Consider the following 56,314-nt stretch of genomic DNA (forward strand, 5'->3'; position numbering starts at 1 on the left):
ATTGCCGATCACCTCGAGCTTGATCCAGTTCGTGCCGAAGACCTCGCGCGCCATATTTGCGGTCGTGACGGCTTCCTTGACGGAGTGACAACCGGCGGTGTTGGGTAGGACATGCAGCCGCAGCGATTGGATAAGCGACCAGAATTTCTCGCCACCCTTGCCGCCGGCCATTTCGCGGCGCAATGAGACGGTCACCGCGGACGCGCAGGATGCCTTGACCGCATCGGCAAGAATGGCGGGCGAGGGGTACTGTGCGGTGCCGAGAAGCAGGCGCGACGGAAGCTTGGTTCCGTAAAGCTCGATCACGTTGCTAACCTCCTTGCATGGGTGAGAGGATTTCGATCCGGTCGCCGTCCTTCAGCTGGAACAGCGCCCGCTCAGTCGCGTGCACAACCTCGCTGTTCACTGCCGTTGCAAGCCAGTTGCCTTCGTAGTCGAGCGCCGCGAGAAGCTCCGCCAGGGTGGCGGCGGTGATCTCATGCGCTTCGCCGTTGACCGTCAGTTTCATCAGCAAGTTCCACCGGTTTGTCAGAATCGAAAACAAGGTCGGCCGCCCGACGCGCCATGGCGGGGGCCAGAAGGAAACCATGGCGGTAGAGCCCGTTGATCGCGACGGTCCTGCCATGCGCTTCGACGCGCGGCAGGTTGTCGGAAAACGCCGGGCGAATGCCGACGCCCGTCTCAACGATCGCGGCCTCGCCGAAGGCGGGATGAACCGAATAGGCGGCGTTCAGGAGTTCCATTATCGCCCGCACCGTGACCGGCTCCGTGGACAGACTCTCGACCATCGTTGCACCCGCCATGAAATGATGGTCGGCGCGCGGCGCCAGATAGAGCGGCAAACGCGGGTGCAGCAGCCTGACCGGGCGCGACAGCGAGATGTCCGGTGTACGCAGGATCAGCATCTCGCCGCGAACGCCGCGAAGCCTTTCATCGCTGGACGCCATTCCTATGCAGTCGATCTCGCGGTCGAATCCCGTCATGTGCAGGGCGTCCATTCCGAAGCGGAACTCGACGCCGCTTCCGGCGAGTTTTTCATGCAGCGCCGCCATTGCACGGCGTGGGTCGAGATGGGCTTCGCCCGGGAAGAACAGCCCGCGACGGAAGCGGTCGGCGAGATCGGGTTCCAGGAGCGCGATTTCGTCTTCGTCGATCCGCCGATGACCCGACGTGCGGCTTGCAAACCGGTCGAGTTCGCCCGCATCCCGCGGCGTTGCCAGAACGAGCGTTCCGGCCCGCGTGACATGACCCGGCAGGACCGCATCCCACCAGTCGGCGGCATCGCGTCCGAGATCCAGCACCGGCTGCTCGGCGCTTTCGCGCTCGCACCAGGGCGCCAGCATGCCGCCGGCCATCCATGATGCGTTGCCGCCAAGGCCATGCCGGGTCTCGGCAATGGTTACCGCAGCACCGCGGGCGGCGAGTTCGAAGGCGGCGGTGAGGCCGGCGACGCCAGCCCCTTTGACCAGCAGCCTCATGACGGCTCCGGCATCTTCGGCATGGGCGGTTCGCCGTCCACCGGCATATAAAGATTGCCGCCCTCGCGGTACTTCGCGGCCATCGCCGCCATGCCCTCTTTCTGTGCCTCGGCCCGAATGTCGTGGGAGATGCGCATCGAGCAGAATTTCGGCCCGCACATCGAGCAGAAATGCGCCAGCTTGTGCGCCTCCTTCGGCAAAGTCTCGTCGTGGAAGGAGCGCGCGGTTTCGGGGTCGAGCGACAGGTTGAACTGGTCTTCCCAACGAAACTCGAAGCGTGCGCGGGAAAGGGCGTCATCCCTGACCTTCGCCGTCGGATGACCCTTGGCGAGATCGGCGGCGTGCGCGGCTATCTTGTAGGTGACGACGCCCGTTTTGACGTCGTTGCGGTCGGGGAGACCGAGATGCTCCTTGGGCGTGACATAGCAGAGCATCGCCGTGCCGTACCAGCCGATCATTGCCGCGCCGATGCCTGAGGTGATGTGGTCGTAGCCGGGTGCGATGTCGGTGGTCAGCGGCCCAAGCGTGTAGAAGGGCGCCTCGCCGCAGACTTCGAGCTGCCTGTCCATGTTCTCCTTGATCTTGTGCATCGGAACATGGCCCGGCCCCTCGATCATGACCTGGCAATCCTTGGCCCAGGCGACCTTTGTCAACTCGCCGAGCGTTTCCAGTTCGGCGAACTGCGCCGCGTCGTTGGCGTCGGCGATCGAGCCGGGACGAAGGCCGTCGCCGAGCGAGAACGACACGTCGTAAGCGCGGCAGATGTCGCAGATTTCCTCGAAATGCTCGTAGAGGAAGCTTTCGCGGTGATGATGCAGGCACCACTTGGCCATGATGGAGCCGCCGCGCGACACGATGCCGGTGACCCGGTCGACCGTCAGCGGGATGTAGTGCAGCCGCACACCGGCATGGATGGTGAAATAGTCGACGCCCTGTTCGGCCTGTTCGATCAGCGTATCGCGGTAGATTTCCCAGGTCAGGTCCTCGGCGATCCCTCCGACCTTCTCAAGCGCCTGGTAGAGCGGCACGGTTCCGATCGGCACAGGCGAATTGCGGACGATCCATTCGCGGATGTTGTGGATGTTGCGACCGGTCGACAGGTCCATGACGGTGTCGGCCCCCCAGCGGATCGCCCAGACCATTTTTTCGACCTCTTCGGCCATCGACGAGGTGACGGCTGAATTGCCGATATTGGCATTGATCTTGACCAGGAAATTGCGGCCGATGATCATCGGCTCGCTCTCCGGGTGGTTGATGTTGGCTGGAATGATAGCCCGTCCGCGCGCTATCTCGTCGCGCACGAATTCCGGCGTGACGAAGTCCGGGATCGCCGCGCCGAAAGAGTTGCCGTCGCGCTGCATCCCGCCGCGTAAGCTCTCGCGGCCGAGATTCTCGCGAATGGCGACGAACTCCATTTCGGGGGTGATGATCCCGGCGCGCGCATAGGCAAGCTGCGTCACCGCTTGGCCCGTTTTTGCCTTTAGCGGCCGGTGGCGCACGGGAAATTCCGGCGTCAGGCGCTCACCTGACGCAAAGCCGTTGTCCTCCGGCCTGACACTGCGGGCATCGTGGAATTCGACGTCGCCGCGCACCGTCACCCATTCATTGCGAAACCTGGCGAGGCCCTTTTCGATGCTGGTTTCGACAGTCGGGTCCGTATAGGGGCCGGACGGATCGTAAACGGTGACAGGCGGTTCGCCTGCCGTCGGATGGACGGCGATTTCCCGCATCGGCACCCTGATCTGCGGGTGAATCAGGCCGGGTTTGTGGATTTTCCTTGAGGCGGGCAGCGGTCCCGTCGACACGGCGGGGGAAATGGCATTCATTTTGAGGCTCCTTTGCTCATGCATTGGAGACCCAGTTCTGTGCCGGAAGGATGAAAAGACGCTTCTGCCTGCCTGCTTACAGGTTTTCGGGCATGGACTCCCGCAAAGCGCTTGCACCGTCCCTACGCCAGTATGAACTGGATCAGGTTCAACGGGTCACTGCGCCGCGAAAGCCAGCAGTATCTCAGCCCCTTGCCGGGACCCCCCTGGTGAATGGGTCAAATTGAGCGGGCGATCGCCATTTTGTCAAGCGCATTCGGCCCATCAATCGGCAACGCTTGCTGGGCGCGCGCGGACGAACTATTGAGCCTGCGTTAGCCATTTGGGCTGCGGCACCGCCTGCAGCAGGCTTTGCGTATAGTCGTGGCGAGGCGCCCCGAACAGCGCCGCGGTTTGGCCTTCCTCGACAATCCTTCCGTCTTTCATGACCATGATCCGGTCGGCGAAATGGCGCACGATCGGCAGGTCGTGGGTGATGAAGATATAGGAGAGGCCGAGCCTCGTCCTGAGGTCGGCCAGAAGGTCGATCACCTGCGCCTGGATAGAGACGTCGAGCGCCGAAACCGCCTCGTCGCAGACGATCAGTTCCGGCTCGCTGGCAAGCGCGCGCGCAATGGCGATGCGCTGCCGCTGGCCGCCGGAAAACTGATGCGGGTAGCGCTCGGCGTGCTCCGGCAGCAGCCCCACCAGTTCCAGGAGCTCTGCCACGCGAGCCTTCCACCTGTCCTTCGGCAGGATATCGCGGTGGATCACCCAGGGCTCGGAAATGATCGAATAAACGCGCATGCGCGGATTCATCGATCCGTATGGGTCCTGGAAGACCATCTGGACCTTGCGCCGAAACGCCATGAGGCGCTTTCCATTCATGTCGAAGATGTTCTCACCGGCAAAGACCGCGCTGCCGGCGCTTGGCGCGTTCAGCCCCAACAGCATGCGCGCGACGCTCGATTTGCCGGAGCCGGACTCGCCGACGATGCCGAGCGTTTCTCCTCTCCTGACCTCGAAGCTTATGTCGTCCACCGCCTTGAACGTCCGCTTGCTGCTAAAAGCTCCGGAAGCAAGCTCATAGTGCTTGGTGAGATGTTCCACCTTGAGCAGCGTCTCGCCGGCGATCGCCGTCGAACGCCTGTTCGGCGCCTCCGCTGCGTTGCCGTGGGGCAGGGCGGCGATGAGGCGGCGCGTATAGGGGTGCTGCGGATTGCTGAAGACCTCCTTGGCGATGCCTGTCTCGACGACCTTGCCGCCGTTCATGACGATGATCCGGTCCGCCATGGACGCGGCGACTTCGAGGTCGTGGGTGATCATGATCAACGCCATGCCGGTTTCGCGCTGGAGATCGCGCAGCAGATCGAGGATCTGCGCTTGCACGCTGACGTCCAGGGCAGTCGTCGGCTCATCGGCGATCAGGATGTCCGGTTTCAACGCGATCGCCATGGCAATCATCACGCGCTGGCGCTGTCCGCCCGAGAACTGATGCGGATAGAAGTCGACGCGGTTTTGCGGCTCTGGAATGCCGACGCGCCGAAGCAGTTCTATCGTCTTGGCGCGTGCGCCCTTGCCGCTCTCTGCGCCGTGGCTCTCATAGACCTCCTCGATCTGGCGCCCCACCGTGTAGACCGGGTTCAAATAGGCGAGCGGATCCTGAAAGATCATCGCAATCCTGCGGCCGTTGATGCTTCGGCGCGCCTCGGCACCGAGGCCTGACAGTTCGACGCCATCGAAGAGGCAGGAGCCGGCCACGATGTCGCCTGGCGGACAGTCGATGAGATCCATCACCGTGCTGGTGCTGACGCTCTTACCCGAACCGCTTTCGCCGAGGATCACCAGCGTCTCGCCACGGCTGACGTGGAAAGAGACATCGTCGACGGCGCGTATCGGTTCATCGTCCGAAAGAAAATCGACGGTCAGACACTCCACCTTGAGAATGGTCGCGTTGCTCATCGGGCAGCTTTTCGCAATGTCTGAAGGCGCCAGCGTTGCTGCGGATCGGCGACGGTGCGGGCCCAGTTCGAGAGGATGTTGAGCGACAGCGTCGTCAGCATGATTGCAAGGCCCGGCCAGAATGCGATCCACCAGGCGGTGGCGAGATAGCCGCGGCCGTTTGCGACCATTGCGCCCCAGGTGAAGTCGGGTGGCTGAATGCCGAGGCCAAGGAAACTCAGCGCCGATTCCGACAAAATGACGGTCGCGAAATCAATGGCTGAAATCGTCACCAATGTCGGCAGGACCAGGGGGGCGATGTGCCGGATGATGATCCGGGCCGGCTTCGCGCCCATGGCTCGCGCCGCGCTGACGAACATGCGCTCGCGCAACTCCAGCACTTCCGCGCGCGCCGTTCTGAGGTAGATCGGCATGCGCGTCACGGCGAGAACGATCACCAGGTTGGTGATGCTCGGACCCAGCGTGTAGAGCACGATGAGCGCCAGCAGCAGCGAGGGAAAGCTCATGACGACATCGGCGAGGCGCAGGATGAGATGGCTGTACCAGCGCTCCGAATAGCCCGCTATCAGGCCCAGCGTTCCACCGACCAGCATCGACGCGAACACCGCCGCCGCGGCAATGCCGAATGTGTTCTGCGCGCCGACAATCAGCCTGGCCAGGATGGGCCGGCCGAGGGTGTCGGCGCCAAGGACGTAGATCCAGCCACTGGCCAGCGAGAACGGGGCAAGATTGCGCTGGCGCAGGCCCAGCCGCGAAGCGGCATCGCCCACCAGCCACGGGCCGAGGACCGCAGCGAGCACGACGATCACCAGGAAAATGGCGGCGGCGAGCGCAAGCCTGTCGCGCTTCAAATAGGCGAAAAGCACGCGGCCGCTGCCTGGAACGGCCGCCGGCTTGATGTCGGGGGTGATGATCGTCATGGCTCAGTACCGGATGCGCGGATCGAGAACCGCGTAGAGGAGGTCGATCGCGATGTTCAGGATGAAGATGGCGGTTGCCGTCACCAGGATGGTCGACTGGACGACGGCAAAATCGCGCTGGATGATCGAATCGATCATCAACTTGCCGATGCCGGGCCAGCCGAATATCGACTCCACGACGACGGCGCCGTTGACGAGGCTGGTCGCCAGGTCGCCGGCGACCGTGACGACGGGCAGCAGCGAGTTGCGAAGCGCATGGCCGAAGATGATCTTCTGCCGCGGCAGGCCCTTGGCCCTTGCGGTCTTGATGTATGGAGAGGCAAGCGCCGACAGCATGGTTCCGCGCACAACCTGCACCAGGAGACCGAAAGGGCGAAGCATCAGCACGAAGGTCGGCATGATCCAGTGGACCCAGGTGCCGGTGCCCGATGTCGGCAAAAGCCCGAGCCCCACGGCGAAGACAAGGATGCCGACGATGGCGACCCAGAAATCCGGCGCGCTTGCGCCGGCCAGCGAGACGAGGCTGGCGATACGGTCGAAGATGCTGCCTGGCCACGCGGCCGCCAGCGAGCCGACAAGGATTGCCAAGGCGGTCGACAGCGTGATCGCGACGACGGCCAGCTTCAGCGTTTCCGGGAACGCCTCGAGCGCGACCTGCATCGCCGAGCGGTTCTGGCGCAGCGATTCACCGAAATCCAGCTGCAGCAGATCGCGCAGATATCCCAGAAACTGCCAATGGATCGGCTGATCGAGGCCGTTCAACCGCGCGAACGCGGCCCGAGCTTCTGCAGTCGAGTCCAGAGGCAGGTACAAGGCGGAAGGATCGCCGGTGAGCCGTGTCAGGAAAAAAACCAAGGTCAAAAGACCGATGACCGACAGGATGCTGTGCGACGCCCGGCGTCCAAGATAGATTATCATTTCGGATGCCCTTCGGCGGATATCGACGGAGGCAGCGGGTCAGGGGGCGCAGGGCGACGACCGCCTGGCACCCCCGTATCGCTCAGTCTTTGATGGCGATATTGGCCAGCGGTATTTCGCTGTTGGTGGTGATATCGGGCTTCCATTCCAGCCTGGTGCCAACCCGGGTGTAGCCGATCATGTGGAACATCGGGATGTCCGCCACCACTTCGTTGCGGGCCTTGCCGAAAATCGCCTTAAAGCTGTTGGTGCGGGCTTCGCCGGTCGCCGCCAGTGCCTCGTCTATCTGCTTGTCGAATGCCGGATCGGCCAAGGTCGAGTAGCTGCCACTCGATCGATAGAAGATCGGCACCGTGAAGGCCGCATCGCCCTTGTTGTTGTCATGCATCATCTGCAGGAGATTGGGGCCTCGCTCCGCCGGGAACGGCTTTTGCAGATAGCGCAGCCAGTCGGCGACATCGAGCATGGTAAGCTTGACGTTGAGACCGGCGTCCTGCCACATCGTCATCATCGCCTCCATCGCTTCGGCGCCGTTCGGATAGATGCCGTTTCGCCCGATGAGCTTGATCTCGGTGTCGACCGCGACACCCGCCGCGCGCGCCTCTTCGATGAGCTTTTTCGCCTCTTCCGGATCATACGACCAAGGCTCGAGCGCATCGTCATGGCCGTTGATCCCGGAGACGACCATCTGCGACGCACGCTTGACGTCGTCGCCGAACAGCTGCGCAAGGCCCTCCCAGTCGATCGCCAGGTTGAGCGCCTTGCGCACGCGCAGGTCGTCGAGCGGCGGCTCGGCGGCATCGATGCGGATGGCAGTGGTTTCGGAGTTCAGGTAGGCGAAATCCGTCTCCGGATTGCTGGCGTCCTGGATGGCAATCGACGGTGTCAGGTCGGCTTCCCCGGTTTCCACCATGGCGGCTCGAATCGAGGATTCGGGTCGCCAGACATAGGTTGCCTTGGTGATCTGCGGCTTGTTGCCCCAATAGCCGTCGAATGCGTCCAGCACCACGGTCTGCGGGGAAAAGGTCGACAGCGTGAACGGGCCGGTGCCGACCGGATCGTTCACCGCCTGGTCGACCGGCGTCTTCGGCGAGACGATCATGACCACGCTCAACAGCGTCGGCATGATGGGCTCGGGCCTGTCCGACTTTATTTCGACGGTCAGCTTGTCGACCGGCGTCAGCGTCAGTTTGGCATCGCCGAATTTCGCAATGTTGCTGCAGGTAAGCTTGCCGCTGATCATCCGGTTGATGGAGAAGACGACCGCATCCGCATTGAGTTCGGTTCCGTCCTGGAAGTTGACGCCCTCGCGCAGCTTGATCCGCCAGGTGGTCGGGTCCACGCTGGTCCACTCCGTCGCCAGTTTCGGCTGGGGCTGTCCGCTGACCGGATCGATGACGGTCAACGATTCAACCACGTTTTGGCTGAGTATCTGGCCGACATTGGTGATGATGGTGCCGCAGGGCTCCAGATTGGCCGGCTGCTCCGGCAGGACGATACGGATCTCCTGCGCCGCTTCCTGTGCGACGGCCGATGGCGCGGCAGCGGTCATCAATACGACAGCTGCAATCGCATGAATGCTTCTGTTCATGTCACTCCTCCCTTTGAGCTTCCGTTTGGGATCTTCCGTTTTTGGCTGGCGCACGAGACGATCCTCCTCATCCCGTGCGGCCGACAATTTGCCGATCTCGCGGCAGCTAGGCGGCGATCTTCTCGATCAGTCCGCGCAGCACGTCTTTCTCCTGCGGCTTCAGATCGGTCAGCGGCGGCCGAAGCGGGCCGGGTGTCCGTCCGATGAGCTCGACGCCGGCCTTGATGATCGACACCGGATAACCTTGCTCGCGATCGCGCAAAGCCGCGAAGGGGAAGAAGAAGCTGTGGAGGATTTCTTCCATCACAGCGCGATCACCTGTCCGCATCGCCCTGTAGAAGCGCTGGGCCAATTCCGGCACGAAGTTGAAGACCGCGGAGGAATAAGTCGTCACGCCGGCGCCGTTGAAGCCCTCGGCGAAAAGCTCATGCGTGGGCATGCCACCGATGTAGCAGAGCCGATCGCCGAGCTTTGCAGTGACGTGGCGGACAAGATCTATCTTGCCTGTGCCGTCCTTGAACCCGATGAGGTTTGGGCACGCGTCAGCAAGGCGGGCAACGGTGTCGGCATTGGCGACCGAGTTCGCACGGTTGTAGATGATGACGCCGAGGCCGGTGGACTGGCACACGGCTTTGACATGCCGAAAAATCCCTTCTTGCGAGGCCTCCATCAGATAGTGGGGCAGAAGCAGGAGACCGTCGGCTCCCGCAGCCTCGGCGCGGCGGGCGATTTCCGTGGCGAGCGCCGTGCCGTAGCCGCAGCCGGCGATGATCGGCACGTCTCCCGAGGCATCCTTGGCCGCGCGGGTAACGTCGGCGACCTCTTCCGGCGACAGGGAGAAGAATTCACCGGTGCCGCCGGCCGCGAACAGGGCAGCGGCACCGAACCCCGACAGCCATTCGACATGCGCGCGATAGCTTTCGAGATTGAGGCTGAAATCCTCGTTGAAATGCGTGACCGGAAACGACAGCAGCCCTGAAGCGACACGCGACTTGATTTCATCTGGCGACAAAGGAACTCATCCCACAAATTAATATGATGTCATCTAGATTCATATGATGAGTATCCAGACGAGTCAACCGCCGGTGTTGTCCTGATTTGTCGGGCGCCGGATGGTCAGGGCGCGATAGCGCTTTATCCCGGTCACCAAATGGCGGCGCATCGCCTCACGCGCCTTTTCCGGGTCGCGGGCGAGGATTGCATCGGCGATTTCCCTGTGCTCCTGCAGAATCGGATGGTCGCGATTGGGCAAGGGGTCGACGCCGCCCATCATCGTCTTGAACTTCACCCGCGGGATCATCCGCCGGCCGACATGTTCGAGGAAGGCCTTGAACCTGGCGTTATTGGTTGCGGCGGCGATCGCCATGTGGAACTGGAAGTCGGCATCGTCCGTGGGTTGCCCTTGCGCCATGAGGTCGGCGAACCTTTCGACCTGGGCCTCGATTTCGGCCTCTTGCGCCGGCGAGCTGCGGGCGGCGGCAAGACCGGCTGCCTCGACTTCGATGCCGATGCGCAGCTCGAGCTCTTCGATGATGTCCGAGATCTTGTTCGTTTCGTCGGTGAACAGCTTCAATCCCTCGTCGACGGGTTTCGCGCCGAGAACGAAGACGCCGGCGCCTTGCCGCGATTCCACCAGTCCGTCGGCGCGAAGCGCGGCAATGGCCTCCCGGACCACGGTGCGGCTGAACCCGAACCGGTCGATCAGCGCGGGTTCTGTCGGCAATTTATCGCCAGGCGCATAAAAGCCGGCTTCGATCTGGTCGCGCAGCGCATCGGCAACTTGAGAGACGAACGACCGCCGGGACGTTCGATGTTCGGCCTGCTGCATGGGTCCTCCCAACTTTGCCGGATCTGAGGATTCATACTCCCAGTGCGGGCCAAAAGCGAGGTCATCATATGAAAATTCGTCGTTCGATGTCTCGAACTTCTTAAGGTCATCATATGGCTTTTGTGCTCAGTGTCGGCCATCAATTCGCCCGTCGTGCTGGGCACGGCGATCAGCGAAATCCACGCAGTAGCAGCTTTCAGGCTGCGGCCGGCAGGTGATCGCGGACCCACCTGACGATCTGTCCCGCCGTCATTGCGCCGGATGTGCGCGCAACCTCCCGTCCGCCGTGGAAGATGATCATGGTCGGAATGCCGCGGATGCCGAGCCTGGCTGCAACGGCCTGCTCATTGTCGGAATTGAGCTTGATCAGTCGAACATGCGGCTCCAGTTCGTTGGCTGCCGCTTCATAGGCCGGCGCCATCATCTTGCACGGGCCGCACCATGGTGCCCATATGTCGACGACGACGGGGAGGCTGCTTCGCGTGACCTGGCGATCGAAACTCTGTGCATCGACGTCTGCCGGATGACCCGAGAACAGCCTGGAGCCGCACTTTCCGCATTTCGCGTCCCCGGCATCGCCTGCCGGCGGCAGGCGATTGACCCCGCCGCATTTGCCGCAAACCACCAGTTTTTCCTGCGTCATTCCCATTTACCCGTCTTTATGCGCGTCGATCGTCGCCGTCACGATGCGGTCTTGAGTGGAGGATTCTGCGCAAAAGCGACCGCGTCCGAAACCTTGGCCAATTCTGCGGCGATATCGGCGAGCTTTCGATCGGCGTCGACCTTGCGCCAGTTGGACGGGGTAGCCTTTCGCTGCAATTGCCGCGACAAGATATCGACTGTGGCGTCAGAAGGACCGCCACTGCGCTCGCTCACCCGCTGCCAAAGAACGAGCGGATCCGCCTCCAGCCAGAATCCGGCGAAAGCAACGTCTCTGCCGTTTGCAGCTTTCTCGATGCGGTTGCGATCGGCCGGCCGGTCAAAGACGGCATCGGCGACCACCGAACCGCCTTCGGCAATGATCAAGTCGGCGCGCCATGCCATTTCGCGGTAGACGCGGTCCGACACATCAGGTCGATAAGCCCTGTCCGGCAGCTTCGTCTCGGCTGGCACCCCATGCAGGGCTTTGCGGATGCGGTCGCTTTCGACAATGCGTGCGCCGGGCGGCGCGCCAACATGTGCGGCGAGTGCCTCGGCAACGGCCGTTTTGCCGGAACCGCTCAAGCCGCCGATGGCGATCAGCCGAGGAGGCTTTTCCTCGAGAAGTGTTCGGGCAAGCTCGAAATAGGATCTGGCCTCGGCAAGCAGCCCGCTGGAATCGTCACCGCTTTCCTCGATCTGGGTTGCGGTGACATGCGCGCGCACCGCGGCCCGCACTGCCATGAAAAACGGCAGGAGGATGAAGCCGTCCTCGTCGTCTGCTTCGTCGAGATAGCGGTTCATCACCAGGTTGGCGAGTTCCGGAAAGCTGCGATGCCAGAGGTCCATCAGCAGGAAAGCCAGGTCGTAAAGCACATCGATGCTGGCGATCTGGTCGTTGAATTCGATGCAATCGAAGAGGCGGGGCTCGCCGTCGAAGAGACAGATGTTGCGCAGATGCAGGTCGCCGTGGCATCGTCGGATCTTGCCTGCCGTCTCCCGCCGGTCGAGCAACTCGCAATGACGGGCGAGGGCGGTGCGAAACATCCCGGTGAATGCCTTTATCTCGGCTTGCTCGAAAACATGGCTGGTGGCAAAGCCGGCTTCGTTGATGGCGAGCACGCCTGCCAGGTTGCAGGATCCGCTCCCCTTGTGGACCTCCGGCGCGCCACGATGATAGCGCACGATCATGCGCGCGACATCCGTCATCAGCGCAGGCGTCAGTTCGCCACCGACTGCCATTCGGTCGAGCAGCTTCGACTGATCGAAGCGGACCATCTCGATCGCCGCATCGACCAGTTTGCCGCTTCCGTCGAAGGCCAGCTCGCCGCCGGCCTCGCGGGTGACGCGCCGCACCCCCAGATAGAGGCCGGGGGCAGTCCTGGAGTTGAGATCGACCTCCTTCTCGCAAGCGGCGAGCCGCAGCGCTGGGGTCGAGAAGTCGACATAGGGCAGCTTGACCGCTCGCTTGATCTTGTAGGCGCGCTGGCCAACCAGGAATATCCGCGAGATATGGGTCTCGATCGCCTCGACCGGTCCGCTCTCGCCATATGCGGCAGGGTCCATCAACATCGCGGCCACGGATTGCTGATCCTCGACGATCATCGGATGCCTCTTTGTTTTGTACCCAACCTGGGGAAGCCAGCGAGCGTGGTCGCTGAAATTCCACGCCATCAGGCCCTTGCTGCCACAGCGCCTGGATATAACCAGCCAGGTCACGAATGCGTTCCGTGCTGCTGCTGCTCCGGTGTTCGGGGCGTATTCTTGGCGTCCTCCAGCGGCCTGAAACCTGTTGGCGTCGGCACGTGGGCATGTTGATACGGATCAAATGATGACCGGCGGCGTTCTTGACTCAGCGCTAGCAGCGCGCCGAGCCGTCTCGCTGTTGTTGCAACGACGATTGGGCTTTGGGGCAAAATCGGGAGCAGCCGCCATGGCTTTCAGGACGATACTTGCCGTTACGGGACCGCACGAGGGAGACGGTGATCTCAAACCTGCCGCCGACCTGTGCAACGAGATCGGCGCCCATCTTGCTGTTCTGGTCGTTGCCGTAGCTGCGCCGCCACCAGTCGGGGAGTATGCCGCGGTCGTTTCAGAAGCCTGGCTGGACGAGCGTCGGGCCGTCGAGGATCTGTTGAAGAAGCGGACTGCTGACCTGTCGGCTTTTCTCGCCGGCAGCGTGCTTTCGGCCGATGTCTCCAGCGAATATCCGGAAGCCGGCTGGGCCGACGACACCATCGGCCGCCGTGCCCGCTATGCCGACATTACGGTCATTGGACCGGAGCTGCTCGCCAACGAAACGCTGAAAAGCAAAGCGATCGAAGGCGCATTGTTTTCTTCGGGAAAGCCCTTGCTGCTCATCCCCGCGGGGGCGCAGCCGACCCTGAAGCCGAAACGCGTGCTGATTGCATGGGACGCCCGTCTGGAGGCATCGCGTGCCGTCCGCGAATCCCTCGGCCTGCTGCCAGGCGCCGATGAGGTGCACCTCGTTATGGTCGATCCGGTGGAGGACGAGTACCGCCACGGGGCCGAATCCGGAGCCGCCGCCGCCGCCTATCTCGCGCGGCATGGCGTGAATGTCACGGTCGACCGGCTGCCCAGCCTGGACCATTCAGTCGTCGACGTGCTTCGCCGGCACGCGCTCGACATCGCCGCCGATCTGATGGTGATGGGGGCTTACGGTCATTCCCGGTTGCGCGAGCGCATCTTCGGTGGCGTCACCGTCTCGATGCTTGAAGACCCGTCGATGCCGATCCTTATGGCGCGTTAGCCGCCGGCGCCCGTCATTGGCATCCCTTTTTAAGTCCCAAGGGACACTGTTGCCGCCCATCTAGCCGTCTCATCGGTATCGGCGGAGCCGCGAATCTGTGGTAAGCCGCCGCTCAACCAACCAAAGGACGACACCTGTGAGCGAACCGACCGTGGCCGAGGCGACCGAAAGTATCTATGCATCGCTGCGGGCGGACAATGCCGACATCGACGCGCATATCGCGACGCTTAAGGTGGCGATGACACGAGAAGGGATAAAACAGGCGGTGTTCGATCCGACCAGACTGGCGCAGAACAACCGTTCGGGCCGCAAGCTGATGCAGGCTTATTTTCGGCAGCGCGGCGTGAGCGTGAGGTTTTCGGCCTCGTAGGGCGCAGGCTGAGGCGCCACGGCCCGCCGGCAACCATTGTGGTCCAGGATCCGCCGGGGAGTTCAGGCAAGTCCGCTTTTGGCTTCTGTAGGCCGACATGCGGCTTCCGGCCCCGCCGACGTGAAAGTTCCTAGGAAATCGGCCGACAAATGGTCAATTCAATCACCTGCGCCGGCTGCCGAGCACATCGGCGACCGACTCGCCGCTTCTGGCCTTCGGATTTGACCGGCTATCGCATGAATCTGCTGCTTTGAGCGCTTCGGCGCGGTAAGCCTTGTCTAACGCTCCGATCCGTCGAACCGACGCGAAGAACCGTGGATAGTCGCCCGAACACAAATCGAACAAGCGGAGAAACGTCGCCACCTGATCGCCGTAGACGGAAGTCGCGGCGAGCTTCGCGTTGTTAATCGGAGAATCGAACCAGACATCGTATCCCTGGTATCCACGCCAGCGACTGTCGCGCATCTCTCGGTAGCGCATCCGCAGCCGTTCGATCGCGGCCATCTTCGCGGCCCGCTTCTGCTCAGAGGTAGCGCTGCCGTCATAGACATGGCTTAGCTCGTCCCGGGTCTGCGACACCAGCGCAAGAAATTGAGCTCTGCGCCTCCGGTCGGCTTTGTAACGGCGCAACTCGCCGGTATCACCAGCCGCGCGCAGCCATTTTCTCACGCCGGTTGTTTCGACGGCGACAGCGAATGCCTCGTTGAATGCGGAATCGTCCTTCACATAGACGCGTTGGTGGGCCAGCTCATGGAAAACTAGCCCCGCAAGATACGTTTCATCTTGGCTGAGCATCGTATTTAGCAGCGGGTCACTTGACCAGCCAAGCGTGGAATATGCAGTGATGCCCGTCACATAGACGTCCAGGCCCTGTCTCTGAAGTTCGACAGCGGTTTCAATCGCAGACCTTTTGGAGAAGTATCCTCGGTACGGAACGCATCCGAACACCGGAAAGCACCATGTTCGTGGCGTCAGCGAGAATTCCGGCGCGGCGAAGACGGCCCATGTCACCGCGTCCCGACCAACGTTAACATAGCTGCGGTAGCTATTGTTGTCCGGCAGCGCTAGTTCATCTATCGCAAACTGTCGGATGGCGCTCGCCGATTCCATTCGAGCGCGTAGTGTCCCAGGGATCGAAGGATCGTCGATCAGCTCTTCGACATCCTGGCGCGCCGCCATGATCTCCACGTGACCCTTCAAGGATTGTGCGTAGTAAGAAATGCTGGTGCAACCGGCCACGCCGGACATCACGATCGTCGCAGCAACCGAACGAAAAAATGCACGCATCACGGTTGCCCACGGCATTTGCTCACACGTCCGGATAGGGCAAACGTCGCAACTACGCCCGGTCCCAAACAGTGGCTCCAATTCGGTTGATATCCTGGGATGAGGGTTTAGGTTAGACGTTCGTCTTCGGCAAGGTTGTCACAATGTGATCATTCGCTGCCAAATTGCCGAATGTCCGCTATAAGCCGGACACGGCGGCATGCGAACTATCCGCCTAGGAGGTCTTTTTCTCCTGGAGCTTCCGGTCGCATCCGGCCCACCGCTGTTGGTCCGCAATGCGCCCAAGCTCGCCGTTGCGAAGATCTTCGCCGCGTCTTAAAAGCGGACGTCGTCGCGACGACGCTGAAGCTCGCCGGGCCATCCCTAACCCGAAGAGGCTCATCATGGGCTGGGTTCCACTCTGACATCTAATCTGTAGAAGGTACGGTTGGATCTATGCGCACCAGAGGACCAGGCGTTCAGACCCTTGGCGGCATCATCGCCTTGTCGATCCTCCGGTGGATGAAGGAGGGGAGCGACAACAGATCCTCTGCGTCTTCCTTCTTCATCTCCCAGTCTTTCCTAGGCGCATGAGCGGTAGGATTCCGGAAGGTGCCGTACGTCCCCTTCAGCAGGTTCACGAAGCCCTTCTGCTCGCTCTTCTCGCTCATAGTTTGAAACCCGTTGATGATGAGCATCGGGATGTCGCCGCCGAAGACGTGGTCGAACAGCACGTTCCCGTCGTCGATGAGGCCAGTCCGATTTCGGAGCTTCTCGACAACGCTCTTCACGGCCTCCTGGACTGCGTGGAAGTAGTTGTCCGCGATCAACTCGGCCCGGCAGAAATCGAGAACGTCAGGATGGGTGCCTCGCGACGCCAAGTCCTTCCTGAGTTCCGACGCTCGGCGTTCAGCTTCTGACAGCGTGGTCGCCGTTCCACCTTTGCCGAGCTTCCCGGACTCGTCGACGTACAACCCGGTGAAGGCCAGCGCACGATTGATATTCGCCCGCATCGGCTCGTACCGCTCTGGGAACCTGACGAACCGGGCAGGCTTGAGAGCCTTGCGGATGAAGGCAAGGATGTGGGTGTTGGTCTGCTCTCGGTTCTGGTACTCGACGAAGGCGTTGTAGATCCTGTCGCGCTTCGTGCCGGGACCGGGATTCTTCAGTTTCGCGCTCTCAAGCAGGAAGTCGATCTCGTTGTTCTTCAGACCCTCGTCAGTGTCGCCCAGCGCGTCCGCGATCGCTTCCAGATGCTCCTGCTTGAACTTCATCGTGCATCCCCCTTCACCGCTTTCTTCATCCTGGCTTTCGCTTCCTCCGGCGTCTTCCGCGCAACTCGCTCCCGATATGGATTAATACTCCCATCGAGCGCGTCGATCATGTTTCTCAGGGAAGAGACATCCGCCTCAAACTCTCCGAGGAAGCCCGTGCACAGGGAGCATGCCCAGAGCACAATTACCGGGTCGGGCACGTCCTTCAGCCTCTTCCACTCCCTCTCAAGCGCATTTTGCATCTCGCCGCTGGCCTCGGCCATGAAAAGTGACCGGAGCTGCTGCAGCCGTGCGTCGCGTTTCTCGCCCGCGAGATTGTGGGCGATCTCGTTGCGCACTGAGTTCACAGCGAGAATCAGGTCCCAGATTGAGTTATCGTCTTTCCGTAAACCGTAGGCGCGTACGACGTGAACTTTTTGTGAGAAGCTGAGGCGTGCTTCCTTGAAAACATGCTCTGGGTGGAAGAAGACTACGGTCAGGATGTTGTCTAGCGCGGTCTCAATGATCAGGTGACCTGTCAAGACTGCCTGAAGGAGCGGATCGATCTGCCCCATCTTCTCGTGAAAAAGTGCGGCGTACTTGTCGAGATGGCTGGCTTTCTTCTTCATGGCAACTCCCCTCCGGTCTTGCTTCGGTACCACGTTCTTACATCTTCGACCTCGACAGTTGCACGCGGACCCCAATGCCGTCCTGGATCTGTGATGCTTGTGCGCTGGACTCCTCGCGTATTCCCCCGCCGCGGGCTTAAACCTGTCAGCCTGTATAGCGAGGTTAAGGCCGCCCCGCGGGCTCGCACAGGGAGCAACGGTGGACAATCACGCTAACGTAGAAGGGCACTTTGAATTTGTCCCGGAACCGGTAGATTGACGATCAAAGCAAATGGGGGCGAGTATTGGCTTGGGATTCAGGACTTGATGAGGGGAGTGTTGCCTACGCGATCGCGTCAGCACCCGAACCTCGGGTGCGGGTGATCGCCGGTCCGGGAACCGGAAAATCATTCGCGATGAAGCGGCGTGTGGCGCGGCTGCTTGAGTCCGGGAGTGCTCCCAACGAGGTATTGGCAGTCACCTTCACGCGCGTGGCTGCAGAGGATCTACATCGCGAACTGCAGAAGCTGGACACGCCGGGCTGCGAGGAACTTCAGGGGCAGACGCTCCATAGCCTCGCGATGCGCATTCTCGCCCGGAAGCATGTGCTCGAGGCGGTTGGCCGCGCTCCACGCCCGCTGAATACCTTCGAGACGAAGGCAATGATCTGCGACCTAGCCGGCGAGAACGGCGGGAAGCGGGCAGTCAAGAGGATGATCCAGGATTACACGGCGGCGTGGGCGCAGAGCCAGGGGGATGAACCGGGCTTCGCGAAAACGAGTGAGGAAAAGCATTTCCAAACCCAGCTGCTGGACTGGCTCGACTTTCACCAGGGCATGCTGATCGGTGAGCTGATCCCGTACCTGGTCCGCTACCTGAAAGATAACCCGGCCGGGGCGGAACGGAAGGAATTCCGACACCTCTTGATCGACGAATTCCAGGATCTCAACAAAGCCGAGCAGACGGCTCTCGCCTATCTCGGCGAGGCAGCGGAAATCTGTATCGTCGGTGACGACGACCAATCGATCTACAGCTTCAAGAACGCGCACCCCGATGGAATCCGGCAATGGAAGGATCTCCATCCCGAGTGCGCCGACCTCGAGATGGCCGATTGCCACCGGTGCCCGACAACGGTCGTCGGCATGGCGAATGCGCTCATCGCCGTGAACAAAAGCCGCCTGCCACGAGCGCTCAATCCGCTGCAGGATAAGGGGCCGGGGGAGGTAGTCATCGTCCAGGTCCCCTACCTTTGGAGCGAGGGGAAGTGGATCGCCAATAAGGTGTCGGAGTTGCTCGCGAGCGGCGTCCATCCGAGCGACATCATCATTCTTGTCCAGCGCGCCGTCGCGAGCCGTCCCATACTCGAGGCGCTGAAACAGGCGGGTGTTCCCGCCAAGTCCTACTACGAGGAAAGCCAGCTCGACTCCGAGGCGGCGCAAGAGCGGTTCGCGACCTTCAAGCTCCTACTCAACAATGAGGACCGAGTGGCGCTCCGGTATCTGCTAGGCGCCGGCGATGGCGATTTTCGCCGGAATGCTTACGCCCGGGTTCGTGCGCATTGCGAGGCGAGCGGAGACAGTCCATGGATCGCGATGCAAAAGCTCGCGGACGACGTGCTGAAGCTCTCCCACACAAAGCCGTTAGTGGAGCGGTTCAAGGCAATCCGGAACGAACTGGACACCTTGGACGTGCTAAAGGCGGACTTGCCCGCTTTTGTTGATGCGCTCTTCCCGGCCGGTGATGAGAACTTGTCGGAGTTGCGGGGGCTGGCAGTGGCACAACTGGAGGCGGCCGGGACGCCCGAGGGACTGCTCGGCGGCATGATGGAGGAAATCACGCAGCCCGATATCCCTCCCACCGTCCAGGAAGTGCGGTTGATGAGCCTTCACAAGAGCAAGGGTTTAAGCTCGCCCTTCGTTTTCATTGCGGGCTGTGTTGAGGGCATTCTGCCGGCGGCGCCCGATCCAGAGTGGCCGAAGGAGGTGAAGGACGCCGCCCTTGAGGAAGCGCGACGGCTTTTCTACGTGGGGATCACGCGCGTGAAATCCGACCTGGCGAACGGTCGGCCGGGAAATCTCTTCATCAGCTCCGCAGCAGATGACGATCAAGGACGCCTACGGCGCGAATGTAGCTTTCAAATCGAAGTACGGCCCCATGGCGAACCTCCTACCGAGCCGCTTCTTGAGTGATCTCGGACCGGCCGCGCCCAAGCCCACGACAGGAGGCGCGTGACCGAAATTGCCGACGCGAGAGGAACTGTACGCGAAGTTCGGGATCACGGCCGAAGCCGGTCAGCTATTCGAAACAGAGCTCGGAACGTTGCTTCTCTGCTCGCAAGGACTCGAGCATGGCTGGCACCTCGTGCCGAATGGCGAGAAAGCGCGCGCCTTTCTGGATGAGATCGACCGGAGCACGCTCGGGCGCCTATTAAATAGTTTCAAAGGTCCGATCCGCTTTGAAGGAGACCTTGCGGATAGGTTCGCGTCCGCTCTGAGAGCTCGAAATCGTCTGAACCATGGGTTTTACGAACGACACAACTTCAAGATCCAGACCGACGTGGGGCGGGACGCAATGATTGCCGATCTGGAAGCTATCCACGAAGAACTATTCCAAGCATGGCAGATCGCCAGCGCCATTACGTCACAAATATCGGAAATTATTCTACATGATGCATCTTCGCCGCAGCGAACATAATCGCCACTCGAAAGCAATACTATGAGAGCATCTAAAATAACGGCGATAGATTTCTTTGACGACCTGACCTCAAGTTACGCGCGCAAAAGGTTCTTCGGTGGGTTCAGCCTGCTGATAGTGTTCTGCCTGGTCCTCGTCGGCGTTGTTGAAGCATACGTCACATGGCCAATCACCAACGAGATCATCGTCTCCGTGCTGATCGAGATCGTGGCCGGGTCAGTGATCATCCTCGGGTTCTACGCTCTCTATGTCTACTTCATCGGAGCCAATACAGCCGTCAGAGAGGTGAACGTCACCCGTCCGCAGGATATCAGCGAGCGGATGATTGCGATGCCTAAGGACGTCCGGCATTACATGTTCTGGGGACGGTCGGGTTCGTTCTTCAGGGCTTATCCGCTGCTCCAGCTAGACAGGCAGGCCCGCGAGAACAAGCGCAACATCGTGGTCGACGTCCTCCTGCCCGATCCCGACGACGAGCGCCTCGTAAGGTCATACAGGGAGATCCTGAAGGCGCTTGGGGAGGAGCCGGGGGCCAACCCACTGCTTCCCAATGTCTTGGCGACCTGTATGGCCTGCGCAATCGTGTCGTCGAACAACAAGCACCTCGACATCAAGGTTCATCTGTCCCGAGGAATAACAGCCGCTTATTGATGACTTCAGCTCGAAAGATGTCCGTCGGTTCACGGCCCCAGATCGGCCACGGGAATTCATTCCCACTTTGGAAGCGGGTGGGCCGAGGTCTACTGCACCTATCGGGGGAAAGCAGAAAGACGGCTTATAGGCAGCCCGGACCGGGACGGCAACGTGACCGGTCGATCCTAGTTGGGCTTGTGCTGATCTATGCTTTTAGCAAGGATTCGGAGCGGATGAAGTTCGCACAGCAGGTCATTCAGACCATCGTGAATTTCGCGATCGGCGTGGTTGCGGGGATATTGGGCACGGGGGCAGCCTGATGGCCAAGAAGAGTCGCCCCAAGAACCAGCGTCCGGCCAGGACTACGACATCTCAGTTCATCTACAGTACGGCCCGCGGCTACCTTCAGTTCGTGGTGGTCGGTCATAACCACCAACCTTTCGGCACCGCTTACGAAATGAGCTTCCATCTTCCCAAGAGGATGCTGCTCGGGTTCGCGCTGGAGCTCTTCCTGAAAGCGTGGCTGCATCATTCCGGAACAACCGAAGGCGACCTGCGGGACATCTACGGCCATGATATCGAGGACCTGCATCAGGACGCGATTGCCAACGGTCTACCACAGACGCCTGACTTTGGCCGGTTGGTTCAGGAGCTCGGCTCCGACCACAAAGACTTCGGGTATCGCTACATGCACGATACCAGCCAGTACAATCCTATGGACTATGTCGCCGTCGTCACCATCCTGCAGGAGCTGGATCGCGTGGTTGATGAGCGGATAGGCGCAAGCGCAGCGTTTGGCTTGCAGCCGGGACACTGAACGGCGAAATTGAGGTCGTGACCTGAAGGCCGCTTTCCTTTGGCTGGAACTCCTAAGCAGACCGACAGCTCGCGGCCCCAAAATGACCATGAACGCCGAGATTTGGTGGAAAACGGAACATCTGATGTCGGCGCACCCTCTAGCAAATTTCCACCACATCCCAGAACTAACGATCGCTTCATCGGGATTGGCTGATAGCTTCGGCACGTCTTGGGATGACAGGACTGCGGGAGGATGCCCCCTTGAGAATGAGATATCTGCTAGCCGCCTCACTCGTTGTGGCAATCGTCCTGACGCTCAGATGGGAATGGCGGGAGCCCCATCACTTCGAGGATGAGGTCATGCGAGCCGCGCTGGCGGAGGAAGTTCGCCGGGACGACACCCGTTGCCCGCTCAGCAGCAAAGCTGTGGAGCAGGCTCGGCCATGGGTTCTTGCAGCCTGCGCGGCAGGCGGGCTCGGCTGGCATGAGGCAGCGGCGAAATATGGCGACGATGCAGCCAGAGTGTTCCTCGTCTATGGCGAGGATGCGGATTTCGTGGAGGTTTTCGACCGTCTCGGCCATCCGGTCGTGCCGGTGATTGCTTATTTCGTGAGGAATGGATCGTCGCAGTACTTGTTGCAGGAAACCGTCGGTCAGGGCCTCTCGAGCCTGTGGGACGACCGGCAGGTAGGATTCGGCCTCGCCGAGATTTCGCCGGAGCAATATGGGCTTATTGCCATTCACGAGCTCAAGGATCGCGGGCATGAGATGCTGTCGGAGTTCGAGATCGTTGACGGAACAGCAGTCCGCAGACAGTTCACCCGCACGCTGCTTGTTGCGAAGAACATAGTCCTGGGCGGCGTTTCCGATCTGGAAGGGGTGATCACCCGCGGCGAGCGGCTTCCGACCTGGGGCGAGATGGGTTGGGCGGCCTTCGATGCGGCAATCGTCGTCGGGGGGGTGGGCGCCGCAGCCAAGGCATTGCGCGTTGCGAAGGCACCGGTGGCCGCGGCTGGTCGCGGAACTGTGCGGATGGCACATCTGAGGGCTGCAGGCAAAGGCGCGTTCCAATCGCTTTCCGCCGTCGGTACCGCAGCCGGTGTCGCCGCCGTCGTCGCACTTCCCTATGTGGCGATCACGCGACCTCACCTTCTGACAGACGCGGCCGGTTGGATAGCCGAACAAGCAGGTCTCCCGGCCTGGCTCGGCGCCTTTGCGGCCTACCTTATACTCTGTCTTGTCCTGGCTTCTCTGCTGAGGATGGTTCTGGCGCCGCTGGCCTGGACGCTGCGAACGCTGAGCAAGATCGTTGGACGACTCGCCGGTGCCGGCGGTGTCCGATCCGCGGCAGCCTAAATCCCGCGCACAGCGCCAATGGCAGGTTACAAATGGTGGAATGTTAACGCTTCAGTCATTGAAGTCGCGATGTTGAATGCCTTCAGGTTTTAGGGGAGATTAAGCCGATGATAAAAGCGGATACTCCGTTCGCCCTTATGCTGGAGATGCACGCCGTGGTCTTAGGCGTTCCAGGGCTTATTCTGCTGGCATCAGCCGCAATCGTTGCATTGATACGCCCTTGGCGCTTTTCTTCATCGGTCGGCTTGGCTTGCAAACTGGCTTCAGGAGTTGGCATCATGGCTGCGGCAGTTGTGCTCGCACAGGGAGCATTTCTTCTCGGCTTTGGCACGCTGTTAGAGGATCCACGCTATCGTTCTCACTTCGTCTGTGAACCCTGCTTTTGAGTCCGCAAAGGGGCCGTCAACAGAACGGCCGCTTGTTGCGCCGCTTCCTGATAGCTGCCGGACTGCTTACGGCCCCGAGTGAAGTCATTCGACAACTATCGCCGATTGAACACGTTTGGCGCGAAGCAGACATAGTTTAGATGGCGCGGCCTCAGATTCTGCAAAATCGCGAGTGGTTTGGTATGCGTCTGCCAGCTCCATCGAGCGGCCTAGATGCTTTTCCATCTTTTCAGTGGGGATATCTGTGGGGCAGGCAGAATTCGGGATGCCTAACCCATTGTTTTTTCTGGTCGGAGTGGCAGGATTTGAACCTGCGACCCCATCGTCCCGAACGATGTGCGCTACCAGGCTGCGCTACACTCCGTGACCAGACCGCGGGCTTATAGCCGCCGTACTTCCTTCCTGCAAGCACCAATGGCAGCGCTTCTGTCGCATTTCTTGCCGTTTCGCTCTAACGTCATACAGGTTTCAGTTCCCTGCGGGATAAACACCGCTTAACGGCTCGTGTTATAGGCATGGCCACCTGCGTTGAAACCACTCTGAATCCAGCCGCTTGGAGTTGCTGTCTTGTCCCTGAAGATCGTTAGTGAAGCCCTTCCCAACACCTTCGAGTTTGAAACCACGGCGCTGATCAAGGCGTCCGGCTTTCGTGAGTATGATGCGCGCTGGTGGTTCGGCCATCCGGGCTCTGCCGAGCCGCCGGAGCTCAACCTGATCGGTGTCCAGGCGCTTGGCATGGGGCTCGGCACGCTGATCCGGCGCCTGGGCGCCGGGCCGGACATCGTGACCGGGCATGATTTCCGCTCCTATTCGCTGGCGATCAAGCTGGCGCTGGTTTCCGGGCTGATGGCCGCCGGCGCGCGGGTTAGGGATATCGGGCTGGCGCTGTCGCCGATGGCTTATTTCGCCCAGTTCGCGCTCGACACGCCGTCTGTCGCCATGGTCACCGCCTCGCATAACGAGAACGGCTGGAGCGGCGTCAAGATGGGGGCGGCGCGTCCGCTGACTTTCGGTCCGGAGGAAATGAGCGCATTGAAGACGATCGTGCTTGCCGGCGACTTCGACCTGGTCGGCGGCGGCTCATATGACTTCGTTGCGGATTTCCGCAAGATCTATCTCGACGACCTGACCCGCGACAAGCGCATAGCGAGAAAGCTCAAGGTGGTCGCCGCCTGTGGCAACGGCACTGCCGGCGCTTTTGCACCTGAAGCGCTGGAACGGATCGGCTGCGAGGTGATCCCGCTCGATGTCGAGCTCGATCATAGGTTTCCGAATTACAACCCCAATCCCGAAGACATGAAGATGCTGCACGCGATCCGCGACAAGGTGCTGGAGACAGGAGCAGATGTCGGGCTTGGCTTCGACGGCGATGGCGACCGCTGCGGCGTGGTCGACAATGAAGGCAACGAGATCTTCGCCGACAAGGTCGGCGTCATGCTCGCGCGCGACATTGCGCGCCTGCATCCAGGCTCGACCTTCGTCGTCGACGTCAAGTCGACCGGATTGTTCAATACCGACGCCGCGCTGCGCGCCGATGGAGCCGTCACCGATTATTGGAAGACCGGCCACTCCTACATAAAGCGGCGCGTCGCCGAGCTTGGCGCTATCGCCGGTTTCGAGAAATCCGGTCATTTCTTCTTCAACCCGCCGATCGGGCGCGGCTATGACGATGGTCTGATCACAGCCATCGCCATCTGCGAGATGCTGGATCGCAGCCCCAAAAGCAGCATGGCCGATCTCTATCGCGACCTGCCGCTGACCTTCGGCACGCCGACCATGTCGCCGCACTGCGCCGACGAGCTGAAATATGGCGTGGTCGAGCGGGTCGTTTCCGACTTTCAGACCATGAAGCATGACGGCGCCATCTTCGCCGGCCAGAAGATCGCCGAGCTGATCACCGTCAATGGCGTTCGCGTCGTTGCCGAGGACGGCACTTGGGGCCTGGTGCGGGCGTCGTCGAACAAGCCGGAGCTTGTCGTCGTGGTGGAGAGCCCGGTATCGTCGGAGCGGCGCCGGCAGATGTTCGAAGCCGTTGATGCGGTGCTGCGCCGCAGCCCTGAGGTCGGCGCCTACAACCAGACGTTTTAAGTTCTCTGGCTAAGGTCTCTGGTCGGCGGCGCCGGTGAGCCTCAATAGGGGCTCGCGACGTCGCCGGTCTCGACATAGACCGACTTCAACTGGGAATAGAGTGCCAACGCGGCAAGTGAGTTTTCTCGCCCGATTCCCGACTGCTTGAAGCCGCCGAAGGGAATTTCGACGGGCGTCAGGTTGTAGGCGTTGATCCAGCAGGTGCCGGCCTGCAGCTCGGCGATGACGCGGTGGGCGCGCGGCAGATCGCGCGTGAACACGCCGGCGGCAAGGCCGAATTCGGTATCGTTGGCGCGGTCGATCACCTCGTCCTCACCGTCGAATTTCAGCACGCTCATGACAGGCCCGAAAATCTCCTCGCGCGCGATGCGCATCGTGTCGGTGACGCCGGTGAAGACCGTCGGCTCGACGAAGAAGCCGCCCTGGAAACCTTGCAGCGAAGGTACATTGCCGCCGCAGGCGAGCACAGCGCCATCCTGCTTGCCGGTCTCGATATAGCCGATGACCTTTTCATGCTGGGCCTTGGAGACCAGCGGCCCCATCTGCGTTTCCTGGTCGAGCGGATCACCGACACGGATCTTCTTGGTCCGCTCGACCAGCCGTTCGACGAAACGGTCGTGGATGCTCTTCTGCACGAACACCCGCGTGCCGTTGGAGCAGATCTGGCCGGTCGAATAGAAATTGCCGAGCATGGCCCCGCCAATGGCATTTTCGAGATCGGCATCGTCGAAGACGATCAGCGGCGACTTGCCGCCAAGTTCCATGGTGGCGTGCTTCATCTTCGAGCCGGCGAGCGACAGAACCTTGCGGCCGGTCGGCACCGAGCCGGTCACCGAAACCTTGGCAACGACATCGTGCCCGACGAGGCCGGCGCCGACATCGCCATAGCCTTGCACGACGTTGAACAGGCCGTCGGGCAGGCCGGCCTCGGTGTAGATTTCGGCGAGCGCCAGCGCCGACAGCGGCGTGTTCTCGGACGGCTTGAACACCATGGCGTTGCCCATGGCGAGTGCCGGCGCCGATTTCCAGCCGGCGATCTGGATCGGATAGTTCCAGGCGCCGATGCCGACGCAGACGCCCAGCGCCTCGCGCCTTGTATAGGCAAAGGCGCCGCCGAGATCGACGGACTCGCCATTATAGGCAGCGACCGCGCCGCCGAAATATTCGAGGCAGTCGGCTGCCGATGGCGCGTCCGCCACCAGCGTCTCCTGGATTGGCTTGCCGGTATCCAGCGTCTCGATGCGCGCCAGGTCGGCGTTGCGCACGCGCAATATGTCGGCGGCGCGGCGCAGGATGCGCCCGCGCTCGACCGGCTTCAGCCGCGCCCAGGCCGGTTGTGCTGCACGCGCTGCTTCGATCGCCAGTTCAAGCACGTTCGGCGTCGCCGAACGCAGCATCGCGATGGTCTCGCCGGTTGCCGGATAGATGACCGGCAGCGGCGCACCTTGCTCATCGTCGATGTAGCGTCCGTTGACATAGTGCGATGCCTTTGGCTGGGCGCGCATGGGATCTTCTCCAAATTGTCTTTCGACGGGCCCGGCGGGCAGACACCGCCGGATCATCGCTTATCGCATCGGCCCGAAAATCGGAATCGATTTTCGGAAAGCACGATGCGAGGACTAAAAAAGCGATAGAGCGCATGTGCGTCCGAATGGACCCACGTCGTTCTATCGATCCGACACCTGCCAGCGCGGATTGATCCATGGTTCCTGGTTGGACGGCGCCAGCGGCGTGCGGCCGAGAATGTGATCGGCGGCCTTTTCGCCGGTCATGATCGACGGCGCGTTCAGATTGCCGTTGGTGACGCGCGGGAAGATCGAAGAATCGGCGATCCGCAGCCCGTCGACGCCGATGACACGGCATTCCGGATCGACGACGCTCATCGCATCATCCTTGCGGCCCATCTTGCAAGTGCCGCAGGGGTGGTAGGCGCTTTCGGCGTGATCGCGGATGAAGGCATCGAGATCGTCGTCCGACTGCACCTGCGAGCCCGGCGAGATCTCCTTGCCGCGATAGGGGTCGAAGGCCGACTGGCCGAAGATCTCGCGCGTCAGCCGGATGCAGTGGCGGAACTCGATCCAGTCGTCCGGATGCGACATGTAGTTGAAGCGGATCACCGGCTTCGATCCGGGATCAGGCGAGCGCAGCGTGACCGAACCGCGCGACTTCGATCGCATCGGCCCGACATGCGCCTGGAAACCGTGCGCTTTCGCCGCCGCCTTGCCGTCATAGCGAACCGCCGCCGGGATGAAGTGATACTGGATGTCGGGATAGTCGACGCCGGCGCGCGAGCGCACGAAGGCGGCCGCCTCGAAATGGTTGGTTGCACCAAGGCCCGACTTGAAGAACAGCCATTGCGCGCCGATCAGCGCCTTGGAGAACGGGTTCAGCACCGAATTCAGCGTGATCGGCTGCGTCGATTCCTGCTGGATGTAGAGCTCCATATGGTCCTGCAGGTTGCGGCCGACGCCGGGCCGGTCGGCGACCACCGGAATGCCGTATTCCCTGAGATGTTGGGCCGGGCCGATGCCGGACAGCATCAGGATCTTGGGCGAATTGATCGAGGACGCGGCAACGATCACTTCACGTCGTGCCTTGATCACCTGAATCCGTCTGCGCACTTCGATCTCGACACCGGTGGCACGTTGATTCTCGATGATCACCCGTCGGGCGAAGCCCTTGACCAGGCTTACATTTTTCCGCCTCAGCGCCGGCCTGAGATAGGCACTCGCCGCCGACCAGCGGCGGCCGCCGCGAATGGTCTGCTCCATTGGCCCAAAGCCTTCCTGCTTCGCGCCGTTGTAGTCGTCGGTCAGTTCGAAGCCGGCCTGACGGCCTGCCTCGACAAAGGCGCCGTAGAGCGGATTCGTCCTTGAGCCGCGCTGCACGGTCAGCGGGCCGCCATGGCCGCGCCAGCCATTCTCGCCGCCGTTGGCGTCCTCCATGCGCTTGAAGTAGGGGAGCACGTCGGCAAACCCCCAGCCAGCCGCGCCCTGTTCCGCCCAATGGTCGAAATCGCGGGCGTGACCGCGTACATAGACCATGCCGTTGATCGAGGACGAGCCGCCGATGACCTTGCCGCGCGGCGTCGCCAGCACACGGCCGCCGAGATGCGGCTCCGGCTCGCTGGCAAAACCCCAGTCGTAGAGGCTCATATTGAGCGGGATCGACAGCGCCGACGGCATCTGGATCAGCGGCCCGATGTCGCTGCCGCCAAATTCGATGACGATCACCGAATATTTGCCATCCTCCGACAGCCGGTAGGCCATGGCCGAGCCGGCCGAGCCGGCGCCGATGATGACGAAATCCGCCTCAAGCATGGTTCATATGCGCCCATCGTTCATATGCGTCATGAAATCGGCGAGCGAGACATTGCCGCCGGTTGCCACCACGAGCACGCTCTTGCCGCTCACATCCACCTTGCCGCCGAGCAGCGCCGCCAGCGATGCAGCGCCCGAAGGTTCCAGCACCAGCTTCAACCGTTCGAAGGCGACGCGCATCGCGCCGCGCACCGATTGATCGTCGACGGTGATGCCGCGAACGCCCGCGGTCCTGACCGCCGCGAACGGCGCGTCGCCGGGCCTGCGCGCCATCAGCCCGTCGCATATCGATTTCGGCCCGATCGGCATGGTTTCGATGACGCCATGCGCCAGCGACGCGCCCATGCCGTTGAAACCTTCCGGCTCGACACCGATGATCTCGGTCGCCGGCGACAGATAGTGGAAAGCCAGCGAAACGCCGCCGATCAGCCCGCCGCCGCCGACCGCGGAGAACAGCAGATCGGCGCTGGCATTCCTGGCATCGAGTTGCTCGAGTGCCTCCAGCCCGGCACCAGCCTGGCCGGCGACGATCTCAGGGTCGTCGAACGGATGCAGCAGCGCCAGCCCCTCGGTCTCGGCGATCTCGCGCGCCGTGGCGGCGGCAACCTCCTCACGCGCGCGCTCGCCATGGTCGGTCAGCACCACGCGCGCACCATAGCCGGTCGTTGCGTCGCGCTTGGCGGCCGGCGCGTCGATCGGCATGACGATGGTCACCGGAATGCCCAGCGCCTGGCCGGCGGCGGCCAGCCCTTGCGCGAAATTGCCGGAGGAATAGGCGACAACGCCCTTCCTGGCATCATCGGGCGAAAGCCGCTTCAGCCGCCAATAGGCGCCGCGCACCTTGAAGGAACCCGCCCATTGCAGCGACTCCGGCTTGACGAAGACGCGCAAGGCGCCGGTCTCTCTGGCCAAGGCCGCCGATTCCAGCAGCGGCGTGATCTGCGTCGCCTTGGCGGTGACGGCATAGGCCTGTTTGAGGTGATCGAGGGAGGGGACCTGGGTTGTCATCATTCGCCTCGTGGAAAGCGCTTCTGCTCTTCGAGCAGGTCGAGGTTCATGTGGTTGCGCATATAACGTTCCGAGGCCTTCTGCAGCGGCTGGAATTCCCAGGGGTAATGCGTGCCGTTGCGCAGCGCCGGATAGACCACCCAGCGGCGCGCCTGGCTGGCGCGTACGGCGGCATCGAAGGCAGCCATGTCCCAGCGCGCCCGGACCTTGTCGGTGAAGGAAGCCACCAAAGCCGCGTGCGCCGGGTCGGCGGCGAGGTTGGTCAATTCCCGCGGATCCGCTTCAAGATCAAACAGTTGCGGCGGATCGATCTCGCAATGGATGAATTTGTAACGGCCCTCGCGGATCGCCACTATCGGCGCGTTGGAGCCTTCGGCCGTATATTCCATCAGCACAGGTTCAGTGCGCGTCTTGCCGTCGAGCAGCGGCAGCAGCGACTGGCCGTCGGTCCATGGCGCAATCCCGCTCATGTCGATGCCGGCGAGGTCGCAAAGCGTCGGCACGACGTCGAGATTGGAGACCGGTGCGTCGATCAGGATGGCCGAAATGTCTTTTCCGGCGATCATCAGCGGCACCCGCGCCGAGCCCTCGAAAAAGCACATCTTGAACCACAGGCCGCGCTCGCCGAGCATGTCGCCGTGATCGGAGCAGAACAGGATGATCGTGTCGTCGAGCATTCGCGTGCGCTCGAGCACCGACAGCAGTTCGCCGACCTTGTCGTCGAGATAGGAGATGCTGGCGAAATAGCCGCGCCGCGCGCGGCGGATCTGCTCGCCGGTGATGTCGAAACTGTCATAGTCGCTGGCGCGGTAGAGCCGCTGCGAATGCGGATCCTGTTCATCATAGGGGACGAAGCCGACTTCCGGCTCGAGCGCCGGGCAATCCTCGTAGAGATCCCAATAGCGCCGGCGCGCGACATAGGGGTCGTGCGGATGGGTGAAGGAGACGGTCAGGCACCACGGCCGGCGCGCGGCATCGTCCGAGACGCGGGCGAAATCATAAAGCTTCTGCACCGCGTGAAAGGCGACCTCGTCGTCATATTCCATCTGGTTGGTGATCTCGGCGACGCCGGCGCCGGCCACCGAACCGAGATTGTGATACCACCAGTCGATCCGCTCGCCGGGCTTGCGATAATCCGGCGTCCAACCGAAATCGGCCGGATAGATGTCGGTGGTCAGCCGCTCCTCGAAGCCATGCAACTGATCCGGCCCGACGAAATGCATCTTGCCGGACAGGCAGGTGTGGTAGCCGGCGGCGCGCAGGTGATGCGCATAGGTCGGGATCGAAGAGGCGAATTCGGCGGCATTGTCATAGACCTCGGTGCGCGATGGCAACTGGCCGCTCATGAACGCCGCACGGCCCGGCGCGCAGAGCGGCGAGGCGGTGTAATTGTTCTTGAAGCGCGCCGAACGAGCCGCCAGCGCCTTCAGATGCGGCGCATGCAGGAAGTCCGCCGGCCCATCCGGGAACAATGTGCCGTTGAGCTGATCGACCATGACGATCAGAAAATTGGGTCGCTTTGACGTCACTGCGCGCTCCGCCGGCCGAGTTTCGTTTCGAGATAGTCCTCGATCAGCGCGATCGCGGTCGCGGCATTGGGCACGCCGTCCTTCAGCGCGCGCCTGATGTAGAGCCCGTCGATCAGCGCCGCTGTCGCCTCGGCGACGCGGTCGGCTTCGCTTCTCAGCAGGATGCCGGTCAGCCCGCTCAACAGATTGGAATGCAGGCGCCGCGCATAGACCTTGAGCAGCCGGCGCAGCGCAGGCGATTTCTGCGCCTCGACATAGAAGGCGAGCCAGGCGGCTATCGTTTCCGGCTGGAACTGGGCGTCGGAGAAATTGACGGCGACCACCGCCGAAACGCGCTGGCGTGGCGTGCTGGCCGATCGAAGCGCGCGCCGCATGTCGGCGGTCAACTCGGCCAGGATGTGGCGCATCGTCGCCAGCAAAAGTTCGTCCTTGGCGCCGAAATAGTGATGGGCGAGCGCCGAGGACACCCCGGCGCGCCCGGCGATTTCCGACATCGTCACATCAAGCGAACCGCGCTCGCCGATCGCCGAGATCGTCGCGTCGATCAGCGCCCTGCGGCGCAGCGGCTCCATTCCGATTTTCGGCATCTTTGCTCCGGTCCGTTGCGGCAAGATTATTTTTTATTGACGGATCAATCAACAAAAATCCGACGCGATTGTGTGGCAAATGTCAGCTGCCGTGACCAGATATCAAGATCAAGTCGTTGTGTGGTTCCGGCCCCTTTACGAAGTCGCTGGAACGGTTCATGCTTGAACAATGTTGATAGCGCGCCGCGACATCGCGTAGCCCGGCCCGCAGGGATGGAGATAACCATGACAGCATGCATCGTCGGCTGGGCGCATTCGCGCTTCGGCAAGCTCGAAGGCGAGACGCTGGAGGGCCTGATCACCAAGGTGGCCAGCGAGGCGCTCGATCATGCCGGCATCGGTCCGGACGAGGTCGACGAGATCGTGCTAGGCCACTTCAATGCCGGCTTTTCCGCACAGGATTTCACCGCAAGCCTGGTCCTGCAGGCCGACGACCGACTGCGCTTCAAGCCGGCGACGCGCGTCGAGAACGCCTGCGCCACCGGCTCGGCGGCGGTCAGGCAAGGCATCCGCGCCATCGACGCCAAAGCGGCTCGCATCGTGCTGGTGGTCGGCGCCGAGCAGATGACGACGACATCAGGTCCAGAAATCGGCAAGAATCTTCTCAAGGCCTCTTATCTGCCCGAGGAGGGCGACACGCCGGCAGGCTTCGCCGGCGTTTTCGGCCAGATCGCCCAAGCCTACTTCCAACGCTATGGCGACCAGTCGGACGCGCTGGCGATGATCGCCGCCAAGAACCACAGGAACGGCGTCGACAATCCCTACGCGCAGATGCGCAAGGATTTCGGCTATGAGTTCTGCCGGCACGAGAGCGAGAAGAACCCCTTCGTCGCCGGTCCCCTGAAGCGTACCGACTGCTCGCTGGTGTCGGACGGCGCCGCCGCGCTGGTGCTTGCCGACACGGCGACGGCATTGAAGATGCGCCGCGCCGTCGCTTTCCGCGCCAACGAGCATGTGCAGGATTTCCTGCCGATGTCGAAGCGTGGCATCCTGGCATTCGAGGGTTGCGAGCAGGCGTGGAACCAGGCGCTGAACAAGGCCGGTGTGACGCTCGACGATCTGTCCTTCGTCGAGACGCATGACTGCTTCACCATCGCCGAGCTGATCGAATATGAGGCGATGGGCCTGGCGAAACCGGGCGAGGGCGCAAAACTGGCGCTGGACGGCGAGACGGCGAAGGACGGCCGGCTGCCGGTCAATCCGTCAGGCGGGCTGAAAGCCAAGGGCCATCCGATCGGCGCCACCGGCGTCTCGATGCACGTGCTGAGCGCCATGCAGCTCGTCGGCGAGGCCGGCGGCATCCAGGTGCCCGGAGCAAAGCTCGGCGGCATCTTCAATATGGGCGGCGCCGCCGTCGCCAACTATGTTTCCATTCTCGATCGGATCAGATAAAACCCGCCCGCATTACAGCGCCGCGCGCCCTTCCGGGCGCGCAAAGGACGCTGTAACACTTTGATTTTACGCATGATCCTTTTCGAAAATCGAATCCGATTTTCGAGGTCGTGCGTTAGTGGGGAATTCATGACAAATCCGGTTCTGGTCGAAGTTTTGCGCGGCGCCGTGGTCGAGAGCGCGCATCGTGGCGCCATTGCGGTCTTCGATGCCGATGGCAAGCCGGTCTGGGAAATCGGCGATACGGCTCGCCCGGTGTTCCCGCGCTCGGCGGTCAAGGCGATCCAGGCGCTGCCGCTGGTCGAAAGCGGCGCCGCCGATGCGTACGGTTTCGGCGACCGCGAACTGGCGCTGGCCTGCGCTTCGCATTCCGGCGAGCCGGCGCATGTCGAACTGGCGCGGGCGATGCTGGCCAAGGCCGGGCTGGACGTGGCGGCACTGGAATGCGGCGCGCATTGGCCGTCCAGCCATGACGCGACCGTTGCGCTGGCCAGCAACGGCAATTTGCCAAACGCGCTGCACAACAATTGTTCCGGCAAGCATGCGGGCTTCCTCTGCACCTGCGTCCATGCCGGCGTCGCCCATCGCGGCTACGTCAAATCCGGCCATGCCTCGCAGGAGATGGTGCGCGATGCGATGCAAGCGGTGACCGGTGCCGCCCATGATGTCGATCATTGCGGCACCGACGGCTGCTCGATCCCGACCTATGCCGTGCCGCTGCGCAGCTTCGCCCTCGGCTTTGCCCGCATGGCGACCGGTGCCGGCTTTGAACCCGTGCGCGCCAAGGCCGCAAAGCGGCTGCTTTCCGCCTGCATGGCCGAGCCATTTCTGGTCGCCGGCACGGGCAGGGCTGATGTTGCGCTGATGCAGGCCGCGTCAGGCCGGATTTTTGTGAAGGGAGGGGCCGAAGGCGTCTATTGCGCGGCACTTCCCGAGCTTGGCCTAGGCATTGCGCTGAAATGCGATGATGGCGCCGGCCGCGCCGCTGAAGTCACGGTCGCGGCCGTGCTGGCCAGGTTTTTGCACGCCGACAAGGCGCTGGCGGCGATACTGACCGAAGAGGCACATCCGCCCATAGAAAGCCGGATCGGCGCCAAGGTCGGCTCACTCCGCCCTACTGCTGCGCTGGACTGAGAACGGGCATTCAGCTCGCATGATTGCGTCCGACGGTCAGTTGCGCAAAGCCACACAAATTCCCAGCGTCCTCCCGTCGCGCCGCAGGAATCGTGTCACGCCGGATCGGCAGATCCGGTTTTCCGGCAATAGCTTGTGGAGTCGCCACGCGAGGCATAAGCTCGACTGATGAGCAGAGCCTTCACGCGCGAAGAAGATAGCGAAAACGCCATCGCCGGCATCGGCGAGCGGCCGATCAGCCACCATCGCAATCTGGTGACGCAACGCGGCCTGGCGCTGATCGACGCCGAACTGGCTGCCCTGCGCGACGATCTGGGCAGAGCGGAAAAGAGGGCCGACCGCGAGCGCATCGCGCTCATCTCGCGCGACCTGCGCTACTGGACCGCGCGGCGTGAAAGCGCCGAGCTTTCCGTGCCGGAACCGGGCAGCGACCTGGTTCGCTTCGGCATGGGCGTCACGCTGGAAGGCGATGACGGCAGGAAGGTGCACTGGAGGATTGTCGGCGAGGACGAGGCCGATCCGGCCAAGGGGACGATTTCCCATGTTTCACCGATGGCCTTGGCCTTGTTCGGCAAGAAGGTCGGCGAAATTGCCGTGGTGAACGGCAGGGAGTGGGAGATTGTGAAGCTCTCCGACAGCTAATGCATGTCGCCCAAAAGCATGCGGGCCTGACCCGAGGGTGCGCAGCGGTTTTGCGATAGCGACTGCATAAAAACGAGAACTTAAAGCGCGTCGCGGGAATCCATCCCGAACGCGACGCACATTAGCCCTCGACCTTGACGACATGGTCGCGGAAGAACGCCGCAGCACCCGCCTCGTCGATTTCGCCGGCGGCGACGCCCATGACGAACTCATAGATCGTGCCGTTGTCGGCCGTCAGCACATAGCCGTTGACAATCAGGAACGCGCCGGCGGCGACGATGGCCGCGCGCTTGTTGCCGTCGACAAAGGCGTGATTTCTGGCGATGCCGAAGATATAGGCCGCCGCCAGATCCTCGATCGATGGATCACCATAGTTCGCCTTGTTCTCGGCTCGGGCGAGCGCCGATTCGAGGGCATTCTCATCCCTCAAACCGTGCGCTCCGCCGTGCCGACGCAACTGGTCGGCGTGCATGGCTTCGACCGCACGCCGGCTCAGGAACTCCCAGCTCATTCGGCGAGCTTCTGAAGCGCGACTTTGTATTTGTCCATGACTTGGCGAGCAGCTTCCATCTGCCGCTCGAAGCTGTCGTCCACTGGCCGAAGGGCGATGCCCTTGCTCGTTTCGACGATCTCAAGCTGATCGCCGGCCTTCAAATTCAGGTGATCGAGAATTTCCTTGGGCAGGATCACGCCTTCGGAATTGCCGATTTTGCGAATGGTCGTGTTCATGGATTCAACCCTTGTTGCAACGCCAATTATAACTCCAATTGTCGGTCGTTGCAACATGGATTATAACAAGTTCAGCCGGCCTGCAGCAGCCTATCCATCAGCCGCTCCGCCGCTTCCGGGATGACGGTGCCTGGCGGGAAGATTTCCACAGCACCCGCCTGCCGTACCGCCTCATGATCTTGCGGCGGGATGACGCCGCCGGCGACGATCAGCATATCGTCGCGGCCAAGCTTCTTCAGCGCGTCCCTGAGTTCGGGAATGAGCGTCAAATGACCCGCGGCCAGCGACGAGGCGCCAATGATATGCACGTCGTGCTCGACGCCAAGCCTGGCGATCTCGTCCGGCGTCTGGAACATCGGCCCGACGGTGACGTCGAAGCCTAGATCGGCAAAGGCGGTGGCGATCACTTTCTGGCCGCGATCGTGGCCATCCTGTCCCATCTTGGCGACGAGAATGCGTGGCTTGCCGCCGGACTTCTCCTCGAACGCGACGATCTTGTCCTGCAGCCGATCGACCTCCGGATTGTCGCCGAGCGCCTTGCGATAGACGCCGGAGATCGTCTGGACGGAGGCGACATGGCGGCCAAAAACCTTTTCCAGCGCCAGTGAAATCTCGCCGACCGTGGCGTTGGCGCGTGCGGCGCGAATGGCGAACTCCAGCAGATTTTCGCCGCTCTCCGCAGCCCGGCTCAGCGCACTCAGTGCGCTCTCGACGGCGCCGACGTCGCGCGTGCCTTTCAGCCGCTGCAGTTTCGACAATTGCCGGGCCCTGACTTCCGCGTTGTCGATCTTCAGCACGTCGACTTTGATATCCGTCTCGGGACGATGGGCGTTGACGCCGACCAGGATCTGCTCGCCCGAATCGATCCGCGCCTGCGTGCGCGCGGCGGCCTCTTCGATGCGCAGCTTCGGTATGTTTTTTTCGGTTGCGGCGGCCATGCCGCCCAGGCTCTCGACCTCTTCGATATGGGCAAGCGCGCGCGCCGCCAGGTCATGCGTCAGCCGTTCGAGATAGGCAGAGCCGCCCCACGGGTCGATGATGCGGGTGGTGCCGGATTCCTTTTGCAGGATGAGCTGCGTGTTGCGGGCGATGCGGGCCGAATGGTCGGTCGGCAGCGCCATCGCCTCGTCGAAGGCGTTGGTGTGCAGCGATTGTGTATGACCCTGCGTCGCCGCCATCGCCTCGATCATGGTGCGAATGATGTTGTTGTAAGGGTCCTGCGCCGTTAGCGACCAGCCCGAAGTCTGGCAATGGGTGCGCAGCGACAGCGAGCGCTCGTCCTTCGGCGAGAAGTTCTTCAGCATCAGGGTCGACCACAAAAGGCGGGCTGCCCTCAGCTTGGCGACCTCCATGAAGAAGTTCATGCCGATCGCCCAGAAGAAGGACAGGCGCGGCGCAAAACGGTCGATATCGAGACCCGCCGCGACACCGGCGCGGGCATATTCGATTCCATCGGCGATCGTGTAGGCGAGCTCGAGGTCGGCGGTCGCCCCTGCCTCCTGCATGTGATAGCCGGAGATCGAAATCGAATTGAACTTCGGCATGTGCTGCGACGTATAGGAGAAGATGTCCGACACGATCCGCATCGAAGGTTTTGGCGGATAGATGTAGGTGTTGCGCACCATGAACTCTTTCAGAATGTCGTTCTGAATGGTCCCGGCGAGGTCCTTTTGCGCAACGCCCTGTTCTTCCGCGGCGACGATGTAGAGCGCCATGATCGGCAGCACCGCGCCGTTCATGGTCATCGACACCGTCATCTCATCAAGCGGGATGCCGTCGAAGAGCTGGCGCATGTCGAGGATGGAATCGATGGCGACGCCTGCCATGCCGACATCACCGGCAACGCGCGGATGATCGCTGTCGTAGCCGCGATGCGTGGCAAGGTCGAAAGCGACCGACAGTCCCTTCTGGCCGGCCGCGAGGTTGCGCCGGTAAAAGGCGTTCGACTCTTCCGCCGTCGAGAAGCCGGCATATTGCCTGATCGTCCACGGCTGCTGGACATACATGGTCGGGTAGGGGCCGCGCACGAATGGCGGCAGGCCCGGATAAGTGTCGAGATGCGGCAACCCCTTGAGGTCGCCCTGGTTGTACAGATGCTTGATGGCCAGTCCTTCCGGGGTCATCCGCTGGCCCTTGACCTCAATCGGCGCCCGGCGCGGCGCCGACCAGCCGATCTGGCTGAAATCCGGAATCATGATGCTGCTCCGATCGATTGATCGATACGGATCGGAAACAGCGGCTCGCACACCGCGACGCCCTCGGTGACCGAGGGCCGCCGCTCCGCCGCCAAGGTTTCGACCGGACGTTCGATCTTCGACGGGTGAAGCGTCGTGCCGATGATGGCCCGGTCGCCCGCCTGATAGGCGGCATTGCGGCGGGCGGCGGCCGCCTGAACCCGTTTCTGGATGTGTCCTTGCTGCAGGCTGGACAGCACGCCGCCTTCCGCCTCGATCCGCTGGAATTCTTCCCACGCAGCTTCACAGAGTTCGCCAGTCAGCGCTTCAACGGCGCCCGAACCGCAAGCAGGGTCTGCGACATGATCGATATGGCTTTCGTTGGCCATGATCAGTTGCGTATTGCGGGCAACACGGCGGCCAAAGCCCGCCGGCAGGCCATGCGCGATCGTATGAGGCAGGATGGAGACCGAGTCCGCCCCGCCGGCTGCCGCGGCAAAAGCGGCGATCGTGGTGCGCAGGATGTTCGTCTCCGGATCCGCCGAGGTCATCATGCGGAACGATGTCTCGGCATGGATGTTGGCGGTGGCGGCGGAGATCGAGCATGCCTCCTGGACCCGCGCCCACAGCCTGCGCAGGGCCCTGACCTTGGCCATCGATACGAACTGGTCCTGGTCGACGCTCAGCGCAAAGCCGATATGGGGCGCCGCATAGACAAGCGGCTGGCGCGCCTCCTCGAACATCCGGAGATAGGAGACCGCCGAAGCCATCATGGTGCCCAGCTCCTGCGCTTCGGTGGCACCGGCATTGTGGAAGACGCGTCCGTCTGCCTCCAGCAGGACCCCGGGCACGCCCATCGAGAAAAAGTGCGCCAGGGACTGCGGCATCGACGCCTGCAAGGCCTCGATCGACATCCGCAACCGGCCGGTTCCGGCAAAGATCGCCGCCGGGTCGATGCCGAAGGACAGGTTGAGCTTTGCCGGGTCTGACCGGCGCTTGCTCAAGAACGCAACCAGCCAGTCGGCCACGGCGCGGCTCCAGGGATGCGCGTCGATGCGGACCTGGATGCGGTTGAGCGGCACGCCGTCCAGCACGGTCTCCAGCGCCTCGGCAGTCCTCGGCAGGCCGTAGCCGAACGCATTCGGCGCGCCTTCGAAGACAAGCGACAATCCGGTGGCGCCCTGTGCGACGTCCTCCAGGGCCTGGGCTTTGGCGCGGCCGACATCCGGATCGTCGATACGCTGGCTGACGATCCACGGCGATCCGGGGTTTGCCCGTGGGAGAGGCTCTGCGGTGACCGAACGATCATAAAGCGGTTCGATGCGGATGCCATCGTCCGTATGGGATACGAGTTTTTCCTCGAAGGATCCGCCGGCCAGGGCTTTTTCCGCAAGGGCCAGCCACCGCTGCCGGTCAGGGTTCGGAAGTTCGGCATCGTGGTTCAAGGCACCGGCCATCCGCTCTCCTCGTCTTCTCGGCCGATAGGCCTGGAACGTCAGTCTACGGTTCCCCGTCGCATATCACAATGCAACACGGGCCCTGCGACGGTGAACCGTCAACCGATTGCCAAACATGCGCAAAATCCGCAAGCTCCAAAACCCAATTTCGACCATGGCCATTGTCGCTGCGCAATGGCGTCATTATACCTGCGGCGAGCCCCGCTACTTTCAATAGATCAGGGCATTCAACACTTCAGGTTGCGGAGACCCGACACATGGCTGACGACACCAGTATTTTCATCGGAGCCAGCCGAAAGCCTGATGACAGCTACCAGCGCGCCGAAAACCTGCTGCTTCAGTATGGCAATCGTCATGGCCTGGTCACCGGCGCGACCGGCACCGGCAAGACCGTGAGCTTGCAGATTTTGGCGGAAGGTTTCTCCAATGCCGGCGTGCCGGTCTTCTGCGCCGACATCAAGGGCGACCTGTCCGGTATCGCCATGATGGGCGCGGCACAGGATTTTCTGGTCAAGCGCGCCGAGCAGGTCAAGCTCGATCCCTATGATTTCCAGGAATTTCCGGTCATATTCTGGGATCTTTTCGGCGAGCAGGGCCATCCGATCCGCGCCACCGTCTCGGAAATGGGGCCGCTGCTGCTGTCGCGGCTTATGAACCTGTCCGAGGCGCAGGAAGGCATCATGAACATCGCCTTCCGCATCGCCGACGAGGAAGGCTTGTTGCTGCTGGACCTGAAGGACCTGCAAGCGCTTCTTGCCAACATCGCCGAACGCGCCGAAGAAATCGGCGCTCGCTACGGCAATGTGACGAAACCTTCGGTTGGCGCAATCCAGCGCACGCTGCTGGTTCTGGAGCAGCAGGGCGCGACGAATTTCTTCGGCGAGCCGGCATTGCGGATCGCCGACATCATGCGCACCACCCGCGACGGGCGCGGCGCGATCAGCGTGCTGGCCGCCGACAAGCTGATGATGAATCCCCGGCTCTATGCGACATTCCTGTTGTGGCTGATGTCGGAACTGTTCGAGGAGCTGCCCGAAGTCGGCGATCCCGACAAGCCAAAGCTGGTCTTCTTCTTCGACGAGGCGCACCTTCTGTTCGACGACGCGCCGAAGGTGCTGATCGACCGCGTCGAGCAGGTGGTCCGCCTGATCCGTTCGAAGGGCGTCGGCGTCTACTTCGTCACCCAGAATCCGCTGGATATCCCCGAAACCGTTCTGGCCCAGCTCGGCAACCGGGTGCAGCACGCCCTGCGCGCCTACACGCCACGGGAGCAGAAGGCCGTGAGGACCGCCGCCGAGACGTTCAGGCCCAATCCCGACTTCGACTGTGCTACCGTGATCACGCAGCTCGGCACCGGCGAGGCGCTGGTCTCGACGCTGGAAGCCAAAGGTGTTCCGTCCATGGTCCAGCGGACGCTGGTTCGCCCGCCGTCGTCGCGACTTGGCCCGATCACGCCTGACGAGCGCCGCACGCTGATCACCGAGAGCCCGGTTGTGGGGCAGTACGATCAGACCGTCGATCGCGAATCGGCTTTCGAGATGCTGCAGAAAAAAGCCAAGGATGCGTTGGACGCGGAGGCACAGCAGCAGGAGAGCGGCGGCTCGCGCTGGACCATTCCAGGCTTCGGCAATGATGATCCCGCCCCCCAGCCCACCGGCGGCAGGCGAGCACCGGCGCCGCGAGCGTCCAATCGCCAGACGGTGGCGGAGGCGGCGATCAAATCGGTGGTTCGCTCGGTCGGCACGTCGGTTGGACGGGCGATCGTGCGCGGCATCCTCGGCAGCCTGGCCAGGGGGCGGCGCTGAAAGCACCGCATCGGACCCAAAACCGGGCACCGGTTTTGCGAGAATCCGATGCTCGGGAAAAGCATCGGACCGGAAATTCGCGGCGCCGAAAGTCCGCCGCTCCAGCGCCTTCGACCAGCTCAGAAGATCGGTTCCGAGATCGCCCTTGCCGGGCCGAGCAGGATCGATCCTTCCGGGACGCCCGCATCGATTGGAATGGCTTTGCGGTCTGCCGTGGCAACCAGTTCCTGACCGACACCGGAAGTAACGATCACCGGCGTCTTGTTGGGCACACGGTCATAGAGGTCGATAATGTCCTGATTTATCAAGCGAACGCAGCCAGATGACACTGATTTGCCTATGGAAAACCACTCCGGCGAGCCGTGCAGGCGGTACAGCGTGTCCTCGTTGCCCTCGAAGAGATACAGCGCCCGCGCTCCGAGCGGATTGGTGAGCCCGCCGGGCATGCCGCCATTCTCGGCGCTGTATTTTGCGTACTCGGGCTGGCGGGCGATCATTTCGGCCGGCGGCGTCCATTTCGGCCACTTCTGCTTCCACTGGACGACGGCATCGCCAGACCATTCGAAACCGGCGCGACCCAGCCCGACCCCATAACGAATGGCTTGTCCGCCCGGACGCACGAAATAGAGGTGGTGGCCGGCCGTATCGACGACGATGGTGCCGGGCGCTTGGCCGGTCGGATCGGGAACGATTTGACGCAGAAATTGCTCGTCGATTTTCTCGTAGGGTATGCCCGGCAGCTCGAACCCATTGTCGCTGACCGGACCGTACATTGTTGCATAGTCCATGAGCGGCGGCTCGACATTGGCTGGCGGCGGCGGCTCGACAGGCCGGCCTGCCGTCGTGGTGCAGGCGGAAACCGCAATCGAGGCGGCGCCGAGCGCAGCGGCGTTGAGAAAGCCGCGACGGCTCAGGCGATAGGAGTCGATTTCGGTTGTGAACATCGTTGCCTTTTTTAAGTCTCATATCGAAACAGAACATGAATACGCCAATCAGTACGGCGCGCCAGCCCTACCAATGCCTGGCGCGATAGGCGGTTCCGATTCTGGCCTGAGGGTGAACAAACAAAGGCAAAGCTGTGACGGTTCAGCCCCTGTTGCGCCGAGGCAACAGGCCCGCAGCGCCGCGCGTCAGCAAAGGACGCTGTCGCAGTTTTATTTTGCCTATGATCCTTTCCAAGAATCGATTCCGATTTAGGGTCATGTGTCAGCCTGCGGCGAGCAGGCCTTCGAGCGAGGGCAGGATCAGGGCCGGCGGAAAGTCCCGGTATTCCTCGGGCTGGTCGGAGCGGTTGATCCAGACTGTCCGGAACCCGAATTTGGTGGCGCCGGCGACGTCCCAGCGGTTGGATGACTGAAACGACACCGCACCCGGATAGAGACGCCAGCCTGTCGTGACCATGTCGTAGACCGACGGATCGGCCTTGAAGCGCTTGACGGCCTCGACGGAATAGATGTCGTCCAGAACCTGGTCGAGCGCGGCCGATTTGACCGCCGCTTCCAGCATTTCAGGCGAGCCGTTGGATAGGATCGCCAGCTTGGCGCCAGATGCTTTGAGCGCCTTGAGCACGGCCGGCACCTCCGGATAGCAGTCCAGCCGCCAATAGGCGTCGAGCAGCTTGGCCCTCAGTCCCTTGTCCGCGGAGGGAACCTTGCGCAAGGCGAAATCCAGCGCCTGTTCGGTGAGTTGCCAGAAATCGGCGTAGGCGCCCATCAGCGTCCTCACCCAGGAATATTCCAATTGTTTGGCGCGCCAGATCTCCGACAGGAGCTGGCCGTCCGGTCCGATCTGGTCGGCATGACGGCGGACGGCTGCGTGCACGTCGAACAGCGTTCCGTAAGCGTCGAAAACGTAAGCCGCATGTTGCATGGTGACAGTTTTGCGGCGAGGCAAGGCCAGGCGCAAGCACGGATTGCAATTTCGCATGCCGCTGGCCTTAACAAATCTCAGCCATATCAGTTGACGGCAGACGCCAAAGCATCTTCCAATGGCGAGACAAGACAGCTCTGAAACGCGGAATCAAGCGATGACACTGGCGGCTGCGGCGCAATCCGCGACATGGACCTTCGTGGATGGCGACTGGTATGACGGCAACGTCGCCATTCTGGGGCCGCGCAGCCATGCCATGTGGCTCGGCACCAGCGTGTTCGACGGCGCCCGCTGGTTCGAGGGCGTCGCCCCCGACCTCGACCGCCACGCCGCCAGGGTGAACGCCTCGGCGATCGCGCTTGGTCTCAAACCATCCATGAGCGCCGAAAAGATCGTCGGGCTGACCTGGGACGGGCTGAAGAAGTTCGACGGCAAGACGGCGGTCTACATAAGGCCGATGTACTGGGCCGAACATGGTGGCTATATGGGCGTGCCGGCAGATCCGGCCTCGACCCGGTTCTGCCTTTGCCTCTATGAATCGCCGATGATCTCGCCGGCAGGCTTTTCTGTCACCGTCTCGCCGTTCCGGCGCCCGACCATCGAGACCATGCCGACCAACGCCAAGGCCGGCTGCCTTTATCCCAACAATGGTCGTGCCATCCTCGAAGCCAAGATGCGCGGCTTCGACAACGCGCTGGTGCTCGACATGCTGGGCAATGTCGCCGAGACCGGAACCTCGAACATTTTCCTGGTCAAGGATGGCCATGTCCTGACGCCGGCGCCGAACGGCACGTTCCTGTCCGGCATCACCCGTTCGCGGACGATGACGCTGCTTGACGAATATGGCTTCAAGACCATCGAAAAGGCGCTGTCGGTGCGCGAATTCCTCGAAGCCGACGAGATATTCTCGACCGGAAACCACTCGAAAGTCGTGCCGGTCACCCGCATCGAGGATCGCAATCTCCAGCCCGGGCCTGTAGCGAAAAAGGCGCGCGAACTCTATTGGGAGTGGGCGCATTCGACTTCGGCCGGCTGACTGGCTAAAAAGCGAACCGGCGCTTCGTTCCGGAGTTGCTCCACACCAATCCAGACCTATGTTAGTCCGGTATCGACACCGGATTTTTTCCACGAGGAGTACGACCGATGGCTTTCGAATTGCCCGCCTTGCCCTATGACTATGAGGCATTGCAGCCTTACATGTCGAAGGAGACGCTGGAGTATCACCACGACAAGCACCACAAGGCCTATGTCGACAACGGCAACAAGCTGGCTGCCGAAGCCGGGCTCGGCGATTTGTCGGTCGAAGAGATTGTGAAACAATCCTTCGGCAAGAACCCCGGGCTCTTCAACAATGCCGGCCAGCACTACAATCACATCCACTTCTGGCAGTGGATGAAGAAGGGCGGCGGCGGCAACAAATTGCCCGGCGCGCTGCAAAAGGCGTTTGACAGCGATCTTGGCGGTTACGACAAGTTCAAGGCCGATTTCATCGCCGCCGGCACCACCCAGTTCGGTTCGGGCTGGGCCTGGGTTTCGGTCAAGGACGGCAAGCTGGCGATCTCGAAGACCCCGAACGGCGAGAACCCGCTGGTCCATGGCGCGACCCCGATCCTGGGCGTCGATGTCTGGGAGCACTCCTATTACATCGACTATCGCAACGCCCGGCCGAAATATCTCGAAGCCTTCGTCGACAATCTCATCAACTGGGACCATGTCCTCGAGCTCTACGAAAAGGCGTAGGCCTGACTGAGTTGCAGAAGAGCCCCGGCAAAACCGGGGCTTTTCTCTATGTGCCAAATGATCGGCCGCCCTTTTCCAACGACCGTCGCGAAAAATTCACACAAGCGTGAGGCGAATTTCCGGAATTTTCAAGCCAGTTTTGCCGTTATGGATCAGTCGGACCTTCACCCGAAACATCTTCACCATGGAGCCAGTTGAATGAGAAAGCTTATCCTCGCCATCTCGATGCTCGCCTTCGCCGGTTCGGCGGCGTTTGCCGATCCGATCCAGGAGCGGCAGGCCATTATGAAGGAACGTGGAAAGATCGCCGGCCAATTGTCGAAAGTCGTCAAGGGCGAGACCCCTTACGACGCAGCGGCCGTGCTGGCGGCGTTGAAGGCGCTGGAGGCAAACGCCGAGAAGTTCCATGCAAACGTCGACACTCTTTTCCCGGCTGGCAGCGACACCGGCGACACCACAGCTGCCCCAAAAATCTGGGACGATATGGCCGGCTTCAAGGCGGTGGAAGAAAAATATCTCGCCGACGTCAAGGCTGCGGCGGCCGCCGCTCCTGCCGACGTCGATGCCTTCAAGGCGGGGTTCAACACCATAGGCGGCGATTGCGGCACCTGCCACAAGACATACAGGATTAAGAAGGGCTGATAGCGGGCGATGCGCCTGCTGAAAAAACTCGTCGGCGCCGCCCTCGTTCTGGGCGTCGCCGGCGCGGTTGCCGGCTGGTTCCTGTCGGCGCCGGTCAGGCTCGACAGCGAGGCTCTGGCGCAGCTCGGCCCCGGCGATGCCGCCAGGGGCAAGCGCATTTTTTATGCCGGCGGCTGCACGTCCTGTCATGCGAAGCCAAGCTCGCAAGGCGACGCCCGCCTTCAACTGGCCGGCGGTCTCGAACTCAAGACGCCGTTCGGCATCTTCGTGCCACCGAACATCTCGCAGGATGCCACGGACGGTATCGGCGGCTGGTCGGTCGAAGACCTCGCCAACGCCATGCTGAAGGGCGTGTCGCCGAGCGGCGAGCACTTCTATCCGGCGTTTCCCTATGCGTCCTACGCACGCATGAAGCCGGCCGACATTGCCGATCTCCATGCCTTCCTGAAAACGCTTCCGGCGGTGGCGGGCAAGGCGCCGCCCAATTCGCTGGGGTTCCCATTCAACATCCGTCGCGGCATCGGGCTGTGGAAACGTCTCTATTTGAGTGACCAGCCGGTGGTTTCCTTCCCCGATGGCACGCCGGATCCGGTGATGGCCGGCCGTTACCTGGTCGAAGGGCCCGGCCATTGCGGCGAATGCCACACGCCGCGCGATTTTGCTGGCGGCACCAGGAAGAGCGAGTGGCTGGCGGGGGCCGCGGCTGCCGAAGGCAGTGGCATCGTGCCGAACATCACCTCGGGCGAAGGCGGGCTCGGTGACTGGTCGGAGGCCGACATAACCTACTTTCTCGAAACCGGCTTCACCCCGGATTTCGATTCCGTCGGTGGCGCCATGGTCGACGTGCAGAGAAACTTGGCCGAGTTGACGCCCGAGGACCGGGCGGCGATATCAGCCTATCTCAAGGCGATACCGCCGCATCCCAGCGGCTATCCGGCGCGCAAGCAGCCAGCGAACTGATTCCGGGAGCCGGACGGGATGGCGGCGCGTCAGCGATCGCCGAGGAAATCGAAGCCGGTCTCGAAGAAATGATTGTAGTTGCAGGTCATTTCCTCGCCGGGCGCGATGTCGCGCAGTGCATAGGTCTCCTCGGGCGAGGCGACGTCGCAATTCGGGTCGTCGGCATGGTTCATGTAGCGGGCGTCGTCGGCTTCGAAGACGACAAAGTTTGGATCGCGCCGGTCGGGATAAGAATAGCGATCGAGATAGGCTCTGACCGGCCCGGTTTCGCGTTCATAGACCTCGACTGGGATGCGCCGGTCGTAATTGGGATGGAGCTTCCAGACCAGTGTGCCGCGGGGAATGTGGTTCTTGGCAAAGACACCGATGCCCTGGATGGGCGATTTGTCGAGATAGACGTCGACGAGCAACATGGCGGACCCTTGGCGTGACTGGATGATTTTTGGGTGGCGCGGCTGCGAAAAGCCGCGCATTGGGTAGCGCGCAGCTATGGCAATCGCGAGCGGAAAATCGACCTGACCTGACCCGGAATCGATTTTCCGCTGGTGGGGATGGTGCGCAAGATCAAGCTCCTACAGCGCCGTCTGTGCGTCCAACAGGGTCGGCGGCGCTGTGGTGGCAAGGTCGGCCTTGCCCGCCACCTTCAGCGCAAACGCATAGGTGAAGGCGATTTCCTCGAGCCGGGAAAACCGGCCGGATGCACCGGCATGACCGGAGTCCATGTTGATCTTGAACAGCACCGGATTGTCGCCGATCTTGCGGTCGCGCAGCCGCGCCACCCACTTGGCCGGCTCCCAATAGGTGACACGCGGGTCGGTGAGGCCGGCAAGCGCCAGGATCGGCGGATAGTCGAGCGCGGCGACATTGTCATAGGGCGAGTAGGCGGCGATCGTTCGGTAGTCCTCCTCCGAGGCGATCGGATTGCCCCATTCGGGCCATTCCGGTGGCGTCAGCGGCAGGGTCGCGTCGAGCATGGTGGTGAGCACGTCGACGAACGGAACCTCGGCGACAATACCGCCGAAGCATTCCGGCGCCATATTCGCGACAGCGCCCATCAGCAGGCCGCCGGCCGAGCCGCCCTGACCGACGATGCGGTCATGTTGCGTATAGCGTTCGGCGACGAGATGGTGGGCGGCTGCGATGAAATCGGTGAACGTGTTCATTTTGTGCGCCCGCTTGCCGTCGTCGTACCAGCCATAGCCCTTGTCCTTGCCGCCGCGGACATGGGCAATCGCGTAGACGAAGCCGCGATCGACCAGCGATAACAAATTGGTGTTAAAGGCGGCCGGGACCGTGATGCCGTAGGAGCCGTAGCCGTAAAGCAGGCAAGGCGCTGATCCGTCGAGCGGCGTGTCGCGATGGTGAATGAGCGAGACCGGCACCAGTTCGCCGTCGGCTGCGGGCGCCATCAGCCGCCGCGTCACGTAGTGGTCCGGGTCGTGACCGGACGGAACTTCCTGGGTCTTCAGCAGCACGCGCTCGCGGGTCCGCATGTTGTAGTCGAAGACCTGCGCCGGCGTTGTCATGGATGAGTAGGAAAAGCGCATGATCTCGGTATCGTATTCATAGGATCCCGACAGGCCGAGCGAGAAGGCTTCCTCGTCGAAGGAGATGAGATGTTCCTCGCCGCTGTTGCGGTCATGCACGACGATGCGCGGCAGGCCTTCCTTGCGTTCAAGCCTGACCATGTGGTCCTTGAAACCGATTACCGAAAGGATCAGCCGGCCCGCTTCGTGCGGCACCAACGCCTGCCAGTTGGCGCGCACCGGGTCGCTCGCCGGCGCAGTCATGATCTTGAAATCCTTGGCGCCGTCGGCGTTGGTGAGAATGAAGAAGATATCGCCGCCTTCTTCGAGGTCGTATTGCAGGCCGGTCTCGCGCGGGGCAACCAGCTTCGGTTCGGCGAACGGCTCGCTGGCGCTCATGATGCGATATTCCGAGGTCTCGTGGTCGTTGATGCCAAGCATGATCCACTCGTTGGAGCGTGTGCCGCCGACATTCATGAAGAAGCCTGGATCGGTTTCTTCGTAGATCAGCCGGTCGTTCTCAGGACTGTCGCCAAGGGCATGGAACAGCACCTTGGAAGGACGGTGGTTGGGATCGAGGCGGGTGTAGAAAAATCCGTCATTTCCGGCATCCCACACGCCGCCGCCACCGGTGTCCGGAATCCTGTCGGCCAGATCGTTCCAGTCGGCGAGATCGCGGACGCGAAGCGTGTAGAATTCGGAACCCTTATCATCGAAGGCCCACAGAAGCTTGCGGTGGTCGGTCGAATGGTCGACACCGCCGAGGCGGAAATAGGCCTTGCCTTCGGCCTCGAGATCGCCGTCGAGCAGGATCTCTTGGTCGCCGCCGTCGCGCGGCGTGCGGAAATAACGCGGCTGCTCGCCGCCAAGCTTGAAAGATGACCCATAAGCGTACGGTCCATCCTTCATCGGCACGGACGAATCGTCTTCCTTGATGCGGCCCCTCATCTCCTTGAAGAGCTGCTTCCGCACCTGGGCGGTGTCGGCCATGAGCGCTGCCTGATAGGCGTTCTCGGCTTCGAGATGGGCGCGGATCTGGGCGTCGAGCAGCGACGGATCCCTGAACATCTCTTGCCAATTGCCGGCTCTCAGCCAGGCATAGTCTTCCGTCCGGGTCACTCCATGATGCACATCGAAGACCGGTCGCTTCTCTGGTTGCGGCGGGCTGGCAGTCGGAAATGCTGGGGTTCGGGTCATTGCGTCTCGCTGTGGAAGTTATTTGAATGAAGAATGAACACGCCGATCAGCGCAGGTTCAAGAGCCGGAGTATATGTTTGCGTCGGGCTCCAAAAGATGAGCCGGAGGAGAGGGAAAAATGAAGTTCCGTTTTCACGCTGCTGCGGCTTTCGCCGTCGCTTCGACAGTCTTGGCCTTTATCGGCCAATCTCATGCAACCGTGTTCGCAGCTTGGCAAGTGACCAACCTTCCGTTTGGCGACACGCTCAACGTGCGCAAGTATCCGGCGGGATCGTCCCAGAGGCAGGCCGCCTATCCCAACGGTGCTGTTTTGCAGATGACCGGGAGATGCACCGGCGGCATAAAGCTGCTCGACATCGGCAAACAGCCGGTTTGGAAGCAGGAACAGAAGATCCGCTATGGCTGGTGCGAAGTCTGGCACGATCCGGCCCAGAACGGCAATTTCGTCACCGGCTGGGTCTACGGAAAATACATCACCCCACATTGATGGATCGGTGCCGGTCCGCGGTGCTGATTTCCGGCTTGCTTGCAACAGCAAATCGCAACCTATGGTTTTGTAGATTCTAAAAACAACCAGATAGCCTACGCCACAACCAAGCATAGCCAAGCATTGAGATTTTTTTACTGCTCTCATGGGATGTAACGGCAGCTTGACTGGGCGTCCGCCGCTGCTGGTCTGCCCAGAAAATATCGCAAAGTCACAGAGTGCACGAAAGGTTGAAGCTGATCGTCGAATATTTTATTGCCATCGATGAATACAGCGCAAGAAGCGAATTGACTTACTTGGTTTAGTGGCTCATTAGGATGCTGCGACGCGAATCGCAGAGGCTCTTTCCTGCAAAAATTTCGCGCGATGCCCGACCTATCAAAAATAGGGCGCAGGTAGAAACAACTCACGTTGGGGCCAGGAAGCCATGGATATTATCGAAACACCTTCCAGAAATAGTGATGCGCTGATCGAATTGACGGCCGATGTCGTGGCCGCCTATGTCAGCAACAATCCGGTGCCGGTCGGCGAGCTGCCTAGCCTCATCGCCGATGTCCATGCCGCCCTCGGGCGCGTGGGCGGGGCCAGTGAACAGCCTCCTGCCGACAAGCAGAAGCCGGCAGTAAACCCGAAACGCTCCGTCCATGACGACTACATCGTCTGTCTTGAAGACGGCAAGAAGTTCAAGTCGCTGAAGCGTCACTTGATGACCCACTACGGTCTGACGCCCGACGAGTATCGTGAAAAATGGGGCCTGGACGCCAGCTACCCGATGGTTGCTCCCAACTATGCTGCCGCCCGCTCACAGCTCGCCAAGAAGATGGGTCTCGGCCGCAAGCGCAAGGGGCGCTGATACCGGCTCCCTTCCCGACCTGGGTTAGATGATCAACGGCGCCTCCGGGCGCCGTTTTGATCTTGGGGCGATGCTGGAGCAATCGATATGCGTCGCAACATGTGCGGCTCCGATCATGTCGGGCCATCGCGCGCTGTTCGTCTGATCAGGCGGTCTGCTTCAAGGCCGCCTCTGCGTCGCGCTTGATGCGCTTGACCATTGAACGAAGACCATTGGCGCGTTGCGGCGACAGGTGCTCGTCGAGGCCAAGTGCCTTCAGCGTGGCTTCCGCGTCGGTTTTCTGGATCTCGCTGGCGGGTCGTCTGGAAAACAGCGCCAGCATGATAGCGACGAGGCCGCGCACGATATGGGCGTCCGAATCGCCGGCGAAGGTGACGACTGGGTCGGGCCCCGGACCATACTCGGTGGTCAGCCAGACCTGGCTGACGCAGCCGGGCACCTTGTTGGCAGGGTTGCGTTCCTCATCGGGGAATGGCGGCAGGGCCTCGCCCAGTTCGATCACATAGCGATAGCGGTCTTCCCACTCGTCAAGCAGGGAGAAGTCGTCGCGGATCGTTTGGATCGTCGTGGTCATAGGCCGGATATAATCATCCGGCGACGCCGCGTCACGGAAAAAGAGGAAAAGCGCGTCGCGTGAGGCCGGTCAAATGCGACGCGCTTTAGCGCGGACGGCCTGCGGACGGTGACAGATGCGCTGAAAAATATCTCAGTTTTTCGCCGGCAAATCGACTTTCACCGGTAACACGATGTCTTCGGGCACGCTGCCGGTCGTTGTCGCCGTGTCGGGTTCGGCGGTCTTGTCGTCCAACATGGCGGCCGCGATCTTGGCTGTCTCCCTGGCCCGGGCGGTGATCGTGTGCATTGCGGACTTGCCGGTCTCGCAGACGTCGGGCTTGCGCTCGCATATGCCGGCAATGTCGCCGACGGCTTCGCGTGCCGCAAACAACGCCTGGATCGGCCCGACGCTTTGCTGGCCGGTCTCGTCGGAGCCGACATTCAGCGGCAGCGCCAGAAGCACCAGCGAAAACCAGAAAGCCATTCTGATCAGAAAGCCCATCTGTATGCCCTCATTCGTGACCGGATCATGCGTTCATGCGGCATGACCTCTTTATGGATACGATAGTGGCATGGACGCGCAAAGGACGGCTTGCCCGGTCAGCAAAAATTTTCCTCAAATTTTAGGCAAATTCGAAACGAAGCATTTTGCAATGGATTTGTCTCAGATCCAGCCGATTTTCTTCACTTAAGGTTAACCATATATCCAACTGTTTTCCTTATGTATTTCCCAGAAGCGCGGCTCACCGGGGCGACTGTCAAGGCGGGAGGGCGGTTCGCCCGGATAACGCTCCGTTTACTATGGCCGCAATTGCCAAGGTTTGCCCCGTGCCGGCCCCCCAATATCTGCCTCAGGCCGGGCATTGATCGGTCCTGCCTTATCCATTCCTTAAACGCTGGATGCGAGTTTCAGATCGACAAAAGCATCTGCGAAGCAGGGCTGTTCACGACCAGGTGCGAGTGCGTTGAGTTGAGTTCGATAAGGGCCAGATACGTTGAGTTGCCCGGCGCGATGGCAGCCGGTTGCGAACGTATGGTTCATCCGTCGATCCTCGGACAGAACGACCGCCGGTGCCAGAGGCGGTTTATCGGTGTCATGCTGGCCGCTCCGTTCTTCGCCGCAGGCGCAGCAGTCACGCTGGTCACCTCGGGCATGGGCGTGGCCGTGACCATGGCGGCGATCTTTGCGACGTTCGGCCTCTGCTGGTTTGCTGCCTTGCTGGTGGCGGCATCGGGCAAGATGGCGTTCGCCGGCCAGGTCGCCCTGGTGATGGGCAGTCTTGCTCTTGCCGGTGTCATCGCCGCGGCGGGCGGGATGGCCTCGCCGGTCGCCATGCTTGTCGTGGCGCTGCCGTTCGAAGCCTGGTGGATCGGCGCGTCTCGTCGCGCTGCACTCTGGGGTGCCCTATCCGCATGTGTCGCTATCCTGCTGCAGGCTTTTGCCGGTTCTGTCTTCCCGTTCGGTCCGGCCGAAATCGCCGCCTGGCATTGGCTGCTGCCGCTGGCCTGGGCGCTCACCCTCGTTCCCCGCGTCGCATCGCTTGGCAGCGCGGCCGGCGCGCAGCTTGATCCGGCGACCGACGATCGGCTCGAGAACATCATCGACGCCGTTGTCCTGCGGGCCGGCCGGCATGGCGAGGTTCTGGATGCGTCGGCAAAGGCGCGCACGATCCTGAAGCTGCAGCCGGAACTGCTGTTCGGCACCGGCCTGTTCGACCGCATCCATCTTTCCGATCGCGTCGCATACCTCAGCGCGCTGGCCGACATGCGCGATGGCGCGCCGGCGCGCCGGCTGGATCTTCGCGTCCGGCTGCCGCAAAACGGCAATGGCCCGACGGCGGACAATTACCGGCCGTTTTCGCTTGAATTGGCGCGCGGGGAAGAGCAGCAGGACGTCCTCACGTTCGTCCTGCGCGAAAACGACGAACTCGCCGGCTTGCGCGAAGAGCTTGCCGCTGCGAAAGAGGCGGCCGCGTCTGCCGAAGTGGCAAAGGGACGGTTTCTGGCGGTCGTCAGCCACGAGCTGCGCACGCCGTTGAACGCCATCATCGGTTTTTCCGACATGCTGCTGCATGAGATGTTTGGCACCTTCAAGGATCCGCGCCAGAAGGAATATGTCGGCCTGGTCAAGGAGTCCGGCCAGCATCTGCTTGCCGTCGTCACCTCGATACTCGACGTATCGAGGATCGAGGCCGGCGCCTACGCAACCGAGCCGGAACCATTCCGTTTCGTCGAAGCGGTCGAAATGTGCCAGTCGATGATGCGCTTGCAGGCCGACGCAAAGAGCATCGATCTACAGGCCCAGATCGCGCCGGATGCAGGCGAGATTAACGCCGACCGTCGTGCCGTGCAGCAGATACTCATCAACCTCGTCTCCAACGCTATCAAGTTCACGCCCGATGGCGGCGATGTCGTCGTCGGCGCCAAGCGGATCGGCTCGCGACTGCATTTCTGGGTCAGGGACACCGGCATCGGCATCGCCGAGGAAGACTTTGCCAATCTCGGCAAGCCGTTCATGCAGATCCAGAACGACTATACGCGCCGCTTCGAGGGGACCGGGCTCGGCCTGTCGCTGGTGAAGGGTCTGGTGGCGCTTCACGAGGGCACGATGTCGATCGAAAGCATGCCGGGGGAGGGCACCACGGTCACGATCAGCTTGCCGGTGAACGGACCGAAAGGACGTTCGAACGACAAGCCCGGCGTACTGCCGATGCCTGCAGCCAAGGCGGAGACGAAAGGGGACAGGCATGGCTCGCTCCGCAAAACAGCCTAAGGCGGTCAAGCGCCGCGGCAATGCCTTCCAACGCAGCGCGGTCGCCCTCGGCAGCCAGATTTCACGCAATCCGGTTCTGGTTGGCGGTTCGACCGCCTTCCTGGTGACGCTGTTCTACGTCTCGGCGAACGCTTTGTGGTATCAGCCTTTTCCTCATGCCGGCGCGTTTTTTGCGACCAGGAGCATGGAGGGCTTTCCTCGAGCCGGCGCCGACGAGCCTGAAACCACCATCAACATCGTGCGGCCGGAGCCGGCCCCGATCAAGAGCGATCCGATCGTCGAGCAGGTCCAGGGCATATTGAAGGATCTCGATTTCTATTCCGGCACCGTCGACGGTATTTCCGGCCCCAACACGCGCAAGGCCATCCAAGCCTATCAGCAGAAGGTCGGGCTCAACGCTTCCGGCGAGATCGACAGCATTCTGCTCGATCAACTGGGCGCCATGCCAACCGCCTCGACGGTCGTGCCACATCCGGCACCCCGTCCGGACGACATGGCCGCGACTCCCGTCTCGGCTTCGCCGGCAGATGCGTCGGCGCAGGCACCCGACGCCCGCATCATCAAGATCCAGGCCGGGTTGAAGGCATTCGGCAATGACGACATGCAACTCGATGGCGTGGTCGGGGCCCGCACCAAGGCAGCGATCAAGGAGTTCCAGTCGCTGTTCGGGCTGCCTGAGACCGGCGAGCCCGACGAGGTCGTCTACGTCAAGATGCGCGAGATCGGCCTGACCAACTGATGAGCGGAGGCGGGCGGTTTTTGGTTTCACCCAAACGCAAAGCGCTCTAAGTACCGTCCGATGTTGTCCAGAATGCTGCCATGCGCGTAACCACGGATCTGTGGGTGTCGGCCTTGTTGCGCCGGGTTTTCGGCGCCGGCGGCTTTGCCGCCGTGGTCAAGCGCGGCGCAACCGAGGCCGGTGCCGTCTTCGTGCTGGCGCGAGGCCGCATGGGCGAGATTGCCTTGTTTGGCCCGGCGCCGCAGACGAGCTACGATTCAGCCAAACCCGACGACCGTTACTTCAGTCTGCTCGGCGCCGGCGACGATGCCGCCGTCTTTGACGGGCGACTGGAAAGGGAGAAGAAATTCGATCCCGACATCTGGGTGGTCGAGATCGAGGCCGGCTCTGTTCCCGTCGAGGAGCTTCTTTCCGTCAAGTCGCAATAGCGATATGCAGACAAAGGCTTAGAGCGTTCGCTTGAATCTCTTTTTCAGTCGCGACGCGCCTAAAGCATGTCGCGCAAAAGCATGCCCTCGCGCCTGACCCGAGGGTGTGCAGCGGTTTTGCGATAACGACATGCTTAAAAACAACAGCCTAAGCGCGTCGCATGAGGCGGGTCAAACGCGGCGCGCTTTAGGGCTGGCGGCAGTATTGTCGCTGTGCGCTTTGCGGACGTCGGCGTTTGCCGCGATCGGTCCGGCATTGCGAATGGCCTTCGACAGTGTCTCGGCTTTCCAGCCGCGTAGCCTGTCCAGCGCTGCGTCGCGATGCAGCAGCCGATAGCGGTCGAGGAAGATGCGGATGGCCTGCGGATGCGAGAACTCTGTGGGATAGACGGCGGCGGTGATCAGGAACGCCCTCTCTTCGCCGAGATCGAGCGCGCGCAGGGCGGCCAGCAGCGACGTGTAGTTCTGGTGCGCGGTGAGCGACCGCGCCGTTGAAAAATCGATCTCGAGCGCGTCGGCCAGTGCTGTCTGGAAGAATGCGGCATTGCCGGTCAGCGCCGTCTCGCGCAGTTTGACATAGGTGTTAGCGCCGGCGAACGGATTGATCGTCGCGCCGCCGCTCTCGGCATCACGCATCATCGACCGCAGCCGGCGCCGTGCAGTCTCGGCGGCGGCGCCGGGCACCTGCTGGCTGTCGGCGACGACTTCGGCGCTTTCGGGCACCATCTTGGCGTTCGCCTCAGGCTGCCGCACGCTCACCAGCGTCGGCTTTTCTAGCGCCCTGATCAGGTGGGCGATGGTCGGGTTCAGATCCTTGCGGCGCGCAATGGCGCGCGCATGCGGCAGGCCATGGCGGCCGATCAGCGCGATCAGGTCGATATCGCTGAGCGCGCGCGAGCGGATGAGCAGCGGCGCGGCAACGTCGACCGGCTCCTCGCAAAGCCGCCGGACCAGCGCAGCGGGCGCATATTCGCATTCGGAAAGGGCGGCGGCGACGTAGCGGCGCGATTCGACCGACACATCGGCGAAAAGCGGAAGCGTCAGATCCTCAAGTTGCGCGATCTCCCGGCGCGAAGGGCGGGTCAGCGAACAGAACGCCGACACCGTGGCGCGGAACAGCCTTTCGGCCTTTCCCGGTTCAGCCCGTATAGCGATTTGCCTGAAATCCGCAGATGACACGAAGGATACGCCTGACACTCGACACAATCTGGACCATGCTCGACCGGGACTGTGTCGGTTTCGCATTTGCCACGGGTCAGGACTTCCTGACCTCAGAACAAAGATCAAATTAGCGGCGATCCGTTAGCGTTCCGTTAACCTACTGGCTCCTTAATCAGGTTGGAGGCGTTGCGTTGTGCTCCGGGGCAACCGAGAGGAATGCACGAACCATGGGCATGGTACTGTC

The 56,314-nt window shown here is 61.9% G+C and carries 54 protein-coding genes, 1 tRNA gene and 1 riboswitch (1 of these 56 running past the window's edge); of the genes, 23 read left to right on the forward strand and 32 right to left on the reverse strand.

The features are described from left to right. The 12 genes from AC0L2M_RS14435 to AC0L2M_RS14490 all read right to left on the reverse strand — a co-directional run. A protein-coding gene (locus AC0L2M_RS14435) for a thiazole synthase (protein WP_128172631.1) crosses the window boundary here: on the reverse strand, positions 1–306 show its beginning. 468 nt of this gene lie to the left of the window's left edge; the window shows 306 of its 774 coding nt (coding positions 1–306); it begins with the start codon at positions 304–306; its stop codon lies off the left edge, out of view. 4 nt (positions 307–310) lie between these two features. Further along, positions 311–508, reverse strand: coding sequence for a sulfur carrier protein ThiS (thiS, locus tag AC0L2M_RS14440; RefSeq protein ID WP_128168003.1), 198 nt, complete (start codon positions 506–508; stop codon positions 311–313). Next, positions 477–1,478 carry a glycine oxidase ThiO gene (thiO, locus tag AC0L2M_RS14445; protein WP_473535199.1) on the reverse strand — a complete coding sequence of 334 codons (1,002 nt, stop codon included), beginning with the start codon at positions 1,476–1,478 and terminating at the stop codon, positions 477–479. Before thiO ends, thiS begins: the two co-directional genes overlap by 32 nt. Next, positions 1,475–3,304, reverse strand: coding sequence for a phosphomethylpyrimidine synthase ThiC (thiC, locus tag AC0L2M_RS14450; protein WP_473535200.1), 1,830 nt, complete (start codon positions 3,302–3,304; stop codon positions 1,475–1,477). The genes thiO and thiC overlap by 4 nt, the downstream gene beginning before the upstream one ends. Positions 3,305–3,405: 101 nt before the next feature. Then, a riboswitch (TPP riboswitch) is annotated at positions 3,406–3,522 on the reverse strand. 82 nt (positions 3,523–3,604) lie between these two features. Beyond that, a complete protein-coding gene (locus AC0L2M_RS14455) occupies positions 3,605–5,245 on the reverse strand; it encodes an ABC transporter ATP-binding protein (protein WP_473530751.1) in 1,641 nt (546 codons plus the stop codon). Continuing rightward, a complete protein-coding gene (locus AC0L2M_RS14460) occupies positions 5,242–6,165 on the reverse strand; it encodes an ABC transporter permease (RefSeq protein WP_128168007.1) in 924 nt (307 codons plus the stop codon). Before AC0L2M_RS14460 ends, AC0L2M_RS14455 begins: the two co-directional genes overlap by 4 nt. 3 nt (positions 6,166–6,168) lie before the next feature. Beyond that, positions 6,169–7,083, reverse strand: a complete 915-nt coding sequence (locus AC0L2M_RS14465; RefSeq protein WP_128168008.1) for an ABC transporter permease — start codon at positions 7,081–7,083, stop codon at positions 6,169–6,171. Positions 7,084–7,165: 82 nt separating this feature from the next. Then, the gene (locus tag AC0L2M_RS14470) at positions 7,166–8,674 is read right to left on the reverse strand and encodes an ABC transporter substrate-binding protein (RefSeq protein ID WP_473535201.1); all 1,509 of its coding nucleotides are present in this window, start codon (positions 8,672–8,674) and stop codon (positions 7,166–7,168) included. A gap of 106 nt (positions 8,675–8,780) precedes the next feature. After that, positions 8,781–9,686 (reverse strand): 5-dehydro-4-deoxyglucarate dehydratase, encoded by a 906-nt coding sequence (kdgD, locus tag AC0L2M_RS14475; RefSeq protein WP_473535202.1) that lies wholly within the window; start codon positions 9,684–9,686, stop codon positions 8,781–8,783. A gap of 63 nt (positions 9,687–9,749) precedes the next feature. Further along, complete coding sequence (locus AC0L2M_RS14480) at positions 9,750–10,502, reverse strand: FadR/GntR family transcriptional regulator (protein ID WP_473535203.1); 753 nt, start codon at positions 10,500–10,502, stop codon at positions 9,750–9,752. Positions 10,503–10,698: 196 nt separating this feature from the next. Then, positions 10,699–11,145: a thioredoxin TrxC gene (gene trxC, locus AC0L2M_RS14485; protein WP_473535275.1), complete on the reverse strand. Its 447-nt coding sequence runs from the start codon at positions 11,143–11,145 to the stop codon at positions 10,699–10,701. A gap of 38 nt (positions 11,146–11,183) precedes the next feature. Beyond that, the gene (locus tag AC0L2M_RS14490; protein ID WP_473535204.1) at positions 11,184–12,746 is read right to left on the reverse strand and encodes a bifunctional aminoglycoside phosphotransferase/ATP-binding protein; all 1,563 of its coding nucleotides are present in this window, start codon (positions 12,744–12,746) and stop codon (positions 11,184–11,186) included. Positions 12,747–13,074: 328 nt separating this feature from the next. Here AC0L2M_RS14490 and AC0L2M_RS14495 point away from each other — a divergent pair, with 328 nt between their 5' ends. Both AC0L2M_RS14495 and AC0L2M_RS14500 read left to right on the forward strand, forming a co-directional pair. Then, positions 13,075–13,911: a universal stress protein gene (locus AC0L2M_RS14495; RefSeq protein WP_473535205.1), complete on the forward strand. Its 837-nt coding sequence runs from the start codon at positions 13,075–13,077 to the stop codon at positions 13,909–13,911. Positions 13,912–14,047: 136 nt separating this feature from the next. Then, positions 14,048–14,281, forward strand: coding sequence for a hypothetical protein (locus AC0L2M_RS14500; RefSeq protein ID WP_128172638.1), 234 nt, complete (start codon positions 14,048–14,050; stop codon positions 14,279–14,281). A 162-nt stretch (positions 14,282–14,443) separates the two neighbouring features. Here AC0L2M_RS14500 and AC0L2M_RS14505 read toward each other — a convergent pair whose 3' ends face one another. From AC0L2M_RS14505 to AC0L2M_RS14515, 3 genes are all read right to left on the reverse strand, one after another. Beyond that, positions 14,444–15,568, reverse strand: coding sequence for an aminopeptidase (locus AC0L2M_RS14505; protein WP_473535206.1), 1,125 nt, complete (start codon positions 15,566–15,568; stop codon positions 14,444–14,446). A gap of 458 nt (positions 15,569–16,026) precedes the next feature. Next, positions 16,027–16,821, reverse strand: coding sequence for a TIGR02391 family protein (locus AC0L2M_RS14510; protein WP_473535207.1), 795 nt, complete (start codon positions 16,819–16,821; stop codon positions 16,027–16,029). After that, positions 16,818–17,429: a hypothetical protein gene (locus AC0L2M_RS14515; RefSeq protein WP_473535208.1), complete on the reverse strand. Its 612-nt coding sequence runs from the start codon at positions 17,427–17,429 to the stop codon at positions 16,818–16,820. The genes AC0L2M_RS14510 and AC0L2M_RS14515 overlap by 4 nt, the downstream gene beginning before the upstream one ends. A 284-nt stretch (positions 17,430–17,713) precedes the next feature. On the opposite strand from AC0L2M_RS14515, the gene AC0L2M_RS14520 reads away from it, so the two are divergent. From AC0L2M_RS14520 to AC0L2M_RS14545, 6 genes are all read left to right on the forward strand, one after another. Then, entirely contained in the window at positions 17,714–19,597 is a 1,884-nt protein-coding gene (locus tag AC0L2M_RS14520; RefSeq protein WP_473535209.1) for an ATP-dependent helicase, read from the forward strand. Between the two features lie 49 nt (positions 19,598–19,646). After that, complete coding sequence (locus AC0L2M_RS14525) at positions 19,647–20,102, forward strand: hypothetical protein (protein WP_473535210.1); 456 nt, start codon at positions 19,647–19,649, stop codon at positions 20,100–20,102. Positions 20,103–20,123: 21 nt separating this feature from the next. After that, on the forward strand, positions 20,124–20,753 hold the full coding sequence (locus AC0L2M_RS14530) for a hypothetical protein (RefSeq protein WP_473535211.1): 630 nt from the start codon (positions 20,124–20,126) through the stop codon (positions 20,751–20,753). Between the two features lie 301 nt (positions 20,754–21,054). Further along, positions 21,055–21,552 carry a hypothetical protein gene (locus AC0L2M_RS14535; RefSeq protein ID WP_473535212.1) on the forward strand — a complete coding sequence of 166 codons (498 nt, stop codon included), beginning with the start codon at positions 21,055–21,057 and terminating at the stop codon, positions 21,550–21,552. Positions 21,553–21,800: 248 nt separating this feature from the next. Continuing rightward, the gene (locus AC0L2M_RS14540; RefSeq protein ID WP_473535213.1) at positions 21,801–22,889 is read left to right on the forward strand and encodes a hypothetical protein; all 1,089 of its coding nucleotides are present in this window, start codon (positions 21,801–21,803) and stop codon (positions 22,887–22,889) included. 107 nt (positions 22,890–22,996) lie between these two features. After that, positions 22,997–23,275 carry a hypothetical protein gene (locus AC0L2M_RS14545; RefSeq protein WP_287345141.1) on the forward strand — a complete coding sequence of 93 codons (279 nt, stop codon included), beginning with the start codon at positions 22,997–22,999 and terminating at the stop codon, positions 23,273–23,275. A 287-nt stretch (positions 23,276–23,562) separates the two neighbouring features. Here the strand turns inward: AC0L2M_RS14545 and AC0L2M_RS14550 are convergent. After that, positions 23,563–23,639: transfer RNA gene (locus AC0L2M_RS14550), tRNA-Pro, on the reverse strand. Positions 23,640–23,842: 203 nt separating this feature from the next. Between AC0L2M_RS14550 and AC0L2M_RS14555 the strand changes: the two genes are divergently transcribed. Beyond that, a complete protein-coding gene (locus tag AC0L2M_RS14555; RefSeq protein WP_473535214.1) occupies positions 23,843–25,363 on the forward strand; it encodes a phosphomannomutase/phosphoglucomutase in 1,521 nt (506 codons plus the stop codon). Positions 25,364–25,404: 41 nt separating this feature from the next. Here AC0L2M_RS14555 and betB read toward each other — a convergent pair whose 3' ends face one another. From betB to betI, 5 genes are all read right to left on the reverse strand, one after another. Further along, a complete protein-coding gene (gene betB / locus AC0L2M_RS14560; protein ID WP_473535215.1) occupies positions 25,405–26,868 on the reverse strand; it encodes a betaine-aldehyde dehydrogenase in 1,464 nt (487 codons plus the stop codon). A 162-nt stretch (positions 26,869–27,030) separates the two neighbouring features. Further along, entirely contained in the window at positions 27,031–28,683 is a 1,653-nt protein-coding gene (gene betA / locus AC0L2M_RS14565) for a choline dehydrogenase (protein WP_473535216.1), read from the reverse strand. 3 nt (positions 28,684–28,686) lie between these two features. After that, positions 28,687–29,694: a threonine/serine dehydratase gene (locus AC0L2M_RS14570; protein WP_473535217.1), complete on the reverse strand. Its 1,008-nt coding sequence runs from the start codon at positions 29,692–29,694 to the stop codon at positions 28,687–28,689. After that, on the reverse strand, positions 29,691–31,220 hold the full coding sequence (gene betC, locus AC0L2M_RS14575; protein ID WP_473535218.1) for a choline-sulfatase: 1,530 nt from the start codon (positions 31,218–31,220) through the stop codon (positions 29,691–29,693). The genes AC0L2M_RS14570 and betC overlap by 4 nt, the downstream gene beginning before the upstream one ends. Continuing rightward, positions 31,217–31,807, reverse strand: a complete 591-nt coding sequence (betI, locus tag AC0L2M_RS14580) for a choline-binding transcriptional repressor BetI (RefSeq protein WP_473535219.1) — start codon at positions 31,805–31,807, stop codon at positions 31,217–31,219. The genes betC and betI overlap by 4 nt, the downstream gene beginning before the upstream one ends. Before the next feature lie 225 nt (positions 31,808–32,032). Between betI and AC0L2M_RS14585 the strand changes: the two genes are divergently transcribed. The 3 genes from AC0L2M_RS14585 (at position 32,033) to greA (ending at position 34,975) form a co-directional block, all read left to right on the forward strand. Next, positions 32,033–33,199: an acetyl-CoA acetyltransferase gene (locus AC0L2M_RS14585; RefSeq protein WP_473535220.1), complete on the forward strand. Its 1,167-nt coding sequence runs from the start codon at positions 32,033–32,035 to the stop codon at positions 33,197–33,199. Between the two features lie 129 nt (positions 33,200–33,328). Then, entirely contained in the window at positions 33,329–34,333 is a 1,005-nt protein-coding gene (locus tag AC0L2M_RS14590) for an asparaginase (RefSeq protein ID WP_287173932.1), read from the forward strand. A gap of 168 nt (positions 34,334–34,501) precedes the next feature. After that, positions 34,502–34,975: a transcription elongation factor GreA gene (greA, locus tag AC0L2M_RS14595; RefSeq protein ID WP_128184556.1), complete on the forward strand. Its 474-nt coding sequence runs from the start codon at positions 34,502–34,504 to the stop codon at positions 34,973–34,975. A 121-nt stretch (positions 34,976–35,096) separates the two neighbouring features. On the opposite strand, the gene AC0L2M_RS14600 is transcribed toward greA, so the two are convergent. The 4 genes from AC0L2M_RS14600 to AC0L2M_RS14615 form a co-directional block, all read right to left on the reverse strand. Further along, positions 35,097–35,486: a type II toxin-antitoxin system death-on-curing family toxin gene (locus AC0L2M_RS14600; protein ID WP_473535221.1), complete on the reverse strand. Its 390-nt coding sequence runs from the start codon at positions 35,484–35,486 to the stop codon at positions 35,097–35,099. Then, positions 35,483–35,704 (reverse strand): AbrB/MazE/SpoVT family DNA-binding domain-containing protein, encoded by a 222-nt coding sequence (locus tag AC0L2M_RS14605; protein ID WP_023800850.1) that lies wholly within the window; start codon positions 35,702–35,704, stop codon positions 35,483–35,485. The genes AC0L2M_RS14600 and AC0L2M_RS14605 overlap by 4 nt, the downstream gene beginning before the upstream one ends. A 71-nt stretch (positions 35,705–35,775) precedes the next feature. After that, positions 35,776–37,899 carry a methylmalonyl-CoA mutase gene (scpA, locus tag AC0L2M_RS14610; protein WP_473535222.1) on the reverse strand — a complete coding sequence of 708 codons (2,124 nt, stop codon included), beginning with the start codon at positions 37,897–37,899 and terminating at the stop codon, positions 35,776–35,778. Next, a complete protein-coding gene (locus tag AC0L2M_RS14615) occupies positions 37,896–39,335 on the reverse strand; it encodes a methylmalonyl-CoA mutase subunit beta (RefSeq protein ID WP_287140535.1) in 1,440 nt (479 codons plus the stop codon). Before AC0L2M_RS14615 ends, scpA begins: the two co-directional genes overlap by 4 nt. Positions 39,336–39,592: 257 nt before the next feature. Between AC0L2M_RS14615 and AC0L2M_RS14620 the strand changes: the two genes are divergently transcribed. Next, positions 39,593–41,140, forward strand: coding sequence for a helicase HerA-like C-terminal domain-containing protein (locus tag AC0L2M_RS14620; protein WP_128172653.1), 1,548 nt, complete (start codon positions 39,593–39,595; stop codon positions 41,138–41,140). A gap of 119 nt (positions 41,141–41,259) precedes the next feature. Here the strand turns inward: AC0L2M_RS14620 and AC0L2M_RS14625 are convergent, their stop codons facing one another. Next, positions 41,260–42,084, reverse strand: a complete 825-nt coding sequence (locus AC0L2M_RS14625) for a L,D-transpeptidase (protein WP_128247474.1) — start codon at positions 42,082–42,084, stop codon at positions 41,260–41,262. Between AC0L2M_RS14625 and AC0L2M_RS14630 the strand changes: the two genes are divergently transcribed. Further along, positions 42,077–42,337 (forward strand): hypothetical protein, encoded by a 261-nt coding sequence (locus tag AC0L2M_RS14630; RefSeq protein WP_128168034.1) that lies wholly within the window; start codon positions 42,077–42,079, stop codon positions 42,335–42,337. The genes AC0L2M_RS14625 and AC0L2M_RS14630 overlap by 8 nt on opposite strands. 9 nt (positions 42,338–42,346) lie before the next feature. Here the strand turns inward: AC0L2M_RS14630 and AC0L2M_RS14635 are convergent, their stop codons facing one another. Then, positions 42,347–43,009 (reverse strand): haloacid dehalogenase type II, encoded by a 663-nt coding sequence (locus tag AC0L2M_RS14635; RefSeq protein ID WP_023800845.1) that lies wholly within the window; start codon positions 43,007–43,009, stop codon positions 42,347–42,349. Between the two features lie 157 nt (positions 43,010–43,166). On the opposite strand from AC0L2M_RS14635, the gene AC0L2M_RS14640 reads away from it, so the two are divergent. The 4 genes from AC0L2M_RS14640 to AC0L2M_RS14655 all read left to right on the forward strand — a co-directional run bounded on the left by AC0L2M_RS14640 (position 43,167) and on the right by AC0L2M_RS14655 (position 46,351). Further along, entirely contained in the window at positions 43,167–44,045 is an 879-nt protein-coding gene (locus AC0L2M_RS14640) for a branched-chain amino acid aminotransferase (RefSeq protein ID WP_128168036.1), read from the forward strand. A gap of 107 nt (positions 44,046–44,152) precedes the next feature. Then, positions 44,153–44,749 carry a superoxide dismutase gene (locus tag AC0L2M_RS14645; RefSeq protein WP_128168037.1) on the forward strand — a complete coding sequence of 199 codons (597 nt, stop codon included), beginning with the start codon at positions 44,153–44,155 and terminating at the stop codon, positions 44,747–44,749. 198 nt (positions 44,750–44,947) lie between these two features. Next, positions 44,948–45,391 (forward strand): c-type cytochrome, encoded by a 444-nt coding sequence (locus AC0L2M_RS14650; protein WP_091590353.1) that lies wholly within the window; start codon positions 44,948–44,950, stop codon positions 45,389–45,391. A 9-nt stretch (positions 45,392–45,400) separates the two neighbouring features. Further along, complete coding sequence (locus tag AC0L2M_RS14655) at positions 45,401–46,351, forward strand: cytochrome c (RefSeq protein ID WP_287239321.1); 951 nt, start codon at positions 45,401–45,403, stop codon at positions 46,349–46,351. A gap of 29 nt (positions 46,352–46,380) precedes the next feature. On the opposite strand, the gene AC0L2M_RS14660 is transcribed toward AC0L2M_RS14655, so the two are convergent. Together AC0L2M_RS14660 and AC0L2M_RS14665 are read right to left on the reverse strand one after the other, a co-directional pair. Beyond that, entirely contained in the window at positions 46,381–46,764 is a 384-nt protein-coding gene (locus tag AC0L2M_RS14660; protein ID WP_287064288.1) for an SET domain-containing protein, read from the reverse strand. A gap of 159 nt (positions 46,765–46,923) precedes the next feature. After that, the gene (locus tag AC0L2M_RS14665; protein WP_473535223.1) at positions 46,924–49,074 is read right to left on the reverse strand and encodes a S9 family peptidase; all 2,151 of its coding nucleotides are present in this window, start codon (positions 49,072–49,074) and stop codon (positions 46,924–46,926) included. Positions 49,075–49,192: 118 nt separating this feature from the next. Here AC0L2M_RS14665 and AC0L2M_RS14670 point away from each other — a divergent pair, with 118 nt between their 5' ends. Together AC0L2M_RS14670 and AC0L2M_RS14675 are read left to right on the forward strand one after the other, a co-directional pair. After that, a complete protein-coding gene (locus AC0L2M_RS14670; protein ID WP_473535224.1) occupies positions 49,193–49,561 on the forward strand; it encodes an SH3 domain-containing protein in 369 nt (122 codons plus the stop codon). A 427-nt stretch (positions 49,562–49,988) separates the two neighbouring features. Continuing rightward, on the forward strand, positions 49,989–50,414 hold the full coding sequence (locus AC0L2M_RS14675; RefSeq protein WP_023800837.1) for a Ros/MucR family transcriptional regulator: 426 nt from the start codon (positions 49,989–49,991) through the stop codon (positions 50,412–50,414). 145 nt (positions 50,415–50,559) lie between these two features. Here AC0L2M_RS14675 and AC0L2M_RS14680 read toward each other — a convergent pair whose 3' ends face one another. Together AC0L2M_RS14680 and AC0L2M_RS14685 are read right to left on the reverse strand one after the other, a co-directional pair. Then, positions 50,560–50,988, reverse strand: coding sequence for a SufE family protein (locus tag AC0L2M_RS14680; protein ID WP_023800835.1), 429 nt, complete (start codon positions 50,986–50,988; stop codon positions 50,560–50,562). Positions 50,989–51,120: 132 nt separating this feature from the next. After that, on the reverse strand, positions 51,121–51,471 hold the full coding sequence (locus tag AC0L2M_RS14685) for a DUF5330 domain-containing protein (protein WP_473535225.1): 351 nt from the start codon (positions 51,469–51,471) through the stop codon (positions 51,121–51,123). Positions 51,472–52,002: 531 nt separating this feature from the next. On the opposite strand from AC0L2M_RS14685, the gene AC0L2M_RS14690 reads away from it, so the two are divergent. From AC0L2M_RS14690 to AC0L2M_RS14700, 3 genes are all read left to right on the forward strand, one after another. After that, the gene (locus tag AC0L2M_RS14690; protein WP_473535226.1) at positions 52,003–53,742 is read left to right on the forward strand and encodes a PAS domain-containing sensor histidine kinase; all 1,740 of its coding nucleotides are present in this window, start codon (positions 52,003–52,005) and stop codon (positions 53,740–53,742) included. Beyond that, positions 53,717–54,481, forward strand: coding sequence for a peptidoglycan-binding domain-containing protein (locus AC0L2M_RS14695; RefSeq protein WP_473535227.1), 765 nt, complete (start codon positions 53,717–53,719; stop codon positions 54,479–54,481). The genes AC0L2M_RS14690 and AC0L2M_RS14695 overlap by 26 nt, the downstream gene beginning before the upstream one ends. 80 nt (positions 54,482–54,561) lie before the next feature. Beyond that, on the forward strand, positions 54,562–54,909 hold the full coding sequence (locus AC0L2M_RS14700; RefSeq protein WP_128168044.1) for a DUF1491 family protein: 348 nt from the start codon (positions 54,562–54,564) through the stop codon (positions 54,907–54,909). Between the two features lie 171 nt (positions 54,910–55,080). Here AC0L2M_RS14700 and AC0L2M_RS14705 read toward each other — a convergent pair whose 3' ends face one another. Further along, complete coding sequence (locus tag AC0L2M_RS14705) at positions 55,081–56,088, reverse strand: hypothetical protein (protein WP_287228792.1); 1,008 nt, start codon at positions 56,086–56,088, stop codon at positions 55,081–55,083. Between the last annotated feature and the right edge of the window lie 226 nt (positions 56,089–56,314).

Source organism: Mesorhizobium sp. WSM4806 (assembly GCF_055811635.1).

Excerpts from the sequence above, each read along its gene's own strand:
- thiS (WP_128168003.1), bottom strand. The coding sequence starts at position 508 with ATGAAACTGACGGTCAACGGCGAAGCGCATGAGATCACCGCCGCCACC.
- thiO (WP_473535199.1), bottom strand. The coding sequence starts at position 1,478 with ATGAGGCTGCTGGTCAAAGGGGCTGGCGTCGCCGGCCTCACCGCCGCC.
- thiC (WP_473535200.1), bottom strand. The coding sequence starts at position 3,304 with ATGAATGCCATTTCCCCCGCCGTGTCGACGGGACCGCTGCCCGCCTCA.
- AC0L2M_RS14455 (WP_473530751.1), bottom strand. The coding sequence starts at position 5,245 with ATGAGCAACGCGACCATTCTCAAGGTGGAGTGTCTGACCGTCGATTTT.
- AC0L2M_RS14460 (WP_128168007.1), bottom strand. The coding sequence starts at position 6,165 with ATGACGATCATCACCCCCGACATCAAGCCGGCGGCCGTTCCAGGCAGC.
- AC0L2M_RS14465 (WP_128168008.1), bottom strand. The coding sequence starts at position 7,083 with ATGATAATCTATCTTGGACGCCGGGCGTCGCACAGCATCCTGTCGGTC.
- AC0L2M_RS14470 (WP_473535201.1), bottom strand. The coding sequence starts at position 8,674 with ATGAACAGAAGCATTCATGCGATTGCAGCTGTCGTATTGATGACCGCT.
- AC0L2M_RS14480 (WP_473535203.1), bottom strand. The coding sequence starts at position 10,502 with ATGCAGCAGGCCGAACATCGAACGTCCCGGCGGTCGTTCGTCTCTCAA.
- trxC (WP_473535275.1), bottom strand. The coding sequence starts at position 11,145 with ATGACGCAGGAAAAACTGGTGGTTTGCGGCAAATGCGGCGGGGTCAAT.
- AC0L2M_RS14490 (WP_473535204.1), bottom strand. The coding sequence starts at position 12,746 with ATGATCGTCGAGGATCAGCAATCCGTGGCCGCGATGTTGATGGACCCT.
- AC0L2M_RS14495 (WP_473535205.1), top strand. The coding sequence starts at position 13,075 with ATGGCTTTCAGGACGATACTTGCCGTTACGGGACCGCACGAGGGAGAC.
- AC0L2M_RS14505 (WP_473535206.1), bottom strand. The coding sequence starts at position 15,568 with ATGCGTGCATTTTTTCGTTCGGTTGCTGCGACGATCGTGATGTCCGGC.
- AC0L2M_RS14510 (WP_473535207.1), bottom strand. The coding sequence starts at position 16,821 with ATGAAGTTCAAGCAGGAGCATCTGGAAGCGATCGCGGACGCGCTGGGC.
- AC0L2M_RS14515 (WP_473535208.1), bottom strand. The coding sequence starts at position 17,429 with ATGAAGAAGAAAGCCAGCCATCTCGACAAGTACGCCGCACTTTTTCAC.
- AC0L2M_RS14530 (WP_473535211.1), top strand. The coding sequence starts at position 20,124 with ATGAGAGCATCTAAAATAACGGCGATAGATTTCTTTGACGACCTGACC.
- AC0L2M_RS14535 (WP_473535212.1), top strand. The coding sequence starts at position 21,055 with ATGGCCAAGAAGAGTCGCCCCAAGAACCAGCGTCCGGCCAGGACTACG.
- AC0L2M_RS14540 (WP_473535213.1), top strand. The coding sequence starts at position 21,801 with ATGAGATATCTGCTAGCCGCCTCACTCGTTGTGGCAATCGTCCTGACG.
- AC0L2M_RS14545 (WP_287345141.1), top strand. The coding sequence starts at position 22,997 with ATGATAAAAGCGGATACTCCGTTCGCCCTTATGCTGGAGATGCACGCC.
- betB (WP_473535215.1), bottom strand. The coding sequence starts at position 26,868 with ATGCGCGCCCAGCCAAAGGCATCGCACTATGTCAACGGACGCTACATC.
- betA (WP_473535216.1), bottom strand. The coding sequence starts at position 28,683 with ATGCTTGAGGCGGATTTCGTCATCATCGGCGCCGGCTCGGCCGGCTCG.
- AC0L2M_RS14570 (WP_473535217.1), bottom strand. The coding sequence starts at position 29,694 with ATGATGACAACCCAGGTCCCCTCCCTCGATCACCTCAAACAGGCCTAT.
- betI (WP_473535219.1), bottom strand. The coding sequence starts at position 31,807 with ATGCCGAAAATCGGAATGGAGCCGCTGCGCCGCAGGGCGCTGATCGAC.
- AC0L2M_RS14585 (WP_473535220.1), top strand. The coding sequence starts at position 32,033 with ATGACAGCATGCATCGTCGGCTGGGCGCATTCGCGCTTCGGCAAGCTC.
- AC0L2M_RS14590 (WP_287173932.1), top strand. The coding sequence starts at position 33,329 with ATGACAAATCCGGTTCTGGTCGAAGTTTTGCGCGGCGCCGTGGTCGAG.
- greA (WP_128184556.1), top strand. The coding sequence starts at position 34,502 with ATGAGCAGAGCCTTCACGCGCGAAGAAGATAGCGAAAACGCCATCGCC.
- AC0L2M_RS14600 (WP_473535221.1), bottom strand. The coding sequence starts at position 35,486 with ATGAGCTGGGAGTTCCTGAGCCGGCGTGCGGTCGAAGCCATGCACGCC.
- AC0L2M_RS14605 (WP_023800850.1), bottom strand. The coding sequence starts at position 35,704 with ATGAACACGACCATTCGCAAAATCGGCAATTCCGAAGGCGTGATCCTG.
- scpA (WP_473535222.1), bottom strand. The coding sequence starts at position 37,899 with ATGATTCCGGATTTCAGCCAGATCGGCTGGTCGGCGCCGCGCCGGGCG.
- AC0L2M_RS14615 (WP_287140535.1), bottom strand. The coding sequence starts at position 39,335 with ATGGCCGGTGCCTTGAACCACGATGCCGAACTTCCGAACCCTGACCGG.
- AC0L2M_RS14620 (WP_128172653.1), top strand. The coding sequence starts at position 39,593 with ATGGCTGACGACACCAGTATTTTCATCGGAGCCAGCCGAAAGCCTGAT.
- AC0L2M_RS14625 (WP_128247474.1), bottom strand. The coding sequence starts at position 42,084 with ATGTTCACAACCGAAATCGACTCCTATCGCCTGAGCCGTCGCGGCTTT.
- AC0L2M_RS14635 (WP_023800845.1), bottom strand. The coding sequence starts at position 43,009 with ATGCAACATGCGGCTTACGTTTTCGACGCTTACGGAACGCTGTTCGAC.
- AC0L2M_RS14640 (WP_128168036.1), top strand. The coding sequence starts at position 43,167 with ATGACACTGGCGGCTGCGGCGCAATCCGCGACATGGACCTTCGTGGAT.
- AC0L2M_RS14645 (WP_128168037.1), top strand. The coding sequence starts at position 44,153 with ATGGCTTTCGAATTGCCCGCCTTGCCCTATGACTATGAGGCATTGCAG.
- AC0L2M_RS14650 (WP_091590353.1), top strand. The coding sequence starts at position 44,948 with ATGAGAAAGCTTATCCTCGCCATCTCGATGCTCGCCTTCGCCGGTTCG.
- AC0L2M_RS14655 (WP_287239321.1), top strand. The coding sequence starts at position 45,401 with ATGCGCCTGCTGAAAAAACTCGTCGGCGCCGCCCTCGTTCTGGGCGTC.
- AC0L2M_RS14660 (WP_287064288.1), bottom strand. The coding sequence starts at position 46,764 with ATGTTGCTCGTCGACGTCTATCTCGACAAATCGCCCATCCAGGGCATC.
- AC0L2M_RS14665 (WP_473535223.1), bottom strand. The coding sequence starts at position 49,074 with ATGACCCGAACCCCAGCATTTCCGACTGCCAGCCCGCCGCAACCAGAG.
- AC0L2M_RS14670 (WP_473535224.1), top strand. The coding sequence starts at position 49,193 with ATGAAGTTCCGTTTTCACGCTGCTGCGGCTTTCGCCGTCGCTTCGACA.
- AC0L2M_RS14675 (WP_023800837.1), top strand. The coding sequence starts at position 49,989 with ATGGATATTATCGAAACACCTTCCAGAAATAGTGATGCGCTGATCGAA.
- AC0L2M_RS14680 (WP_023800835.1), bottom strand. The coding sequence starts at position 50,988 with ATGACCACGACGATCCAAACGATCCGCGACGACTTCTCCCTGCTTGAC.
- AC0L2M_RS14685 (WP_473535225.1), bottom strand. The coding sequence starts at position 51,471 with ATGGGCTTTCTGATCAGAATGGCTTTCTGGTTTTCGCTGGTGCTTCTG.
- AC0L2M_RS14690 (WP_473535226.1), top strand. The coding sequence starts at position 52,003 with ATGGTTCATCCGTCGATCCTCGGACAGAACGACCGCCGGTGCCAGAGG.
- AC0L2M_RS14695 (WP_473535227.1), top strand. The coding sequence starts at position 53,717 with ATGGCTCGCTCCGCAAAACAGCCTAAGGCGGTCAAGCGCCGCGGCAAT.
- AC0L2M_RS14700 (WP_128168044.1), top strand. The coding sequence starts at position 54,562 with ATGCGCGTAACCACGGATCTGTGGGTGTCGGCCTTGTTGCGCCGGGTT.